Source organism: Pseudomonas sp. GW821-FHT07G10 (assembly GCF_059418545.1).
In genome coordinates, this window is sequence record NZ_JBWKQB010000042.1 from 1 (window position 1) to 47,119 (window position 47,119).

The 47,119-nt window shown below is 58.3% G+C and carries 44 protein-coding genes and 2 pseudogenes; 18 read left to right on the top strand and 28 right to left on the bottom strand.

Translation table 11 applies throughout. The annotated features are described in order from the left end of the window. The 3 genes from AC07O1_RS28415 to AC07O1_RS28425 form a co-directional block, all read right to left on the bottom strand. Positions 1-782: Rossmann-fold NAD(P)-binding domain-containing protein (locus AC07O1_RS28415; RefSeq protein WP_495090936.1), on the bottom strand; the 782-nt coding region annotated here is incomplete at its 3' end. Positions 783-841: 59 nt separating this feature from the next. Next, positions 842-2,164 carry an MFS transporter gene (locus tag AC07O1_RS28420; RefSeq protein ID WP_495090937.1) on the bottom strand — a complete coding sequence of 441 codons (1,323 nt, stop codon included), beginning with the start codon at positions 2,162-2,164 and terminating at the stop codon, positions 842-844. An 86-nt stretch (positions 2,165-2,250) separates the two neighbouring features. Continuing rightward, positions 2,251-3,750, bottom strand: coding sequence for a CoA-acylating methylmalonate-semialdehyde dehydrogenase (locus AC07O1_RS28425; RefSeq protein ID WP_495090938.1), 1,500 nt, complete (start codon positions 3,748-3,750; stop codon positions 2,251-2,253). A gap of 133 nt (positions 3,751-3,883) precedes the next feature. On the opposite strand from AC07O1_RS28425, the gene AC07O1_RS28430 reads away from it, so the two are divergent. Beyond that, the gene (locus AC07O1_RS28430; RefSeq protein ID WP_495090939.1) at positions 3,884-4,828 is read left to right on the top strand and encodes a LysR family transcriptional regulator; all 945 of its coding nucleotides are present in this window, start codon (positions 3,884-3,886) and stop codon (positions 4,826-4,828) included. Positions 4,829-4,921: 93 nt separating this feature from the next. On the opposite strand, the pseudogene AC07O1_RS28435 reads toward AC07O1_RS28430, so the two are convergent. The 3 genes and pseudogenes from AC07O1_RS28435 to iolD all read right to left on the bottom strand — a co-directional run bounded on the left by AC07O1_RS28435 (position 4,922) and on the right by iolD (position 9,217). Beyond that, positions 4,922-6,224, bottom strand: a pseudogene (locus tag AC07O1_RS28435) (carbohydrate porin). Between the two features lie 226 nt (positions 6,225-6,450). Further along, positions 6,451-7,344: a myo-inosose-2 dehydratase gene (gene iolE / locus AC07O1_RS28440; protein WP_495090940.1), complete on the bottom strand. Its 894-nt coding sequence runs from the start codon at positions 7,342-7,344 to the stop codon at positions 6,451-6,453. 1 nt (position 7,345) lies between these two features. Beyond that, the gene (gene iolD, locus AC07O1_RS28445) at positions 7,346-9,217 is read right to left on the bottom strand and encodes a 3D-(3,5/4)-trihydroxycyclohexane-1,2-dione acylhydrolase (decyclizing) (protein ID WP_495090941.1); all 1,872 of its coding nucleotides are present in this window, start codon (positions 9,215-9,217) and stop codon (positions 7,346-7,348) included. A gap of 265 nt (positions 9,218-9,482) precedes the next feature. On the opposite strand from iolD, the gene AC07O1_RS28450 reads away from it, so the two are divergent. The 4 genes from AC07O1_RS28450 (at position 9,483) to AC07O1_RS28465 (ending at position 13,923) form a co-directional block, all read left to right on the top strand. Beyond that, positions 9,483-10,913 (top strand): NAD-dependent succinate-semialdehyde dehydrogenase, encoded by a 1,431-nt coding sequence (locus AC07O1_RS28450; protein WP_495090942.1) that lies wholly within the window; start codon positions 9,483-9,485, stop codon positions 10,911-10,913. A 12-nt stretch (positions 10,914-10,925) separates the two neighbouring features. Then, on the top strand, positions 10,926-11,738 hold the full coding sequence (locus AC07O1_RS28455) for an HpcH/HpaI aldolase family protein (RefSeq protein ID WP_495090943.1): 813 nt from the start codon (positions 10,926-10,928) through the stop codon (positions 11,736-11,738). Further along, positions 11,738-12,727 carry a hydroxyacid dehydrogenase gene (locus AC07O1_RS28460; RefSeq protein ID WP_495090944.1) on the top strand — a complete coding sequence of 330 codons (990 nt, stop codon included), beginning with the start codon at positions 11,738-11,740 and terminating at the stop codon, positions 12,725-12,727. Before AC07O1_RS28455 ends, AC07O1_RS28460 begins: the two co-directional genes overlap by 1 nt. A 326-nt stretch (positions 12,728-13,053) precedes the next feature. Further along, positions 13,054-13,923, top strand: coding sequence for a MurR/RpiR family transcriptional regulator (locus tag AC07O1_RS28465; protein ID WP_495090945.1), 870 nt, complete (start codon positions 13,054-13,056; stop codon positions 13,921-13,923). A gap of 95 nt (positions 13,924-14,018) precedes the next feature. Here the strand turns inward: AC07O1_RS28465 and AC07O1_RS28470 are convergent, their stop codons facing one another. From AC07O1_RS28470 to iolG, 4 genes are all read right to left on the bottom strand, one after another. Continuing rightward, the gene (locus tag AC07O1_RS28470; protein ID WP_495090946.1) at positions 14,019-15,053 is read right to left on the bottom strand and encodes an ABC transporter permease; all 1,035 of its coding nucleotides are present in this window, start codon (positions 15,051-15,053) and stop codon (positions 14,019-14,021) included. Positions 15,054-15,061: 8 nt separating this feature from the next. Beyond that, positions 15,062-16,561 (bottom strand): sugar ABC transporter ATP-binding protein, encoded by a 1,500-nt coding sequence (locus AC07O1_RS28475; RefSeq protein WP_495090947.1) that lies wholly within the window; start codon positions 16,559-16,561, stop codon positions 15,062-15,064. Positions 16,562-16,582: 21 nt separating this feature from the next. Beyond that, on the bottom strand, positions 16,583-17,635 hold the full coding sequence (locus AC07O1_RS28480; RefSeq protein WP_495090948.1) for a sugar ABC transporter substrate-binding protein: 1,053 nt from the start codon (positions 17,633-17,635) through the stop codon (positions 16,583-16,585). A 249-nt stretch (positions 17,636-17,884) separates the two neighbouring features. Further along, positions 17,885-18,895: an inositol 2-dehydrogenase gene (gene iolG / locus AC07O1_RS28485; RefSeq protein ID WP_495090949.1), complete on the bottom strand. Its 1,011-nt coding sequence runs from the start codon at positions 18,893-18,895 to the stop codon at positions 17,885-17,887. Between the two features lie 144 nt (positions 18,896-19,039). On the opposite strand from iolG, the gene AC07O1_RS28490 reads away from it, so the two are divergent. The 3 genes from AC07O1_RS28490 (at position 19,040) to AC07O1_RS28500 (ending at position 20,493) form a co-directional block, all read left to right on the top strand. After that, complete coding sequence (locus AC07O1_RS28490) at positions 19,040-19,858, top strand: SDR family oxidoreductase (protein WP_495090950.1); 819 nt, start codon at positions 19,040-19,042, stop codon at positions 19,856-19,858. Positions 19,859-20,016: 158 nt separating this feature from the next. Continuing rightward, complete coding sequence (locus tag AC07O1_RS28495) at positions 20,017-20,226, top strand: hypothetical protein (protein ID WP_495090951.1); 210 nt, start codon at positions 20,017-20,019, stop codon at positions 20,224-20,226. A gap of 102 nt (positions 20,227-20,328) precedes the next feature. Further along, positions 20,329-20,493: a hypothetical protein gene (locus AC07O1_RS28500; RefSeq protein ID WP_495090952.1), complete on the top strand. Its 165-nt coding sequence runs from the start codon at positions 20,329-20,331 to the stop codon at positions 20,491-20,493. A 7-nt stretch (positions 20,494-20,500) separates the two neighbouring features. Here AC07O1_RS28500 and AC07O1_RS28505 read toward each other — a convergent pair whose 3' ends face one another. Continuing rightward, a complete protein-coding gene (locus tag AC07O1_RS28505; protein WP_495090953.1) occupies positions 20,501-21,673 on the bottom strand; it encodes a sugar transporter in 1,173 nt (390 codons plus the stop codon). 447 nt (positions 21,674-22,120) lie between these two features. Between AC07O1_RS28505 and AC07O1_RS28510 the strand changes: the two are divergent. Then, positions 22,121-22,459, top strand: a pseudogene (locus AC07O1_RS28510) (substrate-binding domain-containing protein); the annotation flags it as partial. 282 nt (positions 22,460-22,741) lie between these two features. Here AC07O1_RS28510 and AC07O1_RS28515 read toward each other — a convergent pair. The 12 genes from AC07O1_RS28515 to nac form a co-directional block, all read right to left on the bottom strand. Next, positions 22,742-23,575 (bottom strand): ABC transporter substrate-binding protein, encoded by an 834-nt coding sequence (locus AC07O1_RS28515; RefSeq protein WP_495090954.1) that lies wholly within the window; start codon positions 23,573-23,575, stop codon positions 22,742-22,744. Positions 23,576-23,632: 57 nt separating this feature from the next. Further along, positions 23,633-24,361 (bottom strand): amino acid ABC transporter ATP-binding protein, encoded by a 729-nt coding sequence (locus AC07O1_RS28520; RefSeq protein ID WP_495090978.1) that lies wholly within the window; start codon positions 24,359-24,361, stop codon positions 23,633-23,635. A gap of 23 nt (positions 24,362-24,384) precedes the next feature. Next, entirely contained in the window at positions 24,385-25,128 is a 744-nt protein-coding gene (locus AC07O1_RS28525) for an amino acid ABC transporter permease (protein ID WP_495090955.1), read from the bottom strand. 6 nt (positions 25,129-25,134) lie between these two features. Continuing rightward, positions 25,135-25,836: an amino acid ABC transporter permease gene (locus tag AC07O1_RS28530; RefSeq protein ID WP_495090956.1), complete on the bottom strand. Its 702-nt coding sequence runs from the start codon at positions 25,834-25,836 to the stop codon at positions 25,135-25,137. A gap of 153 nt (positions 25,837-25,989) precedes the next feature. Beyond that, positions 25,990-26,742 carry an SDR family oxidoreductase gene (locus tag AC07O1_RS28535; protein ID WP_495090957.1) on the bottom strand — a complete coding sequence of 251 codons (753 nt, stop codon included), beginning with the start codon at positions 26,740-26,742 and terminating at the stop codon, positions 25,990-25,992. 164 nt (positions 26,743-26,906) lie between these two features. Then, entirely contained in the window at positions 26,907-27,674 is a 768-nt protein-coding gene (locus AC07O1_RS28540) for a LamB/YcsF family protein (RefSeq protein WP_495090958.1), read from the bottom strand. Beyond that, positions 27,671-28,102: an acetyl-CoA carboxylase biotin carboxyl carrier protein gene (locus AC07O1_RS28545; RefSeq protein ID WP_495090959.1), complete on the bottom strand. Its 432-nt coding sequence runs from the start codon at positions 28,100-28,102 to the stop codon at positions 27,671-27,673. Before AC07O1_RS28545 ends, AC07O1_RS28540 begins: the two co-directional genes overlap by 4 nt. A gap of 12 nt (positions 28,103-28,114) precedes the next feature. After that, entirely contained in the window at positions 28,115-29,086 is a 972-nt protein-coding gene (locus AC07O1_RS28550; protein ID WP_495090960.1) for a 5-oxoprolinase subunit C family protein, read from the bottom strand. Further along, positions 29,083-29,754 (bottom strand): 5-oxoprolinase subunit PxpB, encoded by a 672-nt coding sequence (gene pxpB / locus AC07O1_RS28555; RefSeq protein WP_495090961.1) that lies wholly within the window; start codon positions 29,752-29,754, stop codon positions 29,083-29,085. The genes AC07O1_RS28550 and pxpB overlap by 4 nt, the downstream gene beginning before the upstream one ends. Next, positions 29,751-31,103, bottom strand: coding sequence for an acetyl-CoA carboxylase biotin carboxylase subunit (accC, locus tag AC07O1_RS28560; protein WP_495090962.1), 1,353 nt, complete (start codon positions 31,101-31,103; stop codon positions 29,751-29,753). The genes pxpB and accC overlap by 4 nt, the downstream gene beginning before the upstream one ends. A 31-nt stretch (positions 31,104-31,134) precedes the next feature. Further along, positions 31,135-31,563: an acetyl-CoA carboxylase biotin carboxyl carrier protein gene (locus AC07O1_RS28565; RefSeq protein ID WP_495090963.1), complete on the bottom strand. Its 429-nt coding sequence runs from the start codon at positions 31,561-31,563 to the stop codon at positions 31,135-31,137. A 114-nt stretch (positions 31,564-31,677) separates the two neighbouring features. Then, a complete protein-coding gene (gene nac, locus AC07O1_RS28570; RefSeq protein ID WP_495090964.1) occupies positions 31,678-32,583 on the bottom strand; it encodes a nitrogen assimilation transcriptional regulator NAC in 906 nt (301 codons plus the stop codon). A gap of 309 nt (positions 32,584-32,892) precedes the next feature. Between nac and AC07O1_RS28575 the strand changes: the two genes are divergently transcribed. The 4 genes from AC07O1_RS28575 (at position 32,893) to AC07O1_RS28590 (ending at position 37,648) form a co-directional block, all read left to right on the top strand. Next, on the top strand, positions 32,893-34,101 hold the full coding sequence (locus AC07O1_RS28575) for an aspartate transaminase (RefSeq protein ID WP_495090965.1): 1,209 nt from the start codon (positions 32,893-32,895) through the stop codon (positions 34,099-34,101). 10 nt (positions 34,102-34,111) lie between these two features. Then, entirely contained in the window at positions 34,112-35,656 is a 1,545-nt protein-coding gene (locus tag AC07O1_RS28580; protein ID WP_495090966.1) for an MFS transporter, read from the top strand. A gap of 64 nt (positions 35,657-35,720) precedes the next feature. Next, entirely contained in the window at positions 35,721-37,049 is a 1,329-nt protein-coding gene (locus tag AC07O1_RS28585) for an OprD family porin (RefSeq protein ID WP_495090967.1), read from the top strand. Positions 37,050-37,372: 323 nt separating this feature from the next. Then, the gene (locus AC07O1_RS28590; RefSeq protein WP_495090968.1) at positions 37,373-37,648 is read left to right on the top strand and encodes a hypothetical protein; all 276 of its coding nucleotides are present in this window, start codon (positions 37,373-37,375) and stop codon (positions 37,646-37,648) included. A gap of 156 nt (positions 37,649-37,804) precedes the next feature. Here the strand turns inward: AC07O1_RS28590 and AC07O1_RS28595 are convergent, their stop codons facing one another. The 3 genes from AC07O1_RS28595 to AC07O1_RS28605 form a co-directional block, all read right to left on the bottom strand. Then, positions 37,805-38,593, bottom strand: coding sequence for a creatininase (locus tag AC07O1_RS28595; RefSeq protein WP_495090969.1), 789 nt, complete (start codon positions 38,591-38,593; stop codon positions 37,805-37,807). A 115-nt stretch (positions 38,594-38,708) separates the two neighbouring features. Next, complete coding sequence (locus tag AC07O1_RS28600) at positions 38,709-38,831, bottom strand: hypothetical protein (protein ID WP_495090970.1); 123 nt, start codon at positions 38,829-38,831, stop codon at positions 38,709-38,711. 137 nt (positions 38,832-38,968) lie between these two features. Continuing rightward, positions 38,969-40,399, bottom strand: a complete 1,431-nt coding sequence (locus AC07O1_RS28605; protein WP_495090971.1) for a purine-cytosine permease family protein — start codon at positions 40,397-40,399, stop codon at positions 38,969-38,971. Between the two features lie 333 nt (positions 40,400-40,732). Between AC07O1_RS28605 and AC07O1_RS28610 the strand changes: the two genes are divergently transcribed. Both AC07O1_RS28610 and AC07O1_RS28615 read left to right on the top strand, forming a co-directional pair. Continuing rightward, complete coding sequence (locus AC07O1_RS28610; protein WP_495090972.1) at positions 40,733-41,401, top strand: FMN-dependent NADH-azoreductase; 669 nt, start codon at positions 40,733-40,735, stop codon at positions 41,399-41,401. Beyond that, on the top strand, positions 41,367-42,791 hold the full coding sequence (locus AC07O1_RS28615; protein ID WP_495090973.1) for an amidase family protein: 1,425 nt from the start codon (positions 41,367-41,369) through the stop codon (positions 42,789-42,791). Before AC07O1_RS28610 ends, AC07O1_RS28615 begins: the two co-directional genes overlap by 35 nt. Here AC07O1_RS28615 and AC07O1_RS28620 read toward each other — a convergent pair. Continuing rightward, positions 42,781-43,722 (bottom strand): LysR substrate-binding domain-containing protein, encoded by a 942-nt coding sequence (locus AC07O1_RS28620; RefSeq protein WP_495090974.1) that lies wholly within the window; start codon positions 43,720-43,722, stop codon positions 42,781-42,783. The two genes, AC07O1_RS28615 and AC07O1_RS28620, sit on opposite strands and share 11 nt — an antisense overlap. 87 nt (positions 43,723-43,809) lie before the next feature. Continuing rightward, on the bottom strand, positions 43,810-44,424 hold the full coding sequence (locus AC07O1_RS28625; protein WP_495090975.1) for a DUF1989 domain-containing protein: 615 nt from the start codon (positions 44,422-44,424) through the stop codon (positions 43,810-43,812). 129 nt (positions 44,425-44,553) lie between these two features. Here AC07O1_RS28625 and AC07O1_RS28630 point away from each other — a divergent pair, with 129 nt between their 5' ends. The 3 genes from AC07O1_RS28630 to AC07O1_RS28640 all read left to right on the top strand — a co-directional run bounded on the left by AC07O1_RS28630 (position 44,554) and on the right by AC07O1_RS28640 (position 46,159). Then, positions 44,554-45,423 carry a LysR substrate-binding domain-containing protein gene (locus AC07O1_RS28630; RefSeq protein WP_495090976.1) on the top strand — a complete coding sequence of 290 codons (870 nt, stop codon included), beginning with the start codon at positions 44,554-44,556 and terminating at the stop codon, positions 45,421-45,423. Positions 45,424-45,523: 100 nt separating this feature from the next. Further along, the gene (locus tag AC07O1_RS28635) at positions 45,524-45,682 is read left to right on the top strand and encodes a hypothetical protein (protein ID WP_495090977.1); all 159 of its coding nucleotides are present in this window, start codon (positions 45,524-45,526) and stop codon (positions 45,680-45,682) included. 252 nt (positions 45,683-45,934) lie between these two features. Then, complete coding sequence (locus tag AC07O1_RS28640; protein ID WP_495090979.1) at positions 45,935-46,159, top strand: hypothetical protein; 225 nt, start codon at positions 45,935-45,937, stop codon at positions 46,157-46,159. Positions 46,160-47,119 lie beyond the last annotated feature (960 nt).

Here is a 47,119-nt window from a genome sequence, read left to right on the forward strand (position 1 = left end):
AGCGCGGTGGTAATGACAATGTCCGCCTGCTTGGCGCGCTCGTGTACCGCCAGCGCTTGACGCTGCATCCAGCTGGCTGGCATTGGCCGCGCATAACCGCCGACACCCACGGCGCATTCGCGTTCCTCATCGGTCTCGTAAGGCACGTCGACGAACTTGGCACCCAGGGACTCGATCTGTTCCTTCACCGCCGGACGCACGTCCGAGGCTTCGATCACTGCACCCAGACGCTTGGCGGTAGCAATCGCCTGCAAACCGGCAACGCCTGCGCCGAGGATCAGCACCCGCGCGGCTTTCACCGTTCCTGCAGCGGTCATCAGCATCGGCATGAAGCGTGGATAGTGATAAGCGGCCACCAACACGGCTTTATAGCCGGCAATGTTGGCCTGGGAGGACAGTACATCAAGGCTTTGTGCGCGGGAGGTGCGCGGAGCGGCTTCCAGCGCGAAGGCCGTGATACCGCACTCAGCCAGCTTGGCAATGGTTTCATTGCTGAACGGATTGAGCATGCCCACCAGCACGGTGCCGCGTTTGATCAGGGCCAGTTCGCTGTCGCTGGGCGCGACCACTTTAAGAATCAGCTCTGCACCGAACGCCTCGTTGGCGCCGCCAATGGTCGCACCTACTGCTTCATAGGCACTGTCGACAACGCTGGCGTTAATGCCGGAGCCGCTTTGCACAGTGACTTTATGACCCTGGCCGATCAGCTTCTTGATGGTTTCAGGGCTGGCCGCCACGCGTGTTTCGCCCGGCTGGGTTTCAATAGGGACACCGATATGCAACGCGCACACTCCTTGGAATAAGACAGTATTATTTTTCCCCGCCCGCATCGCCGCTGCATTCAATGCTTGGGCAAGGCCAACTCGGCAGATACCTTCTGTTTGGCGATGTCATCAGGGTCTGAGACAAAAACAACGGTCAGGAACAAGGCAAACAACGCCAACCCCGCAAGCACGTAGAGCCCGCTCTCGAAATTACCGGTCATGTCCTTGGCCATGCCGACCAGCCCAGGGCCGAAGAAGCCGCCGAGGTTCCCCACAGAGTTAATCAACGCGATACCGGCTGCCGCGCTGCTGCCACTCAGGTACAGCGACGGCAAAGGCCAGAAAGGTCCCTTGAAGCCCATCATCCCAATAGTCGCAGCACACATACCGAGGATTGCCAGATAGTTGCCGGGCATCCACCCCGCCATTGCCAGGCCACCGACCAGGAACAACAGCGCCGTGATCAGGAACATTTTGCGTTTGTTGAATCGATCGGAAAGCAGGCCGATGGTGACCATGCCGATGCAACCGACGACGTAAGGAATTGCAGCGACGAAGCCAATCGCCATGCCGTTGTAGCCTTGCTGTTTGATAATCTGCGGCAGGAACATCGAAAGCCCGAGGTTGGTGGCGGCGACGCAAAAATACATGACGCACAACACCAGAATGGCGGGACTGCGAAACACATCCCACAGCGAATTCTTGCCATCGAGCCTGGGGGGGTTGGCCTTGACGTCGTTTGCCAGTTCACAGGCCAGCCACTCACGTTGCGCGTCATTCAACCAACGCGCCTGATGTGGCGAATCCGGCAGGTACTTGAGCACCACACCCACCAGCAGGATGCCGGGAATACCCTCGACGATATACAGCCACTGCCAGCCCTTGAGGCCCAGGACGCCATCCAGTTCCAGCAGCAAGGTTGAAATCGGGGCGCCGATCGCCAGGGAAATCGGAATCGACAACATGAAGGTCGAGATAATGCGGGCTCTATAGCGTGCCGGGAACCACAAGGTCAGGTAAAGAATGACCGCAGGGAAGAAACCGGCCTCCGCCACACCCAGCAGAAACCTAAGCATCAGGAAGCTTTTGGGACCCTCAACAAACGCCATGCAGGTGGCGATCAAACCCCAGGTAAAAAGGATACGGGCAATCCAGCGCCGCGCACCAACCTTGACCATCATCAGGTTGCTGGGTACTTCGAACAGGCAATAGCCAATGAAAAACAGCCCGGCCCCCCATCCAAAGACCGCGCTGCTCAGACCGATATCGGCGTTCATGGTCAGCGCCGCGAAACCGACGTTGACACGATCCAGATACGAAACGATGTAGAGCAAAATCAGCAGCGGCAACAGCCGCCAGAAGATCTTGTTCGTGACTTGCTTTTCAATGTCAGCGTTCATGGCGCGTCCTGTTTATTCTTGTTTTCCCCTGCGCAGGGGTCGGCGAAGCTCGGTCCCTGCGCAGGGGGTAACGCTTGAAACTCAAGTCATTTGGAGACAGGCATCGCGAACTCGGCGCCCTGTTCAATGCTCTCCGACCAGCGCTGCATGATCGATTTTTGTTTGGTGTAGAAGCGCACGCCCTCCTCCCCGTAGGCATGCATGTCACCGAACAGGCTTTTCTTCCAGCCGCCAAAACCATGCCAGGCCATCGGCACTGGAATTGGCACGTTGATGCCGACCATGCCCACTTCGATACGACGGGCGAATTCGCGGGCGATGTTGCCATCGCGAGTGAAACAACTGACGCCATTGCCGAACTCATGGTCGTTGACCAGTTTCAAGGCTGCTGCGAAGTCGGGTACGCGCACGCAGGCCAGGACCGGGCCAAAGATCTCTTCGCGGTAGATGCTCATCTCGGCGGTGACGTGGTCGAACAATGTCGCCCCCAACCAGAACCCATTCTCCAAGCCTGGCTCGGCCGGTACAAAGTCACGGCCATCGAGCAGCAACTGCGCACCCGCCTCCACGCCTTGATCGATATAACCACTGATTCGCTCACGAGCGGCTCGCGAAACGATCGGCCCCATCTCCGCCTTCAGGTCCCGGCCGTCGGTGATGTTCAACTCACGACCGCGCTGGGTCAGTGCCGCGACCACCTTGTCTGCCACATCACCGACCAGAACTGCCACCGAGATGGCCATGCAACGTTCACCGGCGCTGCCATACGCGGCACCGATCAGCGCATCGACGGTACGGTCGATATCCGCATCGGGCATGACGACCATGTGGTTTTTCGCACCGCCCAGGCCTTGCACGCGTTTACCGTGGCGAGCGCCAGTTTCGTAGATGTATTGGGCGATGGGCGTAGAGCCCACGAAGCTGACCGCCTTGACGTCGGGGTGCTCGATCAGTGCATCAACCGACTCCTTGTCGCCCTGCACAACGTTGAATACACCTTTGGGCAACCCGGCTTCGCGAAGCAGCTCGGCCATGAACAGCGCCGCGCTCGGGTCAGTAGGGCTCGGCTTGAGAATGAAGGTATTCCCGGCGGCGATAGCGACCGGGTACATCCACATGGGCACCATCACCGGGAAGTTGAAGGGCGTGACGCCGGCGACCACGCCCAGAGGCTGGCGCATGGTCCAGTTATCCATGCCTCGGGATACCTGGTCGGAATGATCGCCTTTGAGCAGGTTCGGAATGCCACAGGCGAATTCGAGAATATCGATGCCGCGGTCCACTTCACCCTGGGCGTCGGTGAATACCTTGCCATGCTCGGCGACGATGATGCGGGCCAGGTCGTCCTTGCGCTCGCGCAGCAGGTTCAAATACTGGAAAAGCACCCGTGCACGGCGGATGGGCGGAGTATCACTCCACGACGGGAACGCGGCCTTGGCCGCCTCCACGGCTTCGGAAACGGTCTGGCTGCTGGCCAATGCGACGCGTCCGGTCACCTCCCCGGTGGCTGGATTGTAGACGTCCTGATAACGATCATCGCGGGAAACGCGTTGGTCATTGATGAAATGCTCGATCGTGGTGGTCATGGCAGTTAATCCAGGTTGGTAGTTGGGCCGGCACCGTTGCAAGCCAGCAGTGAAGCTCACGATAGACTTTCAGTTTGTTCTAAACCAGAGCAGAATCCAGAACTGATTGTGCATACACGCGAACAATAAAATCATGGAAAAAACCGAAATCGAAGGGCTCTGGACCCATATCCACTGGCTCTCAGTGCTAGAGGAACACGGCACCTATACCGCCGCCGCAGCCCGCCTGGGTGTCAGTAAATCGGCCGTCAGCCAACACATCAGCGACCTTGAAAAGGCCACCGGCACACGTCTGGTTACCCGCACCACCCGCAGCGTGCGGCTCACCGATGCAGGGCTCTCATTGACCCGAGAAGTGCGCAGCGCTTATGAGCACATTGCTCGCAGCTTTTCCTCGGTAAGGGACTCTGCCGGGGAAATCCGTGGCCTGGTACGCCTGACCGCGCCCGTTGCCTTCGCCAGGCAACAACTGGTGCCTCACCTCTCTGAGTTCCTCCAGCAGTATCCGCAGGTGCGCATTCAGCTGGATGTTTCCGACGCGCTGAGTTCACTGGCCGCCGAGGGATATGACCTGGCAGTGAGGCATGGTTTTCAGGTGCCTGAAACACACGTTGCCTGGAAACTCTGCGACACCTCTTCCGTACTGGTCGCCACCCGCGAATACCTGCAGCGCGAGGGTGAACCACGAGAGCCTGGAGAGCTCCCCGCACACAATTGTCTTTATTATCCGCGCGGCACTGATCAGCCCGCCTGGACCTTCGAACGAACCAAACGGGGCGCAAAAGATGTAGAACGCATCACGGTGCCCATCGCTGGCAGCTTTGCCACAAACAACAGCGAAGCCTTGCGCGACTCGGCGCTCAGCCACCTGGGCATCGCCCTGCTGCCTGACTTCAGCGCCCATGCCGCGCTTGCCAATGGCAAGCTGGTGCAGGTGCTCAGGGACTGGACGTTGACGGGGGCCTTCGCCGACGAGATTTATCTCATTCGCCCCTACTCGCCCCATGTCCCGAAATCGGTGACGGCGTTGGTCAGTTACTTGAAGCAGAAGCTGTCAGGCGGATTTCAAACAGCGTGATCGCGTCGGATTTGGCAACTGTGGGACCGCATTCAGCCCGGTTCCACAGCGCCAAACGCGTACATATTGTCACTTCGACTCAAACGGCAGATGTCAGAACTTGGTGATGAACTTCACCCCCGCAATCAGGGCGTTGTCCACTTCATTCACGCCGCCAGGGTGGACGACATACTGAAGGTTGGGACGGACGGTAAACCACGGCGCCAAGGCAAACCCGTAGTGGATCTCGGCGTCCCATTCGCTGTGGCGCACGGGCATGTAGACGGGGTTGTCATAGTCGTCGATCCCTGCCAGTTCATTGGTCATCCGTGCCCCTTTGGCCACATCTTCGTTGACGTGGATCCTGGCCACGCCGATACCAAAGTCATTGTTTGGCCGAGTGTCGAAAACCCTTTGTAGACGAGCCCCGCCTGGAGGAAATTGTCCACTACGTTGGTAGCCTTATCGTGCGCCGTGGCGTTGAAGAACACACTCAGTCCCCGTCCCGCGTCACCGCCACGACTGGTCAGTTGCTGCTGGGCCACGATCCAGGCGCCGTGCTTGCTGCTACGGCTGCGCAAATCACCGCCGGATACCGCTTGCGGTTCCCCATCCGCCCCTTCGAAGACATCGTCGGCCTTGGCCGAGCTGTAGTAACCACCCAGTCGGTATTCACCCGGCAGCCCATTGACCTTGGGTGACCAGACTACTTCCACGGGTATGAGCGCGCCCTTGGTACCACTGCCGCTGAGCTTGAAGCCATTGCCGGTTTCAAGGTTGGACGGGTTAACTTCGAAGGCGCCGATCTGCGCATAAACGTCGGATGACAGCACATACTTCACGCGTAAACCCCATTGTGCGACCGGCCAGTTGTACCAGACCGATCCCGCCCAGTTCGCGGCCTGCGGGCCACAGAAAGCGTTGTTCTGGAACTCACAAGGGAATGTGTTGAAATCCTCCCCTTCACCGAACTGGTTGAACTTGACGTTCAGCGCACCGTCCAGCAGCCCTTTGCTCAACCACATCTGCGTCAGCCGCCAGGTCTGCCCGCGACCATAGACTTCTTGAGGGGTGCTGAGCATGCCAGCGCGAGGATCACTGATGCGATCGTTGGCCAGGTTGCGGCCACTGCGCTCGGTGACGGTCAGCTGGAATATGGCGTCTTCCCAACCAGCAATTTTCTGCAGGTCGAGCCTGGTGCCCAACGCTAGTTGAGCGGCATAACGTGCCGTGGGTCTTTGTCGTACCCGCCGCGAAGGTTGGCAGCGGCTTCGCCGACGTATTCGACGGAAAAATCATAGCCTTTCTGGTATAGCTCGGAACGCACTGCGCCCCAGTCGCCCAATGCGTAATGCGACGGGTCGAAGGTATCCGCAGCCGACGCTACTTGCACGCCGAATCCGGTGACCAGACACATCGCAAACCTGATTTTTGGACGAACCAAGGGGTCCCGCTTAAACTAGGGATTTCAACATCAACGACACTCCAGTTATTGTTATTTTCATGCTGATTTATTGGAATTGCTGTCGGTCCGATCCTTTTAGAGATGCACGTTCCTGGGGACAGTGAATGTCCCTGATGAAAAATGGATTGTTTGTTCGCAAGCGATCCGCCACCCGTTGCGAGTGGCGGATTTATATCGCTTACTTCACCACTTGATAACCGGCCGCAGCCATCACCCTGAGCAGCTCGGCGTGGCCTTTGCGGGCCATTTCCAGTGGTGAGTTGATGCGAGGATCCTGTTCGGCCTCCACCACGAACCAGCCTTCGTAACCCTTACTGGCCAGGGCCTTGACGAGGGCTTCGAAGTCCAGACTGCCGTCACCCGGCACGGTGAACGCGCCCTGGATCACCGCATCGAGGAAGCTCTCCCTGGTGCGATTGAGGCCGTTCACCACCGGATTACGAACGTCTTTGGTGTGCACGTGGATAATGCGCGCATGGTGGTTTTCGATCACGCGCAGCAAGTCACCGCCGGCGAAAGACATATGTCCCGCGTCAAACAGCAACGGAACCGTGGAGTGCTTCATCAGCAGGTCCAATTCCGCCTCTGTTTCGACCACCGCGCCCATGTGGTGGTGGTATGCCAGCGGCATGCCCTGCTTGGCGCACCAGTCAGCAAAGTCGGAAACTTTGCGGCCATAGGCGGCCATCTCGACCTCGGAAATTTTCGGCTTTGCCACCAACGGCGCGGTGCGCACGCCCTGGATCGAGCTGGCGGTCTCGCCATACACCAGGCATGGTGCCTGCGCTGCGACAAAGAAGCTCAACTGCTGCGAGATACGGTCTTTCTCCACCTCAATGTCGCCATCCAGCAGCAGCCCCGAGAACCAGCCGCCACACACCGACATGCCATAGCGCGACAGGATGGGACCCAGCTCCGCCATGTCCATAGGAAAGCGGCGCCCGGTTTCCATACCGGTGAAACCGGCTACGGAGGCCTGGCGCAGGCACTCCTCGAGGCTGACGTCATCGGAAAGTTCTTCGAGGTCGTCGTTCCACCAGGCAATTGGCGCAATACCAAGTCTTGCTTTCATCTCACACACCCAACCGTTGAGCTTCACGAATTTTTTCCTGCGCGGCACGTGCGGCGCGGACACCTTCAAACGTCGATACTTCGGGAACACCCACATCCCAATCGGCATCGCCCGGCACCCATTTCCAGGCGTCCGAGACGATGGAAATCAAGGTCACGCCATCGTTGCCCTGAGCCCAGATCATGGCCTGCTCAAGCTCGGCGAGATCAGCCACGTGGCGCGCCTTGGCGCCCATGGATTCGGCATGTTTGACGAAGTCGACGTGCAACGGATCGTGGCGATTCTGGATGCGGCAATCGGCGAGCAGATTATTGAAGCCCGGTACGCCCTTGGCCTGCTGCAGGCGGTTGATAACGGCATAACCGCCGTTGTCGCACACCACCACGATCATCTTGTGCCCGGTAAGGGCCGCGGAATAGATGTCGGAGTTCATCATCATGTAGGTGCCGTCACCGAGCATCACAATCGGCGTGCCACCGGTGGCGCCCGGACCTTCCTGCGCCATGGCGCAGCCCCAGCCGGCGGCAATTTCGTAGCCCATGCAGGAGAAACCAAACTCGCAATCGAAGGTGTGCGGGTTCTTGACGCGCCAGCCTTTGGTGACTTCGCCCGGCGTACCGCCAGCCGCAGAGATCAAAGTGTCGCCAGGCGCCGCGACTTTGTTCAATACGCCGACGACTTGGGCATAGGACGGCACCGGCGCGTCGCTGGCTAACTGGTAATGGTCCAGCAGCGCATTCCACTCAACGAACAGTGAACGGGCGTGCTCCATCAATTGGGCGTCCGCTTTGTAGCTGCCGAGGGCGGCATCCAGTTCGCCAACGCTTTCCAGCGCGTCACCGACTACCGAGAGCGCACGATGCTTGATCGCGTCGTAGCGCGCGGCGTTGATCGAGATGAACTGCGCGTCATGGGCAAAGGCGGTCCACGAGCCGGTGGTGAAATCCTGCAAACGCGTGCCAATGGCCAGGATCACATCCGCCTCTTTGGCCAAGCTGTTGGCCGAGGTCGACCCCACGATCCCGATCGGGCCGGCATGCACCGGATGGTCGTGCGTCAGCGCGCCCTTGCCAGCGATAGTCTCAACCACCGGGATACCGCGCTTGGCCGCAAACTCCGCCAACGCCTCCTCGGCACCGGAGTAGCGCACGCCGCCACCGGAGATGATCAAGGGACGCTTAGCGGTTTTCAGCAACGCCACCGCGGCAGCAATAGAGTCGCGATCAGCGCGAGGACGGGGGATCTTCCACACCTTGGGTTCGAAGAACACCTCAGGGTAATCGTAGGCGATCTCCTGGGTGTCCTGCGCCAAGCCGATGAAGGCCGGCCCGCAATCGGCCGGGTCGAGCAAGGCCGCCACGGCCTGCGGCAGGGATTGCAAGAGCTGCTCCGGCAACACGATGCGGTCCCAATAACGCACCACGGCTTTAAAGCAGTCATTGGCGGTCAGCGACGGATCGTTGAAGTGTTCGACTTGCTGAAGTACCGGATCGGGCAGACGGCTGGCGAAGGTATCGCCGGCGATCAACAGCACCGGCAAGCGGTTGGCCATCGCCACGCCTGCGGCAGTGACCATGTTCAGCGCGCCCGGGCCGATGGACGTCGCCGCCACCATGATCTGGCGCCGGCGCTTGGCTTTGGCGAAGCCGATAGCCGCCAGCGCCATCGATTGCTCATTCTGCCCCCGCCATGTGGGCAACACGTCCTGGACAGTCTCCAGCGCCTCCGAAAGACACGTTACGTTGCCGTGCCCAAAAATCCCGAATACACCGGCGAACAGCGGTACACGCTGCCCGTCGATCTCGGTGAACTGATTGCAAAGATAGCGAACCAGGGCCTGGGCCATGGTCATGCGCACAGTTTTGCGGGTCATTTTATTTCCTCCGGAAAGCACTGCCATTGTTGTTTTAGGAATACATATTGACAATATGATCATTTCGCAATGATTATTGCAAACAGATATTCAACACGAAATACCGATGCTGGAATCTTTTCCACGGGAGGCATCGGCGCCGCAGGGGGTCAATGAACCGGTGGGACGCTGTAAGCAGTCCGCGCACCCCCGGTTCATCCTGCTTGGCAACACGGGTCCCTCTCTGAGGGGCGTACCACGAAACCATCAAAGTCGAATAAAAACCATGTACGAACAATACGGACTTTTCATCAATGGGCGCTGGATCCCCGGCTCCGCGAGCGCCGAGGTCATCTCACCGGTCACCGAGCGACCCTTGGGACGTGTTCCCATGGCGACGGCGGCCGAAACCCGCGAAGCACTCGACGCCGCCCATGGCGCCCTGGCAAAAATGCGTGAAATGGGCGGTTTCGGCCGCGCCGAGGCGCTACATAAAGCAGCCGACGAAATGATCAAGCGCAGTGACGAGGCGGCACGCATGATCTGCGCGGAGACGGGCAAGCCAATCGCGCAGGCCGGGCGTGAATGGGTGCTCGCCTGTGAACAGTTTCGTTGGTACGCAGAAGAAGCTCGACGCATCTATGGGCGTATCGTAGACAGCCGCGTGCCGGGTGGACGCTTTGAGATAACCCACGAGCCCGTCGGCGTTGTCGGGGCTTTTTCAGCCTGGAATTTTCCTGCGGCGCTGCCGGCCCGCAAACTTGCCCCGGCACTGGCGGCAGGCTGCCCGGTGGTGCTGCGCCCGTCGTCGCAGACACCGGGCGTGGCTATGGTGATGGTCGACTGCCTGCGGGCCGGCGGCCTGCCCGATGGTGCGGTGAACCTGGTCATTGGTTCGACGGGCAATACCTACGCCCCCATCATGGCCGATTCGCGAGTGCGCAAAGTCTCCCTTACCGGCTCTACCCGCATTGGCCAGCAGATGATTCGCGATGCGGCTGACACGGTGAAAAAGGTCTCGATGGAGCTGGGCGGCAACGCGCCGCTGATCATCTTCGAGGACGCCGACCTCGAAGCTGCCCTGGACCTGACGGTCGGCACCAAATTCGCCAACTGCGGCCAGGTCTGCGTCACGCCCGACCGAATTTTCGTGCATGACAGCCTGTATGACGCGTTCGTCCAGGGCTTCGTCAGCCGCACGGCCAAGATCAAGCTCGGCGATGGGCTGAAAGCCGACACCGGCATGGGCCCGCTGATCAATGCCAGTCGCCTGGACGAGATTGAATCAATTGTTGCCGCTGCAGTGAGTGACGGCGCAAAAGTCGTGCACGGCGGCAAGCGCCCTGCCCATCTGCAGACCGGCTTTTTCTTCGAGCCCACCGTGCTGGTCGATGTACGCGACGACATGCGCGTATTCAGCGAAGAAAACTTTGGCCCTATCGCCGCCATCAGCCGATTCTCGACCGAAGAAGAGGTGCTCGCCCGCGCTAATGCCTCGGACATGGGCCTGTCGGCGTACGCCTTCACCCGCTCGCCTGAGCGCGCACGCCGCACCGTGAAGGCGCTGAAGGCCGGCATGGTCGGCATTAACAGCTTTGCTCTCGCCGCTGCGGAAGCGCCATTTGGCGGGACCAACCACTCTGGCATGGGTCGCGAAGGTGGCAGCGAAGGCATCGCCGATTACCTCGATACCAAACTTGCTCAACTCGTTTTCTAAGAGAGGCCGTAAATGAAAAAAAATAAATTGCGCCAAATCTGGGCTCAAGGAAAACCTGTACTGCATGGCTGGTTGTCCCTGCCTTGCAGTTTCAGCGCCGAGATCATGGCGGCCCAGGATTACGATGCCATCTCCATCGACATCCAGCACGGAGCGGTGGACTACAAGGACGTACTCGGTATGTTCCAGGCCATGCGCGCGTCCGACGCGGTGATCATGGCTCGAGTGCCATGGCTGGATCCCAGCTGGATCATGAAGGTTCTGGATGCCGGGGCCTACGGCATTATCTGCCCGATGATCAATACCCGCGCCCAGGCAGAGCAATTCGTGCGCTACATGCGTTATCCGCCGCTGGGTGAACGCAGCTTCGGTCCTACCCGCGCCGCTTACCCTGCCGGCGCAAATTACGCGGCCGAGGCCAACGACGAAATACTCGCGTTCGCCATGATCGAGACGGCCGAAGCCATGAGCAACCTTGAGGAAATCGTCTCGACACCAGGCGTGGACGGTATCTATGTCGGCCCGGCCGACCTGTCCTTTTCACTCTCGCGCGGGGAGCTGACGCCCGCGTTCGACCGCGAAGAACCCGAGGTCATTGACGCCATCAAAACCATCCTCGCCACCTGCAAACGTCACGGCAAAAAAGCTGCCCTGCACTGCGGCACGGCTGAATATGCCGCGCGCGCCATCGAATGGGGCTTTGATATGACCACCGTGTCTGGCGATACGCGGCTTCTCGCCGCGGCGAGTGCGCAATCCGTGGCCGCCTGGCGCAAGCTGACGGTTGGGCAAAATGAACAGAATGTTAAAAAGGAGGGCTACTGATGGCTCGTCTTCTTGTGGCTGGAAAGCTGCATCCCTCGGGTGTGGCGCTGCTCAAAGAATATGAGCGCCGTGGGGTGGTCGTGGATTATATCGAGGAAGTGTCTGAAGCCTCTTGCGCGCAGTTGATTGGCGAAGCCGACGCCCTGGTGATCCGCACTCAACCATTGTCGGCAGCCACCATCGCCAAGGCAAAAAAACTCAAAGTAGTCTCGCGTCATGGGGTCGGCTACGACTCGGTCGACCTGCAAGCGTTGAATGCCAGAGGCATCGGGCTGACTGTGGTGGGCGACGTGAACTCCATCTCCGTGGCTGAACACGCCATGATGCAATTGCTGGCCGGCGCCAAACGTGCCGTTCGCGCGGATCGCTCGGTACGCCAGATCGGCGATTGGGGGTGGCGCAATGGTCTGGAGCAACAGGAGGTTTCTGGTAAGAACTTGCTGATCATCGGTTACGGACGCATCGGCCGCCACTTGGCAAACATGTCCGGCGGGTTCAACATGCAGGTGCGCGCCTTCGATCCGTTCCTGGAGCGCGCTGGCTGGCCTGAAGGACCTGTGCGTCCGGTATCGCTGGAGGAAGGCTTGGCGTGGGCTGATTTCATCTCGATCCATACGCCACGGGGCGAACGGCCGATGCTCGGCCAAGAAGAGTTTGCGCTGATGAAGCGTGGGGTCATCATCGCCAACACCGCACGCGGTGGCGTGGTGTGCGAACAGGCCCTGGCTGAGGGTCTCGCCAGCGGCCACGTGGGAGCCGCGGGCGTTGACGTTTTCGACGACGAACCGCCAACGCGCCAAACCGCTCTCTTCACTCACGATACCGCGATCTTGTCCCCGCATATCGCCGGCCTGACTGCCGAGTGCAGCGAGCGCATGGCGATCTCGTCCATCGAGAACGCAATGAACTTCCTTGCCGGCACGATAGACCCAACACTTGTCATCAACCGTGAGCACCTGGCAGCGCTGCAGCCGCCCTTGCCGGCCTGACGCGCCAGGTTATTCGGCTTCCGCAGAGGAGCTTGCATTTAGACTCGCCCGGCGCTGCTGCCGGGCGTTTGTCGTTAGGGATAAACCGCTGGCTTGATTTGAATTTCAGGGCGCACGCTGTAAGGTGAGCGCATTGTATACAACCCGCTGGCCCATTTTTCACCACGCCCAAAGCGGCAGTATCGAGACGAATGGCCTGGCCACATCGACAGACAAGCGTCAGGCAATGCAGCAATTATGCGTCGGGACCGGTACCGTACTGGCCCGCAAAGAGCAACGGATGCTTTCATTCGCCCATACACTACGAACCAAGAATGAGGCAACACATGCAGCCAACTGATCCACCCAAGGACTATGAAGACCTGATTCGCCTGATCCATGAACGCCATGATCAGATGAGTAAGACCTACCAGCGCATTTCCGTGTACCTGACGCAAAACCCCAATGAAGTGGCGGTGCATTCGGTCAACAACATTGCCGAACGCTGTGACATTCACGCGTCAAGCTTTGTACGTTTTGCCCAGGCACTAGGCTACAAGGGTTTCAAGGACCTTCAGGTGCTGTTCCAGCGCCGCCTGGAGACCGCAGCCCCTGGCTTCGAAGCACGCTTGCGGGTACTGAGCAGCGAATTGCAGAACCGCGAGGACACCTCCGAGTATGGCTTCCTGCATGAGCTGGTGCTGCGCGATATCGCCTCACTGCAGGACATGTTGGAACGCACCCGCACTGCGGACCTGTCCAATGCAGTCGACCTGATCGAGAAAGCCGACACCGTTTATCTGATTGGCCAACTGCGCTCCTCGCCGGTGGTTGAGCTGTTGCGCTATGGCCTGACCATGCTGGGCAAGCGCTGCCTTCTGCTGGATGCAGGCGGCGGGCTGGCCACGCATATTGCCCGCACCCTGCGCCCGCAGGATTTGCTGATTGCCGTATCTTTCCGGTTCTACGCGACAGAGGTGGTAAACGTCGCAGAGGAAGCCAAAGCGGCAGGCGTGCCGATCGTGGCTATCTCCGACAGCACGTTGTCGCCCATCGCCAAAACCGCCTCGGTGCTGTTCGCCGTACCCGAACCCGATTACACCTTTTCCCGTTCGCTGGCTGCGCCCATGTGTCTGGTTCAGGCGCTGACCGTGGCCGTCGCCTCGCGCCTGCAGAAATCTGCCCCGCCGCGCATTCCCACCGTCACAGAGGCGTGACCACGTCAGTTGGCCTGGCCGCGAACAAGAAAACCCCCGCCGTGAAACCTGAGTGAGTCAGGCTGCACGGCAGGGGCTTTTACGTGGTTAAGCGATCAGGTTCTGGTCTTGATGCCGCTCGAACGCCGGCTGGCGATGGTGGTCAGCACGGCGGCGATGATGATCACCGCCCCCGTGGAGGCCTGCACATAGAATGACGGTACCTGGGCAAGGGTCAGCAGGTTATTGATGACGCCAATCAGCAGCACGCCGCTGACTACGCCGACAATAGTGCCTCGCCCCCCCCCAAGGCTCACGCCACCAATCACCGCCGCCGCGAACGCCGAGAAGATGATGCCTTGCCCCTGGGTTGTGACCGCCGAATCCAGGCGTCCGGTCATCAGTACCCCTGCCAGCCCGGCCAGCAGCGCTGCAAAGATAAAGGCTGACCAGATGACCTTGTCGACATTGATGCCCGCCGCCCGCGCCGCCTCCTCGTTACCGCCAATGGCGTACAGTGCCCGGCCATAGCGATGGTATTTGAAAATCACCCCTACCACGGCCGCGATGGCAATAAACACCAGCACTGACAGCGGCACGCCGAGAACCTTTTCCGAGCCCAGGAAGGTCAGCGCCTTACCAGGGGAGTAGATCGAGCGACCATTTGAGATGATCAACACACCACCGCGTAGCAACACCAGCAAACCCAAGGTCGAGATGAAGGGGTTCAGTCCGACCTTGACCACCATGAAGCCATTGAACCAACCAATGGCGCCGGCGACCCCGAGCGCCACGACGAGGCCCATCCACGCCGGCAACTCCATGCCCAGTCCGCCGACTGCCACAGGCACCAGGGTCACGGCGGCAAACATAGGGGCGAATCCGACCACACCTTCCAGCGACAAGTCCAACCGACCAATCAGCACGACAAATGTCAGGCCAATGGTGGTCAGCCCCAGCACACTTATCTGTTCCAGGATATTGACCAGGTTGGTCGTAGTCGCGAAGCGCGGCGCGACGATCGCGCCGATGATCACCAGCAGCAGGATGACGGGGTACATCGTGTAGCCGTCAGCGACAAAAGACGTACCGAACGCCGCCCACTTGGAACGGCCTTCGGCTGGCTTCACGAGTTTTGAATTGCTAACCATATCTGTGCTCATAGGACACCTTCCATCCGCAATATCAGGTCTTTTATTGTGTAGTCGCCCACGAGCTGATCCTTGACCTCGTCGTCGAAGACGATGACGACACGATTCGCCAACTGGGCAATTTCATCTTCTTCGTCCGACACCACGACGACACCCAGCCCCTCGCAAGCCAGTCCGCGCAGTAGTGCATAAAGTTGCTCCTTGGCGCCGACGTCAACGCCGCGCGTCGGGCTTAATGCCACAACGATATCCGGGTCACGGCAAAGCGCCCGGGCAAACACGACTTTCTGCTGATTGCCACCACTAAGTTGGCTGACCGGCTGTTCAAGTGAGGAGGCAACTACATGAGTCTGTTGTGCCAGCCGCTCGACGTGCGCGGTTTCTCCACGTTTGCTGATAAAGCCAAAGCGGTTGGACAAGATGTCAAGCCCACCAATCACCACGTTTTCGCGCACACCCAGTAGCCCCACGTACCCACTCACATGCCGGTCGGTGGGCACCAGCCCGATTTTGGGCAATGGGCCGCGCGGATTACTGATCTGCCCCTGCTCGGGTTTGCGCTGGCCTGCCAGAATCATCGCCAACGCTTCCTTGCCGCCACCGACAGGTCCGGCCAAGGCGACGATCTCACCAGCGCGCACTTCAAAATCGATGATGTTTTCGGAGCGAGGGCCAATACGAATGCCCTTGGCCTGGATCAGGCTCGGTTGCTTATCGCGGGTGTAGTCCTCGCGAATACTGCGTACCGTTTTCTTACCCATCATCAAGTCAGCGATGGTGTCGACATCCAGGCCGTCCACAGGCTCGCGCTCGCGCACGACCTGGCCGTCACGAAGAATGGTGACAACATCAGCGATCTCGAAAATTTCATCCAGGTGATGGGAAATGTAGATGAACGACACACCCTGGGCCTTGAGTGCACGCACCTGCTCGAACAGGATCTTTTTCTCGGCGTTGCTCAGTGCCGCGGTCGGCTCATCGAGAATCATCACCGGTACGCCACGGCTGAGCGCCTTGATGATTTCCAGCAGTTGGCGGGTGCCTGCATCCAGCTCGGCCACCAGGGCATCGGCACGGATGTCGATGGCCCAGGTACCCAGCAGCTCCTCGGCCAGCGCCAGCGTGCGGGTATGGCTGACCGTACCGAACTTGCCGCGAACCTTGGGGTTTTCCAGAAACAGGTTTTCAGCCACGGTCAGCAGATTGAACAACTGCGGCGTCTGCTGCACATGGGCAATCCCTTCGCGGATTTTCGCCGCGTAATTCTGGGCGTTGGCCGTAACTTTGGTGTTGGCAATTCTAATCGTGCCAGAGTCCGCGGGTGTGAACCCGCTCATGGTGGAAACGAGAGTGCTTTTTCCGGCGCCATTGCGCCCCAGCAGCGCGTGGACCTCACCGCGCATGAGAGTGAAGTCCACCCCGCGCAAAGCACGAGTGGAACCAAAGGTCTTGGCAATGTTGCGCATTTCGACGATGGGGCGTTGCTCGTCGTTGATATTCAGATTCATGGTTTCAACCCTGTGTGCGGCTTACTTGTTGACCATGTTTGCCCATAACTGGGGCGACTCGACGTTGGCCAACGTCACCAACGTGGCCTTGAGTTGATACTGAGGCCCCACAGGGGTATCAACGACTTGGCCATCGTCGCGCGGCCCGATTTCGATCTTTCCACCCTTGGAAACCAGGTCGATCAACTCGGCGGTTTTCGTCGCGTAGGCATTGAGCGGCTGCGAGATCGTCGCATCCAGTGCCTTACTGCGGATCAACTGCAGGCCCTGGGGGGTGCCATCCACGGCGATGCGAATAATCGCATCAGGGCTACCCACCGGCGCGCCTTTGCCAGCGGCATTGACCTGCGCGTTGACCGCCGTGGCCATCAGCTCGGAGGCCATGAAAATGCCGTTCAGGGAAGGCACCTGGGTCAAGACGTTCTGGGCAGCATCGGCAGCCATATCGGCCGTCCAGTCGGTAGGCCGCTGGATCAGTTTTATCGCGGGCGCCAGCCCTTGCATGGTTTGCGAGAAGCCTTTGGAGCGATCCAGGCCATTGGGCGTAGTCAAGCCGCCCTGTAACTCCAACACCGTGCAAGTGTGGGCGGCCCAGCATTTTTTACTGCTCAATCGATTGACCATTTCCTTGGCCGCCTGGGCTCCGGCATCGACGTTGTCGGCACGGATAGAGGCGGTCACTTTGCCGCCCGACGGCACGTCGTCGATGGAAAACACCAGGACGTTCGCGGTGTTAGCCTGCTTGATCACCGGCACAATGCCTGCGGCATCAATCGGGGCAAAGACGATGGCGGTAGCACCGTTGGCAATCAAGTTCTGCAAGGCGTCGACTTGGGCGGTCACATCACCGTTTGGATCAGGAGCGCCCAACAGCGTGAAGCCCTTGGCCTGGAAAGCCTTTTTTGAGAGGTCCAGCATGAGCGTCTGGAAGTCGTCTTTGAGGAATTTTGGGGTGAAACCAACCCTGACTTCAGGATTGCTTTGGGCTTGGGTCGTGCCTGCACCCATGGCCAGCACCAATACACTGGCGACCAGTGTAGATACCGCTTGCTTATGCTTCGTGGCAAATTTCATATTCTTCCTACTCTTTATTGTTATTGGAAGCCGCCCGTGCGCCTACCAGGCTTGCCTGGCTTGCATCAACCGCGTTTTATCGTGAAACAATCCGCTTTGCTGTACCGGCGCTTTATACCGGGCATCGGGAGACCCCGAGCGCGCCAGCGGCACAACCGGGATTTCCCTCGTTATTTGAATGCGTTCACTACCGGGCGGTCTTGAAACGTTACGTGCACTGCCCTGAGTGAACGCAGACTGACGTCCTGATCAATCCGAGATTTCTGCCACTCGCACCAGGCGACGCTCGTGCAGCGAGAGATAAGCCGCTTCAGCAAGGATCAACGCCTTGCGACCATCCTCGAAGCTGGCCAGCGGCGCTGCGCCTTTTTCCACGCAGTCGACAAAGCCATCGATCTCGGCCATGAACGCCTCGTGGTAGCGTTCCAGAAAGAAAAACTGATAAGGCTCGCTGCTTTCTACCGTGGTACTGGTGAAACGACGCAATTCGTGGGGCTTGCGGTTATCGGAAATCAGCATGCCTTTGTTGCCCAACAGCTCTACGCGCTGGTCGTAGCCATACACGGCGGCGCGCGAGTTGTTGATGATGCACTGCTTGCCCGAATCGGTGCGCAGGATGAACATGGCGCTGTCCACTTCATTGAGCTCGGCGCCGAGCACCGGATCAACCAGTGCGTTAGCCACAGCGAAGACTTCGGTCGGCTCTTCGCCCAGCATGAAGCGCGCAAGGTCGAAGTCATGGATGGTCATGTCGCGGAACAGACCGCCCGCCGCTTCCAGGTAAGCGCGCGGAGGCAGGCCTGGATCCCGAGAAGTGATGATCACTTGATGCAAATCACCAATGTCGCCGTTGAGCAAGGCGGCGCGAGCGGCACCGTGGCCTGGGTCGTAACGACGGTTAAAGCCGATCTGAATTGGCAGTTTGGTGTTGCCGATTTTCGCCGCGCAAGCATTTACCCGCTCAAGGCTGAGATCGATAGGTTTTTCGCACAACACAGCCTTGCCTGCGGCAATGGCTTTCTCGATGTAATCGGCGTGGGTGGGGGTGGCGGTGGCAATCAGTACAGCATCCACTTCAGCCGAAGAGAAAATTTCCTCGGCGGTAGCGGCGGCAGGAACGCCTTGCGCCAGTGCGACCTTTTCGGCCGAAGGGCGATGGACGTCATAAACAGCAACCAACTGAGCTCGGGGGTGTTTGGCGACGTTATCAGCGTGCATCTGGCCGATACGGCCACAACCCAAAACGGCAATGCGTAACATAGGTTTCTCCCTGGCGTGATGCATCTCTGCATCTGTGTTTTTGTTCTTGAGTGAAGCGAAATATCTTGCATCCTCACGCCGATGTCAATATAAATTCCACCTCAACAATAAGCGCAATTTTCATTGCAAGAGGAGTGACTTTAGATGAAACGATTTGAAGGCAAGATCGTTGTCGTGACCGGAGGAACGCAGGGGCTGGGGGCTGCGGTTGCCACGCATCTGGCCAACGAAGGCGCCGACGGCATCGTCACGTGCGGGCGCAGCACCCGCAAGGGCGAGGCCGTCGCCCGTAGCATCAGCGAGCAGAGCGGTTGTGCGGTGCATTTCGTCGAGGCTGACCTCACCAAGGTCGCTGATTGCCGCCACGTCATCAAAACTGCCGACGAGATCTTTGGCCGCATCGATGTACTGGTCAACGCCGCGGGCCTGACCGAGCGCGGAGATATCCTCAGTACCAGCGAGGACCTTTTCGACCGCATGTTCGCGGTCAACACCCGCGCGCCGTTCTTCCTGATGCAGGAAGTGATCAAGCGCATGATCAGAGACGAAATCGAAGGGACGATCATTAACATCGGCTCGATCGTCGAGCACGCCGGCCAACCGTTCAATGCCTCGTACTGCGGCTCCAAGGCGGCACTGGCCACCCTGACCCGCAACACGGCCTTCGCCGCCATGCGCAACCGGATCCGCGTGAACCAGCTCAACATTGGCTGGATGGCGTCCGATGGCGAGGACCGCATCCAGCGCGAATTCCACGGTGCCGACGATAACTGGCTGGAGAACGTCGCGGCGCAGCAGCCGTTCGGGCGCCTGCTCGCGCCCAGCGAAGTGGCCAAGGCAGTGGCGTTCCTGGGCTGCGATGAGTCGGGAATGATGACCGGCTCGGTGATCAACTTCGATCAGTCTGTATGGGGCGGCTATCAGTACGGGCCACCCACCCCCGAATCGAAGCTGACCCTCTGATCGACGCTCAACCCATCAATACCCGTTCCGGCCAGGCAGACCACGTGTCGTTCTGCCGCCGTGACGGGTAGCAGCGCCTGCAGAGGCTGACGAGGAAAAAATACGGCACCGCAGGATTGCAAAATGAACGGAATATAAATCGAATAAAGGTACCGGTCATGTCCACCCCAACTGGAACCTTCACCCCCTCCACTTCGATTCGCAGGCTTTCCAGCAAACAGTTTGCGTTCGTCTTGATCACCAGCCTGTTTTTCATCTGGGGTCTGTCCCATGGTTTGCTGGACGTATTGAACAAGCATTTCCAGGACACCTTAAGCATCTCCCATGCCCAATCGGCACTGATCCAGACGTGCTATTTCGCCGCATAATTCTTCGTAGCGCTGCCGGTTGGCGTATTGATCGAGCGTTGCGGTTACCGAACTGCCATTCTGGTCGGCCTGGCCCTCTTCGCCGTCGGCGCATTCGGGTAGGTGTTCTTTCTACCTGCCTTCAATATCGCTGGTTTCGCGGTCAAGCCGGTTTCGCTGACCTATGTTGTCCTAACGGCAGCGGTCGTGCTGATGATGCTGGTGTTCGCCACCTACGAACTGCCCGAAGGCAATTTGCCTGTACGGGTTGAGCCAGCAGCCGATTAAAGTGGTATCAAGTAGAAGTCCCGGTCTGGCTGAAGCGGTAGATTAACGCGCAATAGAACAGCAGTGCCAAAGCGGCCAGCAAGCCTCCAACCTGCCCTATGTAGGCGAACCCGAGCTGGCCGCCCACCCAACTGCCAAGAAGTGCGCCAGCGCCGATGCCGACGTTATAGATTCCGGAGTACAGCGCCATCCCCACATCGGTAGCGTCCGGAGCCAACACCAGGATCTTCGACTGCAGAGCCAGCCCAAAACTCATGATCGCCATTCCCCAGATCAGACTGAGCGTTCCCAGATACGAAACCTTGCCACTCAATGGCAACAGCAATGCCAGGCAGAGCGTGAGTAACGCCACGGCCACAATCAGAAAGCGCTGCGGGTTATATCGGTGAAGCCAGCTGAAAAGCAGCGACCCCAAGATACCGGCACCACCAAACAACAACAGTATGAGAGTAACGACATTACTACTCATGCCGGCCACGGTCTGGACGAAGGGCTCGATGTAGCTGTAGGCGGTGAACTGAGCAGTAACCACCACTGCAGTCAGGCCATAGAGTGACACCAGCGCAGGTCGCTTGAACAATAAGGGAAGGCTTCTGAGGGAACCGGAATTCATACTGGGCAACAACGGCAAGGTCCTGGCCAACCAGAACACCAACGCAGTCGCCATCATAGCGATCACGATGAAGGTGGTGCGCCAGCCCATGACCTCGCCCAACAACCTGCCAAGCGGAACACCCAGCACCATCGCCAGGGTGGTACCGGTTGCCAACAAGCCCAACGCCTGCACCTGCTTACCCGGTGGCGCCAGGCGCGCTGCCAGAGATGCGGTGATGGACCAGAACAATGCATGCGACAGCGCCACACCGATCCGACTCAACAGCAGTACACCGAAGCTCGTGGCCAGGCTTGAGAGGACATGACTGATGATGAACATTACAAAGAGGACGATCAACAGCTTGCGCCGCTCGATGTTACGGGTCAGTAACATGACGGGGAGCGCCGTCAGGGACACCACCCACGCATAGATGGTAAGCATCAGACCAATTTGAGCTGTCGACAGGTCAAAGCTGCTGCCGATCGTGCTCAACAGACCAACGGGAACGAATTCCGTGGTGTTGAACACAAAGGCTGCCAACGCCAGCGCTATGACCGAATGCCAATTACCGTTAGTTTTAGTCACAAAGAGGCTCATTTAAAGTTTGTAAAGTTGGTGAAATCCAGACTATATCCCCTGACGGTAGCAACACACACGTACGGCGAAAAACTGTTTTTCACTCACGAGGCTGACAGCACTCGAAGAGATTTTTAAAGTCTTGAAGTTAACCAGCCAGAGACGTATCCATTGAATAATAAAATAGACTTAAGACTTGATCTTGATTTTATGATGCCGTTCTCCAATGTCTTGCACCTCCCTTTCGCCGAAAAGCTAAAGGCCACGATGCTTGCTGGATTCAGCGAGTTGGCGATACAGCCGCAGGAAGTATAAAAATAAATCGACTGGGACTCTCGATAGAGGACATGAAATTCATGGACGAAGATCATGGAGTGACCATTAGTCGACTTGATCCGCTTTGCAGTTGGAATCCAGACTGGCATCCGATCAATATGGACGACACCTTTATCTCGGATCCTGATGAACAACTGGATTCTGTCGGGCAAGAAAATCGATGCCGTGGCCGCCAACGCCGATGAAATGGCCATTGGCGCGGCGATGGCCATCAGCCAGGCCAGCATGCACCCGGGCAAAGACATCCTGGTCGGTGGCAGCGACGGCGGCCCCGCTGGCCTGGACGCGATCAAGAAGGACCAACTGCTGGTGACCGTCTACCAAGACAACAAAGGCCAAGCCATCGCCTCCATTGATCTGGCACTAAAGATGATCAGGAAAGAACCCTATAAGGCACAGTTGACCATTCCCTATCAGCTAATTACCAAGGCCAACTATCAAGACTTCCTTAACCCTTGATTGGGGCGGGCTGCACGACCGACAGGTGAAGGTTGGATAGAAAGAAAAAGTCGCTCCGCAGTTCCAGTGTCCGCTTAGGGTCCAGGCTGCGTAAAAACGTTTTAGAACTGGTTTGTAGTAGTCAACTAATCCCAGACACGACGTTAAGTTTTTTCTCGGCCTGAGCTGACATACGGACACCACCTTATAGCAAGCCAACAGCCCACACATGTGAAGAAGCCCGACGCTGGAACGCTCGCCGGGCTCTTTCCATCATTGCTCTGCAATGATGGTGTATCGGGTTTAAGGCAAAGGATCGAACTTCAAGTTGCCAAGGCTCTGTACTTTGTCCTCACGAACCATTTTGTAGGCAGTGTTCGGACCGATCCAGCGGTCCCAGATTGCATCGATCTCCCCCGCCGTTTCCATCGCCATCAGCGACGAATTGACCTTGGCCAGAAAGGCTGGCTCATCCCGGCGCATGCCCGCGCCAATCGGTTCGAGGGCCATCGGCTCCTTGGCCAGTGCTAGTTCGACACCACTTTCCTTGGCCTGCCCGACCAGCTTCAAGGCCGTCATGGTGTTGGTCACCAGACCCACGACCTTATTCTGTTGCAAGGCCATGTAGGCCGAGCCGGTGTCCTGGAACGTCACCGGCGTGGCCCCGGCGATACGAATCGACTGCTCAGAGGTCGAGCCTTTGGTGGAGCTGATGCGCTTGTCCTTGAAGAAGCTTTTTGGCTGATCCGCGTTGACAGCACGCACCACCAGGGTTTCCTTGGCGATGTAGTACGGATCGCTGAACTGGATCTGTTCGGCCCGGGTCTTGGTGTAGGCCAGGTTGGCGAAGATCACATCGACGCGGCCCATTTTCACTTCAGGAATTCGTGCTTCCACCGACAGCGGCTTGAGTTCCAGCGCCACCCCCATGGTCTTGGCCAAGGCCTTGCACAAATCGACGTCCATCCCTACCAGCTCACGGGTTTTCGGATCGGGGGCGGAGAAAGGCGGCACGTCGGCATACACACCGCAGCTCAAGGACTTCTTGGCCATGATGTCGCTCAATTGATCGGCCTGCGCCACTGCGACAGCCAGAGGACCTAACGCCAGAGCGGTAAACAGATGCTTCATATGCATGGAAAAACTCCTGGGATTGGAAAGTCTTATGGCAGTGGTAGCAAAAATCGGATCTGCTCAATGAGCCCGCAGATCGGAGATAAATCGTTGCGCTCGCGGGTGCGCGGGCTGACTGAAGAAGCTCTCGGGAGTGCTCTTTTCCAGAATCTGACCCGCGTCCATGAACCAGATGGTATCGGCGACTTCCCGGGCAAAATTCATCTCGTGGGTCACGCACATCATGGTCATTCCATCCTTGGCCAACCCCTTCATGACACCCAGCACTTCACCGACCATTTCCGGGTCGAGTGCACTGGTGGGTTCGTCGAACAACATCACTGGCGGCTCCATCGCCAAAGCCCTGGCAATCGCCACCCGCTGCTGCTGGCCGCCGGACAACTGCGCCGGATAAGCACCGGCCTTGTGCGCCAGCCCAACCCGATCGAGCAATTCCATGGCCCGCTGCTTCGCGGCCGAGCCTTTCAGACTGCGTATTTTGGTGGGCGCCAAGATGATGTTTTCCAGCACTGACAGGTGCGGAAAAAGATTGAAGCTCTGGAACACGAAACCCACACGGCTGCGCAGTCGGTTGAGATGTGCATCAGTGCCGTGCACATCCTGGCCATCAAACAGAATCTGGCCTTTCTGGATGTCTTCCAGGCGATTGACCGTGCGGATCAGCGTCGACTTTCCGGAACCCGACGGCCCACACAGCACTACCACTTCACCGGGTTTCACTTCGGCGGTGATGTCGGTCAGCGCGTGATAGTCGCCGTACCATTTGTTGATGTTCGAAAACATGATCATTGGATGCATGGACGCAACCCTCTTTAATTATCGATGGCCAGCAAAGGATCACCCGTCACAGCCTGACCGCCATTCCCCAGACGCTTGCGAGCGATACGACGCTCCACCCAGCCGGCCAGATGGGTCAGGCCGAAACAGAGCAGGTAGTAAATGACCGCCAGTACGCAAAACACCTGGAACGGTTTGGTCAGTAACTGGTTGTTGACCTGATTGGCGGCGAAGGTCACTTCCTGGACATTGATCACATAGCCCAGCGAGGTTTCCTTGATGATCGAGATGAACTGGCTGATCAGGCTCGGCAGCGCGTTGTACAAGGCCTGCGGCAAGATCACCCAGATCGTCGTGCGCATGTACCCAAGACCCAGAGCCCGCGACGCTTCGTATTGACCCGCCGGCAATGCCTGGATACCGCCGCGAATGATTTCGCACAGGTACGCACTCTGGTAGATCACCAGAGTGCAGAGCATGGTCACGAACCCGGTGATGTTGTGGCCGATCAGCAGCGGCACCAGGAAGTAGGTCCAGAAAATCACCATCAGCAACGGGATACCCCGCAGCACATACACCCAGACGGTGGCTGCCCAGCGCAGCCCGGCCCAGGGCGACACCCGTGCCAGCGCCAGCAACAACCCGAAAGGAAAGGCCAGCAACAGCGCCAGCGCCGCCAGAATCAAAGTACTCGCCAACCCGCCCAAGGGGCCGTGCGGGTACTGGCCGATCAGAAACAACGTCCAGTTCTGCTGCACAATCGAAAAGATATCGAACATCGTCGCCTACCTCGCCAGCGCTTTGTTGAAGCGCCGCGCCAACAACGCGCCGAGCCCCATCAACAGCAATGAAAAAACCAGGTAGAACACCGTGGCCACCAGATAAGACTCGAACGTGCGAAAGGTGTAATTCTCGACCTCGCGAGTGGCATACGTCAGTTCCACCACGCCGATGGCCATCGCCAGACTGGTGTTCTTGAACAGCAGCACCGTGTGGTTGATCAGGGACGGCAGGCAATTGCGCACGCCTTGCGGCAGGATCACGTAGCGCATCGAACGCACATAACCCAACCCGAGCGCCCTGGAGGCTTCGGTCTGCCCTGCCGGAATGGCCCGCAAGCCGCTGCGGATGTCCTCACAGAAATACGCGGCCTGACACAACCCCAGCGCAATCACCGAGAACAGATATTCGGTGCTGTAGTTCGCCAGCCAGAGTTGCGTGGACTCGCTCAGCAAGGTCGGCACGCCGAAATACCAGAGCATCAACTGCACCAGCGTCGGCACATTGCGGTGGTAGGACACGTAGCCTGCCACCAGACGGTCGGCAAGTTTGTTGCCGGTCAGGCGTATGGTCACCAGCAGCAGCGCCAGGGCCATTGCCAGCAGCCAGGCGAACAACGCCAGCTGCAGTGTTATTTCGATACCCTTGACGATCAGCTCGGCATATTCGCCTTGCAGAACCGCGGCCAAATCGAAGTCATGCTTCATGGTCAATCCCTATCGACATTGGGCTAGCGGCAGAAACAAAAAGTGCAGGAAAAAGTCGCCAGGCACAGCCGTGGCGTAGGTACTGCGATGACGGATCGATCCGTTCTTCTGTAGTGCACGTTGCGAAGCGAGAGCTCAGCCTTGGTAAAAAGCTCAGCCCTGGTAATCCTGCGGACGGGCCGTCGAAAGACCGCCAGGCACTTGCAGGGTCGGGGTGATTTCCATATGCCCGACATTGACCGCAATCGGTGCAGCGATGGCAAACGCGATGGCGTCAGCGATGTCCTTCGCCTGGGGCAGCTCAAACCCCTCGACGAAGCGTTTGTAGGTTTCCTCGGAGTCACCATGGACGTGAGCGAAGATGTCGGTGGCCACCCGTCCCGGGCAGATCTCGGTGACCCGCACCCGTTTGCCAAAGGCATCGATGCGCAGTTGCCGCGAGAGCATGCTCACCGCCGCCTTGGTCGCGTGATAAGTCGAGTTGCCGCCGAAGTTGTAGGCAGCAGCAATCGAACTGATGTTGATGATGTGGCCACAATCACGTTCGACCATGCCGGGCAGCGCCAGACGCGCCAGATGCAGTACCGCGCGCAGGTTGACGTCAATCAACAGGTCAATGCCTTCGGCGTCGGCCTTGAGAATCGAGCCCGGGCGGTCGACACCCGCGTTGTTCACCAGAATGTCGAACTGCTGCGTTTCGAACAGACGTGTCAGCCCGGCCAGATCGGTGACGTCGATGGCGTGAGCGATACAGCCGGTTTTAGCGGCCAGTTCTTGCAGTTTGTCGGCGCTGCGGGCCAAGGCATGCACCTGCACGCCTTCCTGACAGAGACGCTCGACGACCGCGGCGCCAATGCCGGAAGAAGCGCCGGTGACCAGCGCGGTTTGGTAATCTGAAAATGGCATGAACCTGTCCTCGTATTACGGGGCCGACTGCGCAAGGCGCATCGACCGGATATAGGCGGATCACTCGAGTGATCGCGATGACTTCGACTCTATCCAGCCCTGAAGCGCTGGACCAAGACGCAATGGTTGTGTGGCGATAAGCCCTGCTTATGACAGAGCGACCGCTACGCCAGCAGCTGCGAAATAGGCGTGATACAGCCGCCGGACTGCTCGATTTCACGACGAATCGTGCGTGCCAGTTCCACGGCGCCCGGCGTGTCACCGTGCAACAGGATCGAGTGCGCGGGCACGGCAATCCGCTTGCCATTGATACTGGTGACGCTGCCCTCCTCCAGTAACTGCCGAACACGCTGCAGCACCGCCGCCGGCTCCTTGATCACCGACCCCGGTATCTTGCGCGGCACCAGCAGGCAGTCATCGTCGTAGGCGCGATCGGCAAGAAACGTCGTGGCGACTCGCAAACCACATTTTTCGGCCGCGTTCTCAATGGCCCGACTGCTCGATGAACTGACAATCAGCGTCGGATCGAAAGCGGCCACTGCACAGATCAACGGCTCCGCCAGCGTTGCATCGGCAGCGACCATGTTGCCCAGCGCGCCGTGAAAACTCATGTGGGTCATGCGGTGGCCATTGACTGCCGCCATCCCTGCCAGGGCGCCGAGTTGATAGACCACGTAAGTCGCCAGCTCCCTGATCTCGATGTTCATCTGACGCCGACCGAAGCCCATCAGGTCCGGGAAGCCGACATGCGCACCCAGATCAATTGCGCCAGCCTTCGCCAGGCGCACGGTGTTGTCCATGATCAGCGGATCACCGGCATGGAAACCGCACGCCACGTTCGCCGATGAGATAAGGCTCATCAACGCTTGGTCTTCACCCATGTGCCAGGGACCGAAGCCCTCACCCAGATCAGCGTTCAAATCAATGTTCATAACGTCTCCCCATCGGCCGCAGTCAGGTGCATGAACGCCTCGCCATAGCCGACGGTCGTGCCACAGGGCACCAGTACTTCAGCTACCCGCCCTGCCCTTTGGCTGCGGACCGGCAACAGCAGGTCGCCGACTTGCAGCAGGGCAACCAGTTGGCCTTGTTCCACCCGACTGCCGATTGCCGCCAGCACCCCGCAATGCTCAGGGTGTGTCAGCAGCAAGCGGCCCAGGCCTGGAGTCGTCAATCGCAGTTCATCAATAGCGCCGGATGCCACTGGCACAGCGGTTTGTGCGGTTAATGCCGCAGGCGTCGCTACCTCGTCGTAACTGCGCTTGAGCAGCAGATGCAGTCCCGGACGACGTATTTCTGCGCCAGCCAGGTGGGACTCCTTCAGCCATACCGCCAACTGGCGGATTTCCTGATTTGTCATGTTTGAATGTCCTTAACGCGAGGCCAGCCCGTGAAGTTCGACCAAGCGGCGAACTTCCTCGAGGTAGCGCTGATTGTCTTCCAGGGCCGCGACGGCTTCGGTGTAGCTGCACTCGATAAAGCGCACCTTGCTACCGATCGGTGCCTGCCCCAGGCGCCAGAGGTCGGCTTCGATCACCGTGCCGAATTTCGGATAACCACCGCTGGGTTGCGCGTCACGCATCTGAATGATGGGTTGCCCACCGTGGGGCACCTGAATCACGCCAGGGACGATGCCATGGGAGCGGATTTCCATCGGCGCGGAGGGCAAGATCGGCGCACCTTCGAGCCGGTAACCGTAGCGGTTGCTCTGGGTGGTGATTTTCCACTCGCCGGCCCAGAACGCCGTACGAGACTCCTCCAAAAAGCACTCATATTCGGCAGCTGGCAGTACACGCATGGCCGGCAGCCCATCGCGCTGCAACGGCAACGCCAGGTTCGGTGACACCACGCCGAAATCTGTGGGCAGCACACTCGTTCCGGGCTGCAGTGCCGAGAGCCGATCGCCCTGCACTAAGGCCCGCCCTTGCAGGCCGCCGAACTCACCGCGTAGTTGAGTGCTGCGCGAGCCAAGCACCTGCGGTACGTCGACACCACCTGCCAGACACAGATAGGCGCGACTGCCTGAAGTCGGGTAACCAAGGCTGAGCACTTGGCCTTCCCTGGCCTGCGCCACCCAGAACGGCGGCAATGGTTGACCGTCGAGGGAGGCTTGGCAGGCGGCACCGGTCACCGCGAAAGCACAGTCCTGAACAAACCGCACCTCGAACGGAAACAGTGGAATCTCGATAGCCGCCGCGTCCTCGGGATTGCCCAGCAACAGGTTGCCCAGTGCCAGTGCCAGATGGTCCATTGCGCCGGAGGTTCCCACGCCATAACCCAGGCTGCCGAAGCGGCCGAAGTCTTGCACGGTCGCCAGGGCGGTGGCCGATAGAATCTCGATCATCGAATGATCCTCTCGATGCGCAAGCGCAACATGTCACCCGGCCGCAGCATGGCCGGAGGGTTTTGGGTCGGGTCGAAAAATGCCATTTCGGTCCGGCCGATAGTGTTCCAGCCGCTGGGACCGGCCGATGCGGAGACACCGGTCTGCACCCCGCCAATCGACACTGAGCCGGCGGCAATACTGATCACCGGCACCTGCCGCCGTGGCGTGGCCAGACGCGAATCCATGCCGCCTAGGTAGCAGTAACCCGGATGGCTGCCCAAGGCGTACACCGGATACAGCGGCTCGCAATGCAGATTGGCGATGGTGTCGATATCCAGCCCGGTGTGCGCCACCACATCATTCATGTGCGGACCGAACTCGCCGCCATACACCACCGGCAATTCGACGATGCGCCCTTCAAGCGGCAACGGCTGGCTCGCCTCCCACGCGTCGAGCAGTCGCTCGCAAAGACCGTTGAGGTCACGAGGCGGCTTGACGAAGGTCAGCATCAGGTTGTTCATCCCCGGGACCGCTTCATGGATGTCGGACCATTGCCCGACCTGCAAGGCCAGGCTCCAGATCCGTTGCTGCGGCGCCAGACTCAGCTCGCCGGGAACTTCGAACAGCAGGGCCGTGGAACCCAGCAGGCTGATATGCGGACGCTGCGATACAGAAGCAGTACTCATGTCGGACTCCGTTGTTGCAGCCAGCGCTCCAGGTGATGAATGTCCACGCCACCGGCACAGAACGCCGGGTCGACAAGAATGTCGCGGTGCAGGGGAATGTTGGTCGAGATGCCTTCCACGCACATTTCACTCAGGGCCAGGCGCATACGGGCCATGGCTTCATCGCGCGTCGCGCCGTGGGTGATGACCTTGGCCACCATCGAGTCGTAGTAAGGCGGCACCCGATAACCGCTGGTGACATGGGAATCGACCCGTATTCCAAAGCCGCCGGGGACTTCCCAGCGCTGAATCAGCCCCGGAGTCGGCATGAAGGTCAGCGGGTCTTCGGCGTTGATCCGGCACTCCAGCGAGTGGCCATTGAGTTGCACGTCCTGTTGGCGCAGCTCCAGCACTTCGCCTCGGGCCATGCGCAGTTGTTGCTGGACGATATCGATGCCGGTGGTCATCTCGGTCACGGGGTGCTCGACTTGCAGCCGCGTATTCATTTCGATGAAGAAGAACTCGCCGTCCTCATACAAAAACTCGAAAGTACCGACGCCGCGATAGCCGATCTGCCGGCAAGCCGCCACGCAGCGTTCGCCGACCTTGGCGATCAATTCAGGATCAATGCCCGGTGCTGGCGCCTCTTCCAATACTTTCTGGTGCCGTCGTTGCAAAGAGCAGTCGCGGCAACCCAGCCAGATCGCGTGGCCATGGGCATCGCATAACACCTGAATTTCGACATGCCGTGGATGGCCGAGAAACTTCTCTATGTAGAGTTCCGGATTACCAAAGGCCAGCCGCGCCTCCTCACGGGTCAACGCGATCGCATCGAGCAGCTCTCCCGCCTCCTTCACTACCCGCATCCCGCGCCCACCGCCACCACCGGCTGCCTTGACGATCACCGGGTAGCCGATTTCCCGGGCGATGGTGCGAATGCTGTCATCGTCGGTTGGCATCACCGAGTCCGGTCCAGGTACGCACGGCACGCCGGCTTCACGCATCGCACGCTTGGCGGCGACTTTGTCGCCCATGGTGCGAATGCACGCGGCGCTGGGGCCGATGAAGGTCAGGCCAGCAGCTTCGATGCGCTCGGCAAACCCGGCATTCTCCGAAAGAAAACCATAACCCGGATGGATCGCCTGAGCGCCGCTGACCTTGGCGGCGAACAGCAACGCCGTCTGGTTCAGATAACTCTGGCTCGGTGACGCCGGCCCGATGCACAGGGCCAGGTCAGCGTTTTGCACATACCGGGCGTGGCGATCGGCCTCGGAGTGCACCACCACGGTCTGCAACCCCAAGCCACGGCAAGCACGCTGAATGCGCAGGGCGATTTCGCCACGGTTGGCGATCAGCACTTTGTCGAACATTGAATTCACCTGAAAGAGGATGGGATTGGAGTCAGCCGAGACGGAACAACGACTGACCGGCTTCGACTTCGGCACCACTCTGGGCGAGGATCGCGTTGATCTTGCCAGCGGATTTGGCCTTGACCGGGTGGAACATTTTCATTGCTTCGATGACCGCCAGGGTCTGGCCGGCTTCGATCTGCTCACCGACCGTGACAAATGGCGCTTCCCCCGCGGCGGGCGTCAGATGCAGGACGCCGTACAGGCTGGCCTTGATCTCGAGCACCTCCACCGTTGGGGCATCAACCCTGGGTAACAGCGGAGTCGATACCGGCGAATGATCGGCCACCGACTCGGCCGCCTGGACCTTCCCTGTCTGCTTGAAAAGACGAACCGTGCTGTCGCCTTCGGTCAGACTCAGTTCGAGCAGATCGGATTCGGCTAGCAAATCGATCAACCCCTTGATGCGTTCTGAATCCATGCGTGGCCCCTGCCTGTCGAGCGTGTCTGAGTGGATGGGGATCAATGTAACGAGCCCATCAAAAGGCGACCAAGACGCTTTGGCTTTGGGGTAATAAGCCGTCCTTATGACTGGCTAGATGAGGCTGCCACGCATCTCGGCGACCAATTCGAGCAATATCGCCTTGACTGCCTGGGCCGGCACGGAAAGCGGCAGGTGACCGGACAAACACAGCGCCAGTGGCGCCTCGATCTCGGGCTCGACAATGCGACACATGTGCACCGAGGTGGCGGCGACCATCACCCGCGCCGAGGATTCGGGCAGGATGGTCGAACCGAAGTGCTCGGCGACTGCGGCGGTCAAGGTGATCGAAGATTCGATTTCAGCCACCACCCGCGTGTTCATGCCGATGCGCAGGAAGGCTTCGTCCACCAAACGGCGCATGACGTTGTAGGGACGCGGCAGGAGCATGTCCATGTCCGCCAGTTCGGCCAGAGGAATGTCTTCACGATCGCTGACTGAGGGATCGGCGCTGACCAGATAGAGGTTCTCACGCAGCAGCGAGACGAAGCTCAAGCCATGCACTTCACGCCCACCATAGAGCACGGCCATGTCCATCCGGCCGTTCATGATCAACTCGCTTAACGTGGTACCGAAGTTTTCATTCAGGTACAGCAAAATGCCCGGATGTCGTTCGCGCACCGTGCGCAACAACGGCAAGGACAACGCCGATGCAGCGGTGCCTGGCGCCAGGCCTACCGACACTTGACCGGACAATGCCTGCCCGGTGGCATTGACGTCACTCTGAGCCTGTTCGCATTGGCGCAGAATGATTTGCGCATGGCCATAAAGCACCTTGCCCGCTTCGGTCGCGGTGACCCCGCGCTTGGTCCGGATCAGCAGTTGTTGCTGCAGTTCTGCTTCCAGCGTGGCCAGTTGCTGACTCAGTGCCGGCTGCGCGATATGCAGCACATCGGCGGCCTGGGTCATGCTGCCGATATCGACGAGTTTCACGAAATACTTCAAACGACGCAGATTCACGGTGGCGGTGCTCTTGCTCGAAAAAGGGAGGCTGCCCACAGGCTTTAGCAAGAGCCAGGCCAGCCCCGGAGATCGCGCGCGTTGTTAACTGCACGGCTCAGCCATAAGCCTTTGCTATGGCTCGACGCTTCGCGTGCGAATTGGTGCCCGCAACAGGCGTACGGGCTTGAGCGCACCACTTTAGTGCCACCCCTGTTCAGTTCCAGCCATAAGCACTTCCTATCAGACCAGAACGATCTCGTCTTATGAGTCCACCGACAGCGGCTCGTACTGTAGGGCCTCGTCAACGTCATCAACGAGGAACGACACGTGACCGCCTCCCGCATCGCCGCCCGTGTGCAACGTATCAAACCATCGCCCAGCAGCGCCGCTTCCGATCGTGCGAACGAACTGCGCCGGCAAGGCAAGTCCATCATCAACCTGGTCGTCGGCGAGCCGGACTTCGATACCCCGGCGCATATTCGGCAGGCTGCCAGCGCCGCCATCGAACGTGGCGAAACCCGTTACACGCAAAATGCCGGCACCCCGCAGTTGCGCCAGGCGATTGTCGACAAACTGGCACGGGAGAACGGTCTGAGCTACGGCGCGAATCAGGTCCTGGTCACCAGCGGCGCGAAGAGTGCGATTTTCAATGCGTTCGCCGCCACCCTTGGCGCTGGAGATGAAGTACTGATTCCCGCGCCGTACTGGGTGTCATACCCCGACATGGTGCTGGCCTGCGAAGGTGAGCCCGTCACTCTCGCCTGCCCCGAAGAAAACGCCTTCAAACTGACCCCGACTCAATTGCGCGGCGCGATCACCGAACGCACCCGCTGGCTGCTGCTCAATTCGCCCAGCAACCCGACCGGTGCCAGCTACAGCGCCGCCGAACTAAGAGCCCTGGCCGATGTGCTGCTCGAGCATCCGCATGTATTGCTGATGACCGACGACATCTACGAACACATCCGCTATGAAGGCCTGGACAACCCGCACATCCTCGCCATCGAACCGGCGTTGACCGAGCGCACCCTGGTGGTCAACGGCGTGTCCAAGACCTATGCCATGACCGGCTGGCGTATCGGCTACGCCGCAGGCCCGGCCGACTTGATCGGCGCCATGGCCACCCTGCAATCGCAATCGACCAGCAATGCCTGCTCGGTCAGCCAGGCGGCAGCCGTCGAAGCGCTCAACGGTGATCAACGCTTCGTCAAGGAAAGTGTGGTGGTCTACCGGCAACGACGTGATCGCTGCCTGGACCTGCTCAACGCCATTCCCGGCCTGAGCTGCCGCAAACCCGACGGTGCGTTCTACCTGTATGTCAACTGTACGGGTTTGCTCGGCAAGACCACTGCCCAAGGCAAGCAACTGGACACTGACTACGACGTGGTCATGTACCTGCTGGAAAGCCAAGGTGTGGCCGTCGTGGCAGGAACCGCCTATGGCCTGGCGCCATTCTTCCGGATGTCGATAGCCACCGACATCAAGACCCTCGACGAAGGTTGCTCGCGGATTGCCGCTGCCGTTGCGGCTCTAGGCTGAGGAACTAACGATGACTGTGGCGACCCACCCTGCCCTGAGCTTCAAGCAGGCATTGCTCGCGATGCTTGGCATCTCGCTGGTGTTGATGCTCTCGGCGCTCGATCAGACGGTGATCGGCAACGCCTTGCCGAGCATCGTCGCCGAACTCAAGGGCTTTGAGCTCTACGCCTGGGTCGCCACGGGATACATGCTGGCATCGATCGTTACCATCCCGATCTTTGGCCGATTGGGCGATTACTATGGGCGCAAGCCCTTCGTGATTGCCGCCACACTGATCTTCACCCTGGCGTCACTGGCCTGCGCCCTGGCCAGCGACATGGTGTTGCTGGTGATCGGCCGCGCCTTGCAGGGTGTCGGTGGCGGCATGTTGATCGGCACCGCGTTCGCCTGCATTCCAGAACTGTTTCCCGACACCCGACAACGCCTGCGCTGGCAGATGCTGCTCAGTGCCCTGTTCAGTGTGGTCAACGCCATCGGCCCCGGATTGGGTGGCTATCTGACGGGCGCATTTGGCTGGCGCTCGGTGTTCTATCTCAATCTGCCGTTGGGCTGCCTGGCGCTGTTTTTCGCCTGGCGCTATCTGCCTTACTACCGCCCGCAACAACGGGCGAAGATCAGCCTGGACTGGCCAGGCGCATTATTGATCGCCCTGGCGCTGGGCAGCCTGCAACTGTTCGTCGAATGGTTGGGGCATTCCAGCTTGATATTGAGTGTGGCGCTGGGATTGAGTTGTGTGGCGGCGACCGTCGTCCTGTGGTTTTGGGAGCGGCGCTGTACACATGCACTGCTGCCCTCGGCATTGCTCAGGCTACCGAGCATGCGCCTGCTGTTTCTGCTGTCGGTGGCAGCCGGGGCGATCATGTTCTCGTTGTTATTCTATCTACCACTGTTGCTGCAAGGCAGCTATGGCTACTCGCCGCAGGACGCTGGTCTGCTGATCACGCCGCTGGCGCTGAGTATCACCCTGGGCGCGATCGTCAACAGCCGTATCGTGACCCGTTTGCGTAATCCGAACCTGTTGCCACTGGGCGGTTTTGTAGCTCTGTTGCTGGCCTGCCTCAGCCTGGCTCTCGCCGGACGTGGGGCGTCTTTCAGTCTGTTGCTCGGCTTGATTCTGCTGGCGGGCCTTGGACTGGGATTCATCCTGCTGAACCTGACGGTCTTCACTCAAACCCTCGCCGAGCGCCAGTTCCTCGGGATTGCGACCGCGCTGACCCAATCATTGCGTCTGGTCGGCGGATTGCTGGGGACGGCCGGAATGGGAGTGCTGGTAAACCTACTCTACAGCGCCAACCTGCAGCGTCTTTATATCGCTGAGGGACACGCTGACGGACTGGCCTTGTATGCCGATCCGCAGATCCTCCTGCGTCCCGATACAGCCCTGCTCGAACACCCGCAATGGCTGAACCTGGCCCGCGATGCGCTGGCCCAATCGGTCGGTGTCGGCCTGGTGCTCTGCGCCGGCATCGGAGTCTTGGCGCTGTTCATTCTGTACCGCTTGCCGCCCGTGAGATTGAACGTCTTGCCGGCCACCGCTGCTCCTGAAAAACAATAAAAAACTTAACTGCCGCCTTTGACTGCCTCTCACAACACTCAACAACAGCATGGGGACGACTCCGATGGAGCTTTTCAATCGCGCACCTAAAGTAGTAGCCGGAATTTGCGGCCTGATCATCGCTCAGCAGGGTTACGCCGCCGGCCTGGTAGAAGACAGTAAACTCAGCGTGCTGGCCCGCAATTTTTTCAGTAATGCCGACAACCGCAGCGGCGCTGCCGCCCCCAATTACACCCAGGAATGGGGCCAGGGTTTCATTGCCAACTTCCAGTCCGGCTTTACTCAAGGCACGGTCGGATTCGGGATGGATGCCATCGGCATGTTCGGCATACGTCTGGACTCCGGCAAAGGGCGGCACTACAACCCTGAGGGTAAAACCTTCACCGGCAACATTTTCCCCACCGATGATGGCCGAGCGGTCGACGAGTTCGGTAGCCTGGGCCTGACCGCCAAAGCAAAGTTCTCCAACACCGAACTGAAATACGGCACCCTGGTACCGATGCTGCCGGTGGTGATGTCCACTGACCGCTTGCTGCAACAAACTTTCAACGGCGGGCAGATCCAATCCAGGGACCTGGAAAACTTCACCTTCACCCTCGGTCAGTTGGAACATGTCAAAGGTCGTGGTGTAACCCACCAGATGGGCATGTCCATTCCCGGCGCAAACAACGCGCAGACCGGCGAGTTCGTCAACAAATTCTATTACGGCGGGGTTGATTACAAGCCGACCAAAGACCTGACCTTGCAGTACTACTACGGCAATCTTCAGGACTTCTACAAACAGAATTTTCTCGGCCTCAAATACGACTGGCAGGTAGGCCCCGGTACCCTGCGTACCGATCTGCGCCACTTCGATAACCGCTCCGATGGTGCCAACGGTCATGATCCCGACTTCTTTACCTTCGGCGACTACGGCGACGGCGTGACCAAAGGCAAGGTCGACAGTCGCCTGAGTAGCGCGCAATTCACCTACCTGGTGAGCGGCCACACCTTCGCCGCTGGCCTGCAACAAGTCAGTGGCGACAGCGATGCGGTCTGGTTGAACCAGGGTGATGGATCGACCGCTTACTTCATGACGGAATCGATGATCGGCAAGTTCCAGCGCGCCGGGGAAACCACCTGGCAGGTTCGCTACGGCTATGATTTCGCGACGGTCGGGGTTCCCGGCTTGAACTTCCTGGGCATGTACGAAAGCGGCTCGAATATCCGTACGCCCGATGGCGACAAAAAAGAGTGGGAACGCGATCTGACCGTGAGTTATGTCATCCAGCAAGGACCGCTCAAGAATCTGAGTATTGCTTTACGCCATGCCTCGCTGCGCACTGGAGTGTCCACACAACGGGACAGCGACGAGCATCGGGTGATCATCAGCTATCCGCTGAACATTCTGTAAAAACCCACACGCTGGGTGATGTGCATCGTCATCCAGTGTGCTCTGGCGATACAGGTCACACAGTTGTAGATGACAGATAAAAGACTGATATAAAGCTTCTGAGGACGCTCTTACCACTGGATCGTGCTGCATCCGCGTGGTCGAAGTTGTCGTTCCACTCACTTATCAAGCTGCGGCCAAAGCCTGCGGGGCCAATTCCCACCTTCGTATCACCCGAGGATTCCACTAAAGCCAGTCGTATTGTAGGGATAAAAACGCCTGAAGATAAAAAGGGGTTGCGAGATAAAATCTCGCAACCCCTTGAATTATATGGTCGGAAGGGGGTGAGCAAACAGGTAGATGACGACCGGAACGGTGACTGGACGCCGCATGACCAGCGCCGTATCGGTGCGACCATGATGCAGGCTTTGGGTGTAAGCCTGGACGTCATCGATCGCTGCCAAAGCCATCAGCTGGCCGGCTCTCGGGGGAGACGCCACGACCTGTATCAAGACTATGCCGAAGAGAAAACGCGTGCTTGGGATCTGTTGGGCGATCGACTCGATGCAGTGTTGCCCTCAATCTACGAGCACCCACCCACCCACCGATCGAGTCGATGATGTCTTTTCCAGCATACGTGGTTACTGAGACGTGACCACTCGGCCATTGCCGACAGACAGGAAGCGGCCAAATAACGCCGCCATGCGCGCCTTTTTCAAAGTCCAGATGTGTCAGATGCTAAGCATCGACAAATGGAAACAAGGAGTGGCTGCGTACTAAATAATCCCGGCTGAAGACGGAGCGAGCCTGAACTCTGACCGGACAGCCTGGACGATTCCGCTGATGACATCTGTCACTAGCAGTCTTCCCTTGTCAACGCTGGAACCCAGCGCAGATGACAGCACGCCACTGACAGGTACCCATTCGACCCGTGCAGGGTACATATCGTAAACCGGGAACTCAGCCGGCCCGTGATCGGGAATCTGGTCCAGAGAAACCAGCTGCGGGTGATAGTGCAGCATCATCGATGTTTCGATGACCGCGGCATGTTCCAGCGCAATTCCCGGAAAACCGTCGGGGAATATCTTGTCGAGAGTCTGCAGTTTCACGAATTCCCAGTGCTCGAGGCGCATGACCTCCAATCCAGTATTCGGACCCAAATCACGCATCGCCAGCTCAATGCCTTCGGTCACGAACCACTGATTTTCGTAGTGACCGATCACCAGAACCAAGCGCTTCACACCATGGCGATGAAATTCACGGACGGCATCCCGCACCATTGCAATCAGGGTCGCGCCATCAACACTGGTGGTTCCGCAAAAGTGCTGCCCTCCTCCACATTTGGGCTGGGATTTATAGCCATAGGACAGCGCCGGGGCGACAACGCCGTCGATTTCCCTGGCTACATCTTCACTGATTGCGCTGGCCAGTAATGCGTCGGTTCCCAGAGGCAAGTGGGGCCCGTGCTGTTCAGTCGCGCCAATGGGCAGAAAGACCACTGCACCTGATTGCACCCGGCGCTCATAATCGACCCAACTGATGTTATCCATACGAACATTGTTCATGAGACTGTACTCCTGGTGTCTTTTCGAAGCGGCGAATGCCTCAGCGTCCGACATGCCATCAGCGCTGAGACGATGCCGCGTGGGCTTATGCTCGCGACGGATACCACAACTAGGGTTACGGGCAGACTTTCAGTAAAAAGTCGGCCGGATCACCGTGGCAAGTCTGGTTTTGCGTGTTTTCCGGGCTGAAGATGTACACCCGCCACGGGCCGATCTCCAGCTTCAGCACGAGTAACAATCGCAATCTCCACGACGTTACCCAAGAACGCATCGATCTCTGCTCCGGCGTTCAACGCCGCCAGCACATTAGTTTGTTCAAGGTGAGACACCCGCATTGACCTCTTTAATGATTTAACAGTTGCACAACACTAATTTTTACTTAGCCATCACCGACGAGGGAATAACTTCTGTTCGCCGTGAGCGGTGTAACCAGTAGTAAATTCCGCCCCCCACGCCAAACCCCGCCAACCAGGACAAGTCAATACCTCCAAGGGCCATTGCAATAGGGCCTTGTAATGACTTGATTGTCCCAATCTGAAACAACCAAGCCGCCAGCACACCCATTGCAAGTGCAAATACGCCTCTCCAGTTCAAGTCCGTGCATGAACTTTCCGAGTGATGGCAATACAGCGACTTCAGATCGACCTGACCACGGCGAATCAGGAAAAAATCGACCAGCGTGATACCGGCCCACGGACTGATCCACACCACGAAAAAGACCATCAGGTTTTCAAAGGCATGTACAAACTCGCCCGATTGCAGGAACAGGTAGAGCATGAACAGCGCAACCACGCCCGAGACCGTCGAAACAACCCAGCGTGGCACTCGCAGATCCAGAGACAACGTTGCCAGTGCCGCTGAGTAAATGACCACGATGTTGGTCGCGACCGGGCCGTGTAACAGCACAAGGAGTACCGGGAGCGCCATCGTGCCGAAGACCGCAATGATGAGCTGCGCAGGGTCCGAGCCTCCGCCCGCAGACGCAATTGCAGCGCCAAGAAAGGCCAGCCATACGGTGGGCAGGAACATGCCGAGAAACGTCGACCGAAACACCTGACCATCAGACAGTTTGCTCTGGGTGAAGCGGGTGTAATCCGAGGCGTATACCAGCCACGAAATGCCCCAGCCGATCCCTATCGCCGTCATGAGGCTACTCATGGCCGACAGCTTGCTGATACCCTCGGTGGTCGAGGTCTGCCACTGGATATTCACATGGGTGAAGGCCAGCACGGTCATCACCACCATGATCAGTAGAATCACCGGCATGGTGTAGCGCTCAAAGCACTTGATGGCATTAAAGCCCCAGGCTGCAATACCAACCTGGATAACCATGACGGCCAAAGCGATACCGTATTTGAGCTCCATGCCACCACTGATACCGATTTTTTCCAGGGCGGCTACCGCAAGATCCAGGACTATCCATGTATTGGTGGCCACCCACCCCATCGGCATCAGTACTTGCATGATGGTTGGGAGGTAAGCACCGCGCCGGCCGAACGCCAGCCGGGAAAGCACCATTTGGGGCACCCCCGTGCGGTGGCCCATGATGCAGATGGCTCCGAACAAGGCGGCGCCCAGCAGATTACCGACCACAATCACCAGCAGGGTTTCAATCAAGCTCAACCCCAGCTGAATACCGATTGCACCCAACACCCAGTTAATCGGTGCCACATTGGCCCCAGCCCAGATCCAGAACTGGTCCAGCGGCGTTGAAGTACGATGGCTATCGGGCACGGGCTCAATGCCCAGCGCATCATAATTGGCCTCGTTAATTAAGCATTTCTCAGATTCGCGACGCGTTGACATTATTGTTTTCCTCGCTGACCGGCGACCACGTGAATCGCCCCGAGCCATTAAAGCGAGGTCTGTACGTTTATGTAATTGATAATAACTAAACCATCCTTTAAAAAAAGGACCGCATTAAATTTTGCTCAATTGTGCAAGTCACCAAACCCTGTATCCGCCACTCCAGAGTCGAAATAAAAGAGGGGTTTAACCCCACCCGACACAGAAAACTCGCTTATTGAGTTTTATTTGACGCTACTTAAATATAAATCAATAGCCGGACCGTCGATGGTCGTGGCCAACTTGTTTCAGCTACTGAAGTAATTCCACTTCAGGCTTAACAGGAAGCATCACATGACCACCCTCCTTCACATTGATGCCAGCGCACGATCTGACCGTTCCCTGAGCCGTAAACTGTCACAGGCATTTGTCGAGGCCTGGGTTGAGCACGATGGCAATACGCAAGTTATTGCCCGTGACGTTGGACACAACCCTCCCCCTTTCGTGACAGAAGCCTGGATTGCCGCGGTCTTTACGCCCGAAGAGCACATGACGCCCGAAAAGCGTGAGGAGATCCGGCTCTCGGATGAACTGATCGATGAGATCGACCGCGCCGACGTCATCGTTATCGGCACCCCGATGTACAACTACGGGATGCCGGCCGCCCTCAAGTCCTGGTTCGACAAAGTGATTCGTATCGGCAAGACTTTCACGTTCGATCTCGACCGGGGCGACCACCCCCTGGAACCCATCATGAGCGGCAAGAAACTGGTCATTTTATCTTCCCGAGGTGAATTTGGATTTGGCCCCGGTGGCGTTCGCGAAACCATGAACCACTTAGACACTCACATTCAGACCTGCGCACACTACCTGGGCGTGAATGAAACCCACGTCATCTCCATCGACTACCAGGAATTTGGCGACGCTCGCCATGAAGCCTCCATCGCGGATGCTTTCGATGCCGTTCCGGTCCTGGCCAGACAAATGATTGAAGAACGACAAAGCCTGCTTTCTCCGGCTTGACTACCCCTTACCGCCGCCAAAAATGGGAGAAATCATGATCACTGTGCTGCAAACCGCTGAACGATTGAGACAAGGCCTTACGACACCTGATGAGTTGATCGAATCCGCATTGGCGGCGGCCAAAAACTCGGAGCACGTGTTCATTTCCATACTTGAACAGCGCGCCATCAATGACGCGAACGCGTCGACCCGGCGATGGCATCGAGGGGCCCAATTGAGCGCTTTTGACGGTATTCCCTACGCGGTCAAGGACTTGCTAGATGTTGCCGGTAGTCGAACAACTGCCGGTTCCATTACCCGGGTCGATGCTCCGATGGCGGTCAAGGATGCGGCAGTCATCGCAGCACTCACGGCCCAGGGGATGATCCCGCTGGGTAAAACCAACCTCACGGAGTTTGCTTATTCCGGCCTGGGTCTGAATCCTCATTTTGGAACCCCGACTTCCGACGTCGCGGTCGGAGAAAGTCGGGTTCCAGGCGGCTCTTCTTCCGGCTCGGCCATCGCGGTTCAACGGGGTATCGTCAGCAGCGCCATCGGCACTGACACCGCCGGCTCGATTCGCATTCCAGCGGCTTTCAACGGATTGGTTGGGTACAAAGCCTCCTCGGACCGTTACGGCATGGAAGGCGTTCACCCGCTTGCCATCACGCTTGATAGCCTAGGCTCTTTCGCCCATACCGTAGCGGATTGCGTTGCGCTTGACGCGGCGATGCGCGGTTTTAAAGACGCGGACATTACGTCCATCAACCTTTCAGGCCTTCGCTTTGTGGTCGACGACAGTGTGATGTCTGACCCGGCGTTACAGCCAGCGGTACAACACAACCTTGTCTCGATGATGGAACGGCTTCGTGCGGCCGGTGCGCAGGTTGAGTATTGGCCGATTGTCGCAGTCGCCCGTACCCGTGAACTCATTACCCGCTCGGGCTGGTTGGGGGCGATAGAAGCCTGGCGCCTCCTGGGCCCGGCAGTAGAAGGTCCAGAAGGATCTCGGATGGACAGGCGTGTGCGTGCTCGTCTGCGCTCGGCCAAGGAAATCGACCCGGCTACCGAAGCCAGGATTCGACATCTGCGCGTGGAGCTGATGTCTGCTATCGAGAGTGAGCTCGACGGCGCCATTCTGGTCATGCCGACGGTCAAGCATGTCGCCCCGCCGATGGCGCCACTGGAGAATGACAACGCGCTTTTTGCGGCCGTCAATCTTGAGACCTTGTCACTCACTATGATTGGAAGTCTGCTGGATATGCCGGGGGTGGCAATCCCGTCCGGCAAGGACAGCATCGGGCTTGCCACCTCAACCCTGTTCTCGACGACCCGAGGTCGCGATGATCAACTGCTCAGTGCATGTCTGGCGATAGAATCGACCCTTCTCGCAGCAGGTCTCAGGACGTAAGCGCCAGTTGATGTCCTGCCACGTCATTCAGGGTGTTTCCCCTGAATGACTGTGCCTCGCTCAGCAGCCATTCTCTGAACAACGAAAGGCTGCGGCGTGGACTGCAATTGTTGTCTTCTATCAGGTGGTAGGTGAAACCTGACAAGGTTGGGCCTTCCACCCGACGCATTCGACCGGAGCGAAGCTCATCGTCAATCAACACATTGCTGCACAGCAGTGGCCCCAACCCCCGCTCTACCGCATGCAGCGCAAGGGTTTCCTCGCTGTACCAGGAGATGCGGAAATCCCGGGATGTATCGTGTTCAACCCGGGCCAGCCAGGCTGACCACGAGGGCGCTTCGAGTGCCTGATTCTTCCATTTGAACGCCAGCAGCGAGCGATTATGAAAGTCGTTGATCGTTGCGTTGCGGTCGACCGGACAGATACTTTTATCCGCGACCGCGATGTACCGATCCTCGAACAACACCGGCCCCCGCACATCGGCATCGACCGGACCATATCGAATCGCCAGATCGACGGTTTCTGAACGCAGATCCACCACTTTCTCTGAGGCGTGGATAGACACCACGATGTTCGGATAAATCGCGTTGAACTTTGCCAGGCGCGGCATAAGCCATCGTTCCGCGAATGCACGTGTGGTGGAAACCTGAATGGCATCCCCCTCCTTTGGCGCACCTAACAGGGTAAACGCCTGGGCAATCTGGTCAAAGCCATCTCGCAACAGCGGATAGATCGCTTTGCCAGCGGATGTGAGGGTCACCGTCCGGCCCCTTTCCAGGAGCTTTTGCCCCAACCCGTCTTCCAGTTGCCGAACTTGATGACTGACCGCGGCGACCGTCACAGAGAGCTCCTTCGCAGCAGCAGAAAAACTCTGGTGACGTGCTACAGCCTCAAACGCCCGGACGGAATTCAGAGGTGGTATTTTGCGCATCGCTTTCTCCAGGCACTTGACTGTGTGCTTGCGGCGGGTTCAGTTTCCTGCCGGCAGACAACACCCGCCAGCAAGCTTTGCCTGGCATCAGATGACGTAGTAGTGAACGTCCTGGGGCCGCATTCCGTTTACGGCAGTGATGTCCTGGGGACAGGCAGAGAGGACCACAATAGCGTCCATTTCCGCTTTAAGGCAGACATACTGCCCCGGTTCACTGACCGGCGCCGCGAACTCGATGCGCCCATCCTGATAAACCGGAACATTCATGAAAAGGTTCAAGGGACTCGGGGTTTCGGGAACAACCAGGCCGAGGGCGTCCAGGGCCAGGAAAAGGTTTTCGTTGCAGCTGTCGTGATGGCCGACAACCCCCAGTTGCACGTAACGAGTCGGATCACAAGCGGCAACCAGCGTGTCGTGCACACCGGGTGTCGTGTCCTCTGTGAGCGTCAGGATTTTTCGGCGTTTGTTGGTCACGAGACTGTCCCCCTTGCACGGGTTGAGCTTCAACCAGAAAGGACGACTGTGCTCCATCGACATGGCCTCGCAGAGGTCATCCAGGTTGAACGCCCAGGTGTCTACAACCTGCTTGCCATGCGTATTGATGAGGGTGAGGGTTTGCCCCTGTTGCAACCGGACCGCAACACCGCGCCGGGCAGGCAGGCGGACCAGTTCACCGGGGTGAATCGAAGTAACTGCATTCATGTCTTTGTTCTCTTCTGCAAGGCTGATGGCCGGTGGGCCGGGTACCTGCATTCAAGGAAAACACAGAGGAAAACCTCAAACCAATAATATAAAGTGGCCTCGGCATAAGTAAAATCTATAGGGTGGGTCATGCGAATCCGGCAACTTGAATGTTTCAGAACCCTGATGATCCACGGCACGATGACCCGCGCTGCAGAGCTCTTGAGTATTTCTCAGCCAGCCATCAGCAGCACCATTGCCAATCTGGAGCATGAAACGGGCCTCAAGCTGTTCGTGCGCAAAGGCGGTCGCCTGCAACCCACCCCTGAAGCCCGACTGTTTTTCGTCGAGGCTGAACGTGCGCTGGAGGCAGTGGAGAAAACCAATCGCATCGCCAAGGAAATTCGAACGGGGAAACGAGGCCATCTGGCGATCGCCGCCTACGCCAGTATCTCGATCAGCCTGCTGCCACGATTAATGGCCGAGTTCGCGAAAGAACGTCCGGGACTTGAACTCAAGATCATCACTCGAAACTCCCAGTCTGTTCGTGAGCTGATGACGACGCAGCAATTCGACCTGGCCATTGCCGAACTGCCGCTCGACTACCCGACATCCAACATGGAGGTGATTTCGTATGAATGCCAGTGCATGGTGCCAATCGGTCACCCCCTCGCAGAACTGGACGTGATTACCCCTGCGGATCTGGATGGCGTGCCGTTCGTTTCGCTCTTCAAGGGCGACCCTATCTACCAACAGTTGGCCATGGCTTTTTCGGCGTACGGGTCATCCTGGAACGTGGTGGCCGAGACAGAGTTCTTCTCGACTGCATGCGAACTGGTCAGCTCCGGCATGGGCGTCGGGATCGTCGATCCGGTGGTCAGCCTGCCCTTCACCGGTAATCTTGTCCTGAAGCCCTTCTCGCCGGCGATCAAATACGAAATTGCGCTACTGCTTCCCACGCAGGAAGAGCCGTCACAACTGGCGCGAGAATTTGCGCATTACCTCAGGCAACACCTTTAAAGGTCTCGGTGATCGTTGAGAACGGGCCGTCACCGAGCCGGGCTAATGGCCGGATTCTGGAGAGGTCGATACGTCCCTCAGTGAGGTAGGTGTCATTGATATGAATGCCAATAACCCGCCCGATGCTCAGCAGATTTTCGGGCAGCCTGAAGGCCCCCTGGGAGAGAAAGACGGCGGTAAGGAATGTTCTAGCGCGGCGCTGACTGCACTTTTCTTTGGACGAAAAAAATGGACCTCTTTTCAGCGATCCATTTTTTAATGCTTGGAGTGGGAAACGAGACTCGCATCTAGCGTCCGCCCCATTGAAATCTAAGAGGTTTCTTTTACTCCTGAAGCAGGAATGGACTTGATTCTGGACTTGTTTTTTGGGTGTATCAAGCGGCGTTTTTCAAGGTACTTGGCACTAAAATCTTGCTCTCTTGCTCTCTTGCTCTCTTGCTCTCTTGCTCTCTTGCTCTCTTGCTCTCTTGCTCTAACGCACGTCGTTGCTGCTTGTGCCAAAGCTGTCGCGATACCAAACTCAGACCTGCTCCCTTCCCTTCCCTGCTCTGCTCTGCTCTACAAGATCAACGAAAACCAGCTCGCCCTTGAGGCTGCCATCCTGGCGCTTTCGAACTGGGTTGAGCAGCGAGGATTAGCTGACGTCGCCGATAACGTACGCGGTGCCCTGGACACGATCGATAGGAACGAAGAGTTTATTAAGATTACGCTCCCCGTGCTCATGACGCCGGAGTGATCCTGCTGAAGCACCCCACCATCAAAGGAAGGCTGGTCCGGATGAAATGTATCGGCATCATTGGCACTTATTTTGCTCACCGGCTGCACCGCTCAACAGCACCCAGCGCCGACCCATGTAGCACCCGCAACGATTCTCTATCGTTACCCAATGCCGGAAAACGCCATGCTGTTAGCCCACACATTTGTCAGTCACGACATGAAAGACCCGGACAGTGCAAAATTCAGAGACACATTCTTCATTACGGCAGATGCAAGGGGGGGAGAGCCGCGACAAGACCAAGGACTCTTGGTGCGTTGAAGTTAATAGCAAAAATAGTTACGGGAGTTACATTGGCTACACATGGGCACTGGTACCTGCTGGTGGAAAATCAGTAATCATCGGAGGTAACTCTCTTGGGCAAATGGCAACGCAGATCTGTGCGTCTGCGGTATACCCTCCGGCTTGACCCGGGCGCACCTATCCATGCGCCAATTGCGCTGGAGTATTAACGCAAAAAAACCTACCCCCCCTGAAATATGGGCTGTAGGTTTTTTTTGACAAGTCGGTTAATTAAGCGCTTGGCACTGATTGACATTGAATGGCGAACGGCTTACCCCATTTTTGCCTCGTATCGCACGTCATTCACGCACGGGTATAAAAGCAAAAAAACGCGTTGATGACCGAGGGGTTTCGAATCCCTTCCGCCTACCTCCTGCGACAGACTCACGTGACATCGCAAAGCCTTTACCGTCAGGCGCGAGTGAGTTGTCGCATAACTCAGGAGTAAGGCGACAAGCGTGGCTACTTTGGGCCTTGCGCAGCGGTTCTCAGCGGCACGCTGGTTGGCCGTAAACCCAGTAATGGTGCTGGCTGCGCCATCAAAACTGGCAATATGCCACCGTCCATTTCACTGCCGTTTGTCGGGACAATTGATCAAAAAATGAACGGACTCGGACTTTTTCGTTCAGAATACGCAGC

Coding starts and splice junctions, on each gene's coding strand:
- AC07O1_RS28620 (WP_495090974.1), bottom strand. CDS start 43,722: ATGCGCAAAATACCACCTCTGAATTCCGTCCGGGCGTTTGAGGCTGTA.
- AC07O1_RS28625 (WP_495090975.1), bottom strand. CDS start 44,424: ATGAATGCAGTTACTTCGATTCACCCCGGTGAACTGGTCCGCCTGCCT.
- iolD (WP_495090941.1), bottom strand. CDS start 9,217: ATGACCCGCAAAACTGTGCGCATGACCATGGCCCAGGCCCTGGTTCGC.
- accC (WP_495090962.1), bottom strand. CDS start 31,103: ATGTTCGACAAAGTGCTGATCGCCAACCGTGGCGAAATCGCCCTGCGC.
- AC07O1_RS28465 (WP_495090945.1), top strand. CDS start 13,054: ATGCAGCCAACTGATCCACCCAAGGACTATGAAGACCTGATTCGCCTG.
- AC07O1_RS28540 (WP_495090958.1), bottom strand. CDS start 27,674: ATGAACATTGATTTGAACGCTGATCTGGGTGAGGGCTTCGGTCCCTGG.
- AC07O1_RS28530 (WP_495090956.1), bottom strand. CDS start 25,836: ATGAAGCATGACTTCGATTTGGCCGCGGTTCTGCAAGGCGAATATGCC.
- AC07O1_RS28480 (WP_495090948.1), bottom strand. CDS start 17,635: ATGAAATTTGCCACGAAGCATAAGCAAGCGGTATCTACACTGGTCGCC.
- AC07O1_RS28420 (WP_495090937.1), bottom strand. CDS start 2,164: ATGAACGCTGACATTGAAAAGCAAGTCACGAACAAGATCTTCTGGCGG.
- AC07O1_RS28515 (WP_495090954.1), bottom strand. CDS start 23,575: ATGCATATGAAGCATCTGTTTACCGCTCTGGCGTTAGGTCCTCTGGCT.
- AC07O1_RS28475 (WP_495090947.1), bottom strand. CDS start 16,561: ATGAATCTGAATATCAACGACGAGCAACGCCCCATCGTCGAAATGCGC.
- AC07O1_RS28520 (WP_495090978.1), bottom strand. CDS start 24,361: ATGATCATGTTTTCGAACATCAACAAATGGTACGGCGACTATCACGCG.
- iolE (WP_495090940.1), bottom strand. CDS start 7,344: ATGAAAGCAAGACTTGGTATTGCGCCAATTGCCTGGTGGAACGACGAC.
- AC07O1_RS28450 (WP_495090942.1), top strand. CDS start 9,483: ATGTACGAACAATACGGACTTTTCATCAATGGGCGCTGGATCCCCGGC.
- AC07O1_RS28550 (WP_495090960.1), bottom strand. CDS start 29,086: ATGATCGAGATTCTATCGGCCACCGCCCTGGCGACCGTGCAAGACTTC.
- iolG (WP_495090949.1), bottom strand. CDS start 18,895: ATGTTACGCATTGCCGTTTTGGGTTGTGGCCGTATCGGCCAGATGCAC.
- AC07O1_RS28490 (WP_495090950.1), top strand. CDS start 19,040: ATGAAACGATTTGAAGGCAAGATCGTTGTCGTGACCGGAGGAACGCAG.
- AC07O1_RS28605 (WP_495090971.1), bottom strand. CDS start 40,399: ATGTCAACGCGTCGCGAATCTGAGAAATGCTTAATTAACGAGGCCAAT.
- AC07O1_RS28535 (WP_495090957.1), bottom strand. CDS start 26,742: ATGCCATTTTCAGATTACCAAACCGCGCTGGTCACCGGCGCTTCTTCC.
- AC07O1_RS28545 (WP_495090959.1), bottom strand. CDS start 28,102: ATGACAAATCAGGAAATCCGCCAGTTGGCGGTATGGCTGAAGGAGTCC.
- AC07O1_RS28495 (WP_495090951.1), top strand. CDS start 20,017: ATGTCCACCCCAACTGGAACCTTCACCCCCTCCACTTCGATTCGCAGG.
- AC07O1_RS28525 (WP_495090955.1), bottom strand. CDS start 25,128: ATGTTCGATATCTTTTCGATTGTGCAGCAGAACTGGACGTTGTTTCTG.
- AC07O1_RS28610 (WP_495090972.1), top strand. CDS start 40,733: ATGACCACCCTCCTTCACATTGATGCCAGCGCACGATCTGACCGTTCC.
- pxpB (WP_495090961.1), bottom strand. CDS start 29,754: ATGAGTACTGCTTCTGTATCGCAGCGTCCGCATATCAGCCTGCTGGGT.
- AC07O1_RS28430 (WP_495090939.1), top strand. CDS start 3,884: ATGGAAAAAACCGAAATCGAAGGGCTCTGGACCCATATCCACTGGCTC.
- AC07O1_RS28565 (WP_495090963.1), bottom strand. CDS start 31,563: ATGGATTCAGAACGCATCAAGGGGTTGATCGATTTGCTAGCCGAATCC.
- AC07O1_RS28585 (WP_495090967.1), top strand. CDS start 35,721: ATGGAGCTTTTCAATCGCGCACCTAAAGTAGTAGCCGGAATTTGCGGC.
- AC07O1_RS28455 (WP_495090943.1), top strand. CDS start 10,926: ATGAAAAAAAATAAATTGCGCCAAATCTGGGCTCAAGGAAAACCTGTA.
- AC07O1_RS28460 (WP_495090944.1), top strand. CDS start 11,738: ATGGCTCGTCTTCTTGTGGCTGGAAAGCTGCATCCCTCGGGTGTGGCG.
- AC07O1_RS28580 (WP_495090966.1), top strand. CDS start 34,112: ATGACTGTGGCGACCCACCCTGCCCTGAGCTTCAAGCAGGCATTGCTC.
- AC07O1_RS28635 (WP_495090977.1), top strand. CDS start 45,524: ATGAATGCCAATAACCCGCCCGATGCTCAGCAGATTTTCGGGCAGCCT.
- AC07O1_RS28470 (WP_495090946.1), bottom strand. CDS start 15,053: ATGGTTAGCAATTCAAAACTCGTGAAGCCAGCCGAAGGCCGTTCCAAG.
- AC07O1_RS28595 (WP_495090969.1), bottom strand. CDS start 38,593: ATGAACAATGTTCGTATGGATAACATCAGTTGGGTCGATTATGAGCGC.
- AC07O1_RS28425 (WP_495090938.1), bottom strand. CDS start 3,750: ATGACCACCACGATCGAGCATTTCATCAATGACCAACGCGTTTCCCGC.
- AC07O1_RS28630 (WP_495090976.1), top strand. CDS start 44,554: ATGCGAATCCGGCAACTTGAATGTTTCAGAACCCTGATGATCCACGGC.